The sequence below is a fragment of the Abyssisolibacter fermentans genome, assembly GCF_001559865.1.
GTDB classification, from domain to species: Bacteria; Bacillota; Clostridia; order Tissierellales; family MCWD3; genus Abyssisolibacter; species Abyssisolibacter fermentans.
Map to the genome: position 1 here is coordinate 1 of NZ_LOHE01000031.1, position 57,671 is coordinate 57,671.

General features: G+C 29.3%; 35 protein-coding genes (1 of these 35 running past the window's edge). 33 read left to right on the forward strand and 2 right to left on the reverse strand.

Annotation, left to right across the window (positions count from 1 at the left end; genetic code table 11):
- Positions 1 to 406: 406 nt before the first annotated feature.
- The 12 genes from AYC61_RS02105 (at position 407) to AYC61_RS02160 (ending at position 27,267) form a co-directional block, all read left to right on the forward strand.
- Complete coding sequence (locus tag AYC61_RS02105) at positions 407 to 7,084, forward strand: immunoglobulin-like domain-containing protein (RefSeq protein WP_066496192.1); 6,678 nt, start codon at positions 407 to 409, stop codon at positions 7,082 to 7,084.
- A gap of 137 nt (positions 7,085 to 7,221) precedes the next feature.
- Entirely contained in the window at positions 7,222 to 14,898 is a 7,677-nt protein-coding gene (locus AYC61_RS02110) for an S-layer homology domain-containing protein (RefSeq protein WP_066496196.1), read from the forward strand.
- Positions 14,899 to 15,029: 131 nt separating this feature from the next.
- Positions 15,030 to 16,469: an S-layer homology domain-containing protein gene (locus tag AYC61_RS02115; RefSeq protein WP_066496199.1), complete on the forward strand. Its 1,440-nt coding sequence runs from the start codon at positions 15,030 to 15,032 to the stop codon at positions 16,467 to 16,469.
- 241 nt (positions 16,470 to 16,710) lie between these two features.
- Positions 16,711 to 17,502, forward strand: coding sequence for a sugar nucleotide-binding protein (locus tag AYC61_RS02120; protein ID WP_066496201.1), 792 nt, complete (start codon positions 16,711 to 16,713; stop codon positions 17,500 to 17,502).
- A 205-nt stretch (positions 17,503 to 17,707) separates the two neighbouring features.
- Positions 17,708 to 18,118: a hypothetical protein gene (locus AYC61_RS02125; protein WP_066496203.1), complete on the forward strand. Its 411-nt coding sequence runs from the start codon at positions 17,708 to 17,710 to the stop codon at positions 18,116 to 18,118.
- Between the two features lie 14 nt (positions 18,119 to 18,132).
- The gene (locus AYC61_RS02130; RefSeq protein WP_066496204.1) at positions 18,133 to 18,489 is read left to right on the forward strand and encodes an MmcQ/YjbR family DNA-binding protein; all 357 of its coding nucleotides are present in this window, start codon (positions 18,133 to 18,135) and stop codon (positions 18,487 to 18,489) included.
- A gap of 279 nt (positions 18,490 to 18,768) precedes the next feature.
- A complete protein-coding gene (locus AYC61_RS02135; RefSeq protein ID WP_066496206.1) occupies positions 18,769 to 19,941 on the forward strand; it encodes a GGDEF domain-containing protein in 1,173 nt (390 codons plus the stop codon).
- A gap of 870 nt (positions 19,942 to 20,811) precedes the next feature.
- Complete coding sequence (locus AYC61_RS02140; protein WP_066496208.1) at positions 20,812 to 22,347, forward strand: L-lactate permease; 1,536 nt, start codon at positions 20,812 to 20,814, stop codon at positions 22,345 to 22,347.
- Between the two features lie 120 nt (positions 22,348 to 22,467).
- Complete coding sequence (larA, locus tag AYC61_RS02145; protein ID WP_420806800.1) at positions 22,468 to 23,739, forward strand: nickel-dependent lactate racemase; 1,272 nt, start codon at positions 22,468 to 22,470, stop codon at positions 23,737 to 23,739.
- Positions 23,740 to 23,839: 100 nt separating this feature from the next.
- Positions 23,840 to 24,628: an electron transfer flavoprotein subunit beta/FixA family protein gene (locus tag AYC61_RS02150; RefSeq protein WP_066496219.1), complete on the forward strand. Its 789-nt coding sequence runs from the start codon at positions 23,840 to 23,842 to the stop codon at positions 24,626 to 24,628.
- A 10-nt stretch (positions 24,629 to 24,638) separates the two neighbouring features.
- A complete protein-coding gene (locus AYC61_RS02155; protein ID WP_066496222.1) occupies positions 24,639 to 25,859 on the forward strand; it encodes an FAD-binding protein in 1,221 nt (406 codons plus the stop codon).
- A gap of 10 nt (positions 25,860 to 25,869) precedes the next feature.
- Entirely contained in the window at positions 25,870 to 27,267 is a 1,398-nt protein-coding gene (locus tag AYC61_RS02160) for an FAD-binding oxidoreductase (RefSeq protein WP_066496227.1), read from the forward strand.
- A gap of 301 nt (positions 27,268 to 27,568) precedes the next feature.
- On the opposite strand, the gene AYC61_RS02165 is transcribed toward AYC61_RS02160, so the two are convergent.
- On the reverse strand, positions 27,569 to 28,045 hold the full coding sequence (locus AYC61_RS02165; RefSeq protein ID WP_242866727.1) for a phosphoribosyltransferase: 477 nt from the start codon (positions 28,043 to 28,045) through the stop codon (positions 27,569 to 27,571).
- Positions 28,046 to 28,439: 394 nt separating this feature from the next.
- Between AYC61_RS02165 and msrA the strand changes: the two genes are divergently transcribed.
- The 11 genes from msrA (at position 28,440) to AYC61_RS02210 (ending at position 43,644) form a co-directional block, all read left to right on the forward strand.
- Positions 28,440 to 29,000 (forward strand): peptide-methionine (S)-S-oxide reductase MsrA, encoded by a 561-nt coding sequence (gene msrA, locus AYC61_RS02170; RefSeq protein ID WP_082759742.1) that lies wholly within the window; start codon positions 28,440 to 28,442, stop codon positions 28,998 to 29,000.
- A gap of 213 nt (positions 29,001 to 29,213) precedes the next feature.
- The gene (locus tag AYC61_RS02175) at positions 29,214 to 32,165 is read left to right on the forward strand and encodes a diguanylate cyclase (protein WP_066496230.1); all 2,952 of its coding nucleotides are present in this window, start codon (positions 29,214 to 29,216) and stop codon (positions 32,163 to 32,165) included.
- 510 nt (positions 32,166 to 32,675) lie between these two features.
- Entirely contained in the window at positions 32,676 to 34,157 is a 1,482-nt protein-coding gene (locus AYC61_RS02180) for a TIGR02677 family protein (protein WP_082759743.1), read from the forward strand.
- Between the two features lie 16 nt (positions 34,158 to 34,173).
- Positions 34,174 to 35,295, forward strand: coding sequence for a TIGR02678 family protein (locus AYC61_RS02185; RefSeq protein ID WP_066496241.1), 1,122 nt, complete (start codon positions 34,174 to 34,176; stop codon positions 35,293 to 35,295).
- A gap of 18 nt (positions 35,296 to 35,313) precedes the next feature.
- Positions 35,314 to 39,396, forward strand: a complete 4,083-nt coding sequence (locus tag AYC61_RS02190; protein WP_066496249.1) for a TIGR02680 family protein — start codon at positions 35,314 to 35,316, stop codon at positions 39,394 to 39,396.
- Positions 39,396 to 40,706 carry a DUF2399 domain-containing protein gene (locus tag AYC61_RS02195; protein ID WP_066496250.1) on the forward strand — a complete coding sequence of 437 codons (1,311 nt, stop codon included), beginning with the start codon at positions 39,396 to 39,398 and terminating at the stop codon, positions 40,704 to 40,706. Before AYC61_RS02190 ends, AYC61_RS02195 begins: the two co-directional genes overlap by 1 nt.
- A gap of 960 nt (positions 40,707 to 41,666) precedes the next feature.
- The gene (locus AYC61_RS02200) at positions 41,667 to 42,032 is read left to right on the forward strand and encodes an ATP-binding cassette domain-containing protein (RefSeq protein WP_066496252.1); all 366 of its coding nucleotides are present in this window, start codon (positions 41,667 to 41,669) and stop codon (positions 42,030 to 42,032) included.
- A 152-nt stretch (positions 42,033 to 42,184) separates the two neighbouring features.
- Positions 42,185 to 42,358 carry a hypothetical protein gene (locus tag AYC61_RS20935; RefSeq protein ID WP_156456307.1) on the forward strand — a complete coding sequence of 58 codons (174 nt, stop codon included), beginning with the start codon at positions 42,185 to 42,187 and terminating at the stop codon, positions 42,356 to 42,358.
- A 57-nt stretch (positions 42,359 to 42,415) separates the two neighbouring features.
- The gene (locus tag AYC61_RS20940) at positions 42,416 to 42,580 is read left to right on the forward strand and encodes a hypothetical protein (protein ID WP_156456308.1); all 165 of its coding nucleotides are present in this window, start codon (positions 42,416 to 42,418) and stop codon (positions 42,578 to 42,580) included.
- Positions 42,581 to 42,686: 106 nt separating this feature from the next.
- A complete protein-coding gene (locus tag AYC61_RS02205) occupies positions 42,687 to 43,394 on the forward strand; it encodes an ATP-binding cassette domain-containing protein (RefSeq protein ID WP_066496254.1) in 708 nt (235 codons plus the stop codon).
- Positions 43,351 to 43,644, forward strand: coding sequence for a hypothetical protein (locus AYC61_RS02210; protein WP_066496262.1), 294 nt, complete (start codon positions 43,351 to 43,353; stop codon positions 43,642 to 43,644). Before AYC61_RS02205 ends, AYC61_RS02210 begins: the two co-directional genes overlap by 44 nt.
- A 210-nt stretch (positions 43,645 to 43,854) precedes the next feature.
- Here the strand turns inward: AYC61_RS02210 and AYC61_RS02215 are convergent, their stop codons facing one another.
- Positions 43,855 to 44,220, reverse strand: coding sequence for a DUF3899 domain-containing protein (locus AYC61_RS02215; RefSeq protein ID WP_066496264.1), 366 nt, complete (start codon positions 44,218 to 44,220; stop codon positions 43,855 to 43,857).
- Between the two features lie 405 nt (positions 44,221 to 44,625).
- Here AYC61_RS02215 and AYC61_RS02220 point away from each other — a divergent pair, with 405 nt between their 5' ends.
- The 10 genes from AYC61_RS02220 to AYC61_RS02265 form a co-directional block, all read left to right on the forward strand.
- On the forward strand, positions 44,626 to 46,431 hold the full coding sequence (locus tag AYC61_RS02220; protein WP_066496266.1) for a peptide ABC transporter substrate-binding protein: 1,806 nt from the start codon (positions 44,626 to 44,628) through the stop codon (positions 46,429 to 46,431).
- A gap of 159 nt (positions 46,432 to 46,590) precedes the next feature.
- Positions 46,591 to 47,538: an ABC transporter permease gene (locus AYC61_RS02225; RefSeq protein ID WP_066496267.1), complete on the forward strand. Its 948-nt coding sequence runs from the start codon at positions 46,591 to 46,593 to the stop codon at positions 47,536 to 47,538.
- The gene (locus AYC61_RS02230) at positions 47,538 to 48,659 is read left to right on the forward strand and encodes an ABC transporter permease (protein ID WP_066496270.1); all 1,122 of its coding nucleotides are present in this window, start codon (positions 47,538 to 47,540) and stop codon (positions 48,657 to 48,659) included. Before AYC61_RS02225 ends, AYC61_RS02230 begins: the two co-directional genes overlap by 1 nt.
- Entirely contained in the window at positions 48,652 to 49,731 is a 1,080-nt protein-coding gene (locus AYC61_RS02235; RefSeq protein WP_275935209.1) for an ABC transporter ATP-binding protein, read from the forward strand. The genes AYC61_RS02230 and AYC61_RS02235 overlap by 8 nt, the downstream gene beginning before the upstream one ends.
- Positions 49,728 to 50,681: an ABC transporter ATP-binding protein gene (locus tag AYC61_RS02240; protein ID WP_066496273.1), complete on the forward strand. Its 954-nt coding sequence runs from the start codon at positions 49,728 to 49,730 to the stop codon at positions 50,679 to 50,681. Before AYC61_RS02235 ends, AYC61_RS02240 begins: the two co-directional genes overlap by 4 nt.
- A 204-nt stretch (positions 50,682 to 50,885) precedes the next feature.
- Positions 50,886 to 51,722 carry a PRD domain-containing protein gene (locus AYC61_RS02245; RefSeq protein WP_066496276.1) on the forward strand — a complete coding sequence of 279 codons (837 nt, stop codon included), beginning with the start codon at positions 50,886 to 50,888 and terminating at the stop codon, positions 51,720 to 51,722.
- Between the two features lie 307 nt (positions 51,723 to 52,029).
- On the forward strand, positions 52,030 to 54,039 hold the full coding sequence (gene ptsG / locus AYC61_RS02250) for a glucose-specific PTS transporter subunit IIBC (protein ID WP_066496280.1): 2,010 nt from the start codon (positions 52,030 to 52,032) through the stop codon (positions 54,037 to 54,039).
- A gap of 301 nt (positions 54,040 to 54,340) precedes the next feature.
- On the forward strand, positions 54,341 to 55,204 hold the full coding sequence (locus AYC61_RS02255) for a TraX family protein (RefSeq protein WP_066496283.1): 864 nt from the start codon (positions 54,341 to 54,343) through the stop codon (positions 55,202 to 55,204).
- Between the two features lie 674 nt (positions 55,205 to 55,878).
- Entirely contained in the window at positions 55,879 to 56,730 is an 852-nt protein-coding gene (locus tag AYC61_RS02260) for a TraX family protein (RefSeq protein WP_066496293.1), read from the forward strand.
- Positions 56,731 to 57,107: 377 nt separating this feature from the next.
- On the forward strand, positions 57,108 to 57,671 hold the 5' portion of the coding sequence (locus AYC61_RS02265; RefSeq protein WP_066496295.1) for a phosphatase PAP2 family protein. Its footprint extends 102 nt past the window's final position; the window shows 564 of its 666 coding nt (coding positions 1-564); the start codon lies at positions 57,108 to 57,110; the stop codon falls past the right edge of the window.

Genomic DNA, 57,671 nt, shown 5'->3' on the forward strand with positions numbered 1-57,671 from the left:
ACTACTATTATGGAAGTTTTTTTAGAGTTTATAGTAATATATTTCACTACAATATTATATTAAACACACTAACTTATGAATTTCTAAGCATAAAAATCTTTAAGATTTTTTTAAGTTGAAAAGTGGTAGGTAATGGTATAATTATAAATTATGATATTAGAAATGAAGAAAGAGGTTTTGAAGTTAAAGAAATCACTAATTGTTTTTCTAATTCATTATGTGGTTACTATTATTTTAATTAGTATACGTATAAAGGCAATTAAAATGAATAAGGAACCAGCAGTGATATAGATACACTGGTCACATGAGAGAAAGGAGTAAATCGATTATGAAAAAAAATATAGTATTTTTGAGAATGAAAAGTTTTGGCAGAGTACTCTAAATAAAAAGGAGGGAGATAGATTTTATGTTCAAAAAATTATTTAAATCAGTCATACTACCTATTGTGATTCTATTACTTTATTCTGTTTCTGTTACATATGCAGAGGAAAATATAGATGATGATTGGGTAATAAGTGGTGGAAATGACAAGTCAAAGTGGACTTGGAATGAAGAGGCGTATTTTATTGATGAGAGACAAGTTACATCAGATAAAACATTAAAAGCAGATTTGCCTATAGATGTATTCAATAAAATAAAAGAATACATAGATGAAGGCTATGAAATAAACTATAGGGTTAAGTTTGACACTCAGGAAGTAAGTAGTGCTAACTTGAAAGTATATTTTAGTGGAGAGGGAGATGTAGACTGGTTTGGTCGTGGAGAAGGCATACAGGATGAGTATGAAACATTTTATCATTGTGATGCGATAAAGCATACTACAAGTACTCCTGAAAGTTACTTTACAGAAAATAAAACAAGTACCATTAGGAGATTTGATAAACAGAATGATATGAAGATACATTTTGACACGGGTGGAGATGGCGAAGACAAGATTAATGTTAAAAATGTTATATTCCAATTTGTTATATATGATGAGGTACCTCCTAAAATTACTGGTATGAAATATTATGATAATTACATGGATTATAAAGATCGACCTGATAATTATATTAAATACAGTGATCATAGAAAACTATCATTTAACGGCAGCTATAATTATATAGATATGGTTGTAGAGTTTGATGAAGAGGTTAAATTATGTAATGATATTGCTACTAATTATATTAAAACAAACATGGCAATGACTAAAGATGGTGAGAAAACAAATGGTACGAGCAGCTTTAAGTACGTAGAACAAGATTATTTACCTAAAAACACATTAGTTTTTAGATATAAAGTAGCATATGGAGATTACGCAAGAGAAGTTGATCGAGATGGTCTTGAAAATAAGAAGTATTTAGATCTATGCGGTAAAAATGCTCTGATAGAAAATTTGAAAGAATATGAAGTAAAAGACAAATATAACAACGAAATAGGTTCTTCAGAGGAACATGTTTATTCTTCAGTGGCAGGATGCAAAATAACTATAGACGGTGATCCGCCAGAAATAACAGAGGTTTTATATGATGTAAAAAAATTGGAAGGTGAAAAGAATAAATATCTCAAAGCTGGAGACAGCGTAGAGGTGAAAGTTAGACTTAATTCTTTACTAGATAATGAGAAAATATCAGTGAATAGTAATGGATATTTTCCTTTTAATAATGGAGCTGAGGCTGATTTAGTTGATGAACAATCAGACGGGTATGGTAAAAATGATTGGATAACCTACATATATACAGTTGATGAAAATGATGAGGATACCAATTGTTTGGCACATTTGATTACTGAAACTTATGAAAATGACCCAGTTGAATTTGAAAAGCAAGTTAAGCAAGTGGCAATAAAAATGGGAATTAGAGATGATTATGGTAACATTGCTGAGATGCAAAAATCTGGAGAAGGCGATTCTGCTACAGCATTATTTCCAGCAGTAGCTTTGAAGGTAATAGAGGAAGGAGTAGAATTAGATAAGAATATTTTTATAGATACAACGCTTCCAAAGGTCAACTTTAATTATGGTAAAAACTGTTCTACTTATAAAAATGAACAAATTGTTAATATGAAGCCTGTTGAAAAGGGAAGTATGCTTGGAGATGGTGGTTTTTATTATGTTATAAGTAAAAGTCCTAATCATCCAACTAATGGGTCTTTATCTAGCAATCTAGGTGCAAAATTTTATCCTTATACTAGGGCTGGGGATAATCCGAATAGTGGATATTCAGATACTAGTAATGCAGAAAATATTGAGATTAATGATATATTATATGATGGGATCGAGGGTTACACACAATATGATGGCAAATATGACCCAATAAACAAAACTGGAACATATGATAATGTTAATTATATAGATGGAACGGCTAGTGATGTGGTTTATGATGGCAGACGAGAAATTACAGGGATGTTTTATATTCATACTTATATGGAGGATAAGTCAGGAAATAAGTCTTGGCAAACATCACAACCGATATATGTAGATAATACACATCCTAATATTAAACTATTGCCTATTGGTACAAACCAATATGTAGGTGATTTGAATATTAACTTTGAGCTTTTAGAAGAAGTACATGCAGGATTTGAAAAATATGAGTATCGCTGGATTTCTCCACTAGATTTAGATGGGAAGAACATTGATATAAAGGAAATGTATACAGAAAATACGTATACATATAATTTGCTTAGAGATAGTTCTAAGTACTGGAAAATGGGGACATTATTAGATTCTTATTTTAAAAGTAATATACCAATACCATCCTTTGAGGAACGGCAACATGGAGCCTCTTATCTTTTAATAAGAGCCTACGATAAAGCAGGCAACATCAGTTATATTGTATCTGAACCTTATTATTTTGATAAGGAAAAACCTGTTGTAACATTTGAATCAGAAAGTGGTGGATTTGATCAGCCTGTATTAAATCACAAAGTTAAAGTAAAGATTAATGATAAGCATAGTAAATTGATAGAGTTTAAGTATTATTTTAGTAACGATAATGTCATCAGGGATAAAGACGCTTTTAATAGAGATGAAGGTGATAAAATATGGAAGCAACTCAAGCTTGAATTACCAGATTTACCAGAGGATTACGATCCGTTTAATCCGCCTGAAAATTACGATCCTTCTAATGATGAGGATTATAAAAACTTGTTGATTAAAGAAGCAACATTGGAAACAGATGATTGGAATGAAGAAGACCTAAATGGATATGTTTTTTTACATGTTTATGCTAAAGATATTTGTGGAAATGAGATTTATGCAACACAGGATATGATTCTTGATAATAATGGCTTACCAATAGTTGGATTCGAATATGACAATGAGATAGAGAATAGGTATAAAAATGTAGTTGGACATATTAAATGCAGTGATGATGGTGGTATTGAAACACTTGAATATAAATGGAGTCAGTCTACTGAAATACTAGAAAATTATACTGTTCTTAGTATTTTGGGACTTGATCCTAAAAACTTTAAAGTAGATACACCAGAGTTTAATCAAGATGGTGAGTGGTATTTACATGTAAGAGCGACAGATAAGTATGGGAATGTAACTAATAGTGTTTCTAATAAATATACTATTAGTTCTAAAGCACCTGATATAAACATATTCGAAATTGATAATAATGAGGTTATACTTTCTAATGATAAAAATATAGCTTTAAAACTAAATAAGTTAGTAGATGATAAACTTGAATATACTTATGTAGTTTATAGTGATGCAGAGTGCAATACAGAGGTTAAAAGAGGTACTTTTAGCTCTACATCAGAAATAGTTAATATACAGCTAGACAATAGTACAAGTGAAATACAAGATTATTATTTTAAGTTTTATGATAGTCTTGATCAAATCACAGAAAATGCTCTAAAAATAGAGGCAATTTATGACAATGTACCTCCAACAGCAGAGCTAGTATATTCTCCATCAAAAGAAGGAGGAACAGTAGATAGTGATGTTACTGTAACCTTAAGTAATATTGTTGATAATAGTTCTAATGAAAAGGATATTGTTGTCAGTGAAAAAACTTATACTTTTACTGAAAATGGTGAGCATTTATTTACAGTTACTGATAAGGCAGGTAATATAAATACTTATGTTGCAAAAGTAACATGGATACAGGATGATAAGCCAATTGCTAGATTGAACACTAATAATATTTGCGGGCAGCAGTATAAGTCTGTTTCATTTACATTAACAGCAGAAAGACCAACAGATGGTGGATATGTTAATATAAAAAATCCTGAGATATATTATCAGTTTACTAAGTCAGAACAAGTATTAGATAAAGACTGGATTAAATATAATAATGGAGATACAGTTACTTATGATAATGAGAATGGTGAGTATTATTTACACACTAAATTAGTTGATGGTAAAAGAAGCTTTACAAGTGTTTTTGGAAAATATGTGCTAGATAATATTGTTAATGAGCCAGTGCTTACTTATTCCTATATTGAAGAAGGAAAATCAAAAGAACTCACTCAAGAGGAATACAATGCTTTAACTGAAATAAATTCAGCGGTAACAGTGAAATTATCATTTGATGAAGATGCAATAATTAAAAGTGTAACTGATAGTGAAGGAAATGAACTACCAAAAGAAAAAGTGGTTAATTTTAATAAAAATGCTGTTGTAACAGTGACTTACATTGATAAGGCAGGTAATGAAGGTTGTAAAGCTATAGAGATTAACAAAATAAATAATGCAAATACACCTACATTTACTTTAACACCAAATACAATGACGAATGGTGAAGTAACTGTAAAAATTGATGCACCTGATAATAAGGTAATTAACAATATTCGTTTTAATGACAAAGTAGTAGATTCAGTAATATTCACTAAACTAGACAAAGATAAAGAAGACAAGAATTATGCAGCAGCAGAATTTAAAGTAAATGAAAATGGAAAGATAAAAGTTGATATCTTAGAAATTGATGGTACAGAGGTAATAGCTACTGTAGAATACACTATTATTAATATTGACAAAGTAGCACCTACAGGGAACATCATTATTTCAAATGTAGATAGTTTTACTAGAACAGCGACTATTGAAATTACGGATGAAAGTTCTACTTCTGTTACTAAAGTAGAGTTTGAAAAAGAAGATGGTACATTAGTTGAGTTTACTGCTGAAAACAATGATGCAGTAGAAGGTGTTATATATAATAATATTACTCATACAATTACTACAAAAATTAATGGTACTGTAAAATATTATTTCGAGGATAGTGTGGGTAATAAAGGAGAGACACAGAAAGCTATAGGTACAATTAATACTAAACTTGACATGGACAAAGTATCTGCAACATATAAAGTAGATGGTGATTCTAATACTTATGATACAGTAAAAAGTATTGGTGTTGTCAATAAAAATGTGACGGTAACTCTTAATATGCCAGATGGTTATAATGTAGTTAATAATTCTGGTAAAAATACTAGGACCTTTGTTGTTGGAATGAAGTATGACTTTTTAATTTCTAACGGCATTAATATTGATAAATTCAGTATTGACTTAACTAATACAATTAAAAAGTCAGGGCCAGCACTTAAACTTAAGTATACTATAAATAGTGAAGATTATATCGATAAGCTGGTGGATGGAAAAACAAGCAAAAACGTACTTTTAACAATAACCTCTGATGATAATATTTCAAAGGTAGAGTTTGATGGGGTAGAAGTTATCAGTGAACCATTTAGCTATGAGTTTACACAGAACAAGGTTGTAACAGTAGTAGCTACTGATAATATAGGTAATACAAGTTTTCTTAAAGCTTCAGTAGATTGTATAGATAAAGAACCTGTAAGAGCAGGATTATTTTCTCTTTATACTATGCCAACTAATGAGGAAAATATAAAACTACAGTTTTTATCTACAAAGAGAGTAGATGTTTTAGAAATTAAGAAGAATGGAAGCACTTACAAAGAAGTAGAGAATGGTGAATCAGTAGACAAGTATGAATTTAATGTAGATAACAATGGTAGATATAGTGTCAGATACAAAGATGACATAGGTAATGAAAATACTGTAAATTTAGTAGTTTCTAATTTTGATAGAGAAGCTCCTAAAGTTAAACTAACCTATAATGGAGAAGCCACTAAAAGCTTTACTAAGGAAGATGTACTTGTAACCGTTCAATTAAAAGATGCAGAGCAAGAACTTGATGGAATTAAAGTACTTAATACTATTGGAAATATTGATAGTTATTTGTTTAAGGAAAATGGTAAGTTTACTTATAGAGTTTCTGATACTGCTGGTAACATAACAGAGATAACAGCGAATGTCGACAATATTGATAGAGAACCTCCTTCATATACAATTAATTATTCAGAAACAGAACTTACTAAAAAAGATGTAATTGTAACTGTAACAGTAGATGAAAATAATTACAAAATTCTTAATAAAGATATAAACCGCAGCATCAATAAAAATGTTACTGTTAATGGCAGAGACATATCAGTTAAGTTTGATGATAATGGATACTATCAATTATCAATAAGCGATATAGCAGGAAATGCAGAAACAATTTTACTAAGGGTAAGAAATATTGATAGAATCAAACCTACTATTGAATTGCTTAATAAGTATGTTGTTACTCTTAATGGTGAAATGCCAGACTTAAATGACTTCATTGCGTATGATACTCATGATGGTAATGTAGATGATAAAGTAAATATTTCTAGGCTTAATGTAACAACACCGGGAGATAAAACAATAACATATACAGTTAGTGATACAGCAGGAAATGAAACAGAAGTAGATAGAATAGTAAAAGTTGTAGGAAATGATTTTACAGTAATTGTTGATGGCAAAGAAAATCCTGTTCCATTCATTTCTCTGAATGAAGAAGTGGATATTAAAGTATTTAATTTTATAGAGAACTTTGAAACTAAGTTTTTGAGGGCTTCAGGAGCAGTAAAGGATGGAGTATTTAAGCAAGGTGGACAAGCACTTGATAAAGTCTACGATACCATAGATGATTTAAAACCAGGAAAGAGCGAAATGAAATTTTCTGCAAGTCAAACAGGATGGCACACGATATATATTAGGGATCTAAACAGACAAACTTCTAGTTTTACGATTTACTTTACTAAGACTAAATAAATCAAGAATAATAGTGTAAATGATAAAAAAAGTGTTATGAGATGCCTTAATAATTAACGTAAATTTACTTATAGTCACTTATATTCGGCATCTCTAGTAAATTTGTGATTAACACAGCGAAAGGAATGTTGGTTAATATGAAAAAAATAATATCAATATTGCTGTCTTTAATTTTACTCAGTAATATTTCATTACCAGCTGTATTTGCGGCCGGTGAAGCTACAAGACCTGTTACACATGGCAATGATATAATTGAATTCTCTGTTAACAATAAAGGTAGATTTAATATAAGGACTACAGAACTAGGTAATCCTATCAGACCTAATGATTCAAGAAAATCATTATTGTTTTATGATGGTAAAAACGAAACTTCTTTCACTACATTTAGAATAAATGGTGAGGATTATATATTTGGTGAGAACTATGCGTTTTCTCTTTCAAAAAAAGCTAATTTAGTAGGAAAGACAGTTAAAATAGACGATTCGATTGTAACAACTTATCAAATAGGATCTGGTGATAAAATAATTAAAGTTATTCAGACTTTAAGCATTATAAATGATCCTAGTAACACTAATTATGGTAATGTTTATATTCAATATGCACTTAAAAATGAAACAGGAGAAAATGTTAATATAGGTGCTAGAATATTACAAGATGTCATGATAGGTGAGAATGATGGTTGTGCAATAAAAGTAGAAGATAATTTTTATGATAAAGAAATAGAGTTTACGGGTAAGGATGTACCTGATATATGGAGGGCAACTGATAACGAATTTGCTCCTAATGTTGTTGGTTACGGTTATACAAATGGTTGGGGCAATACAAAACCAAATAAACTTATAATAGGTCACTGGCAGGGATTATCACAGACAGCCTATGATTATACTGTCAATAATGATGTGAATTTCACAATAGAAAGTGACTATGGTAGTAAAGATACAGCAATTGCATATTACTGGGAGCCTAAAAAAGTTGAAAATAACGAAACAATAAACTTTGAAACATATTTTGGACTAGGACAAATATTAGAAAGAGAACTTACCTTTGCAACTAATATTTCAGCACCAACTCAAATGGTAGTAAATGAAGCAAAAACTGGATATGTTAATAATGGTGAATTTGAAGTTGCTGTAATGATAGAAAATAATCTTCCTAATTCAGAGGAAATATACGATGTTATGGGATATCTTACCTTTGATGATGGAGGTAAAGCTGTTTCTCTAAATAATGATGCTGCTTTAAAAGGTACTAAGCTTATTAAAAAGGGTGGACAATACACTTTTAGATGGAAATTAAAAGCCAAAGCTGGAGTAGAATACAATGCTATAAAATATAAAGTGGATTTATATGACAGGCGAAATGTGTATCAAGAGGGAGATGAAATACCAAAGGGTAAAAAGGTAGGAGATGTTAAGCTAGATGAAATATATAGCGTTTCAAAAGCATTAATTCTTCCATCAAAGACTGGTGCACCTCCTCAAATAACATTTGGGACTATCTCTCCTAATGAGATATATTATAGTGGTAAAAATTTAGTATCTGTTAAATGCTCGGGTATACCTTTATTAATGAATAAAGAAAACTGGGAACTACAATATAGAGTAAATAATGGTAGCTATGAAGTAGTGCCATCTAAAGATATAAACGTAGTGCCTGAAACTAATTCGCTTGAGATAATGTTTGAAAAACAGTTTGATGTTGGTGAAATGGATTTTAGAATAAAAATCTTAAATAATCTATACGATGAAGGTGCTGATGAGTCTAAGCATATTTTAAAAGATGATATATTAAAAATACCTGGTCGTATTACAATATCAAAAGATAAAGCAGTAATGCCAAGAACATATGGTATGCTTGCTATTGTATCAGACTTTACTTGTGATAGCGTTAATGATATAACCTATAATACACATGCAATACCACTAAAAGATGAAAATGAGCTTAAAGCATTGAAGAAAGCATTAAAAGATGCAAATGAAAAAGATAAAAAGGATATAGGTAAAACCTATGAAGATACTATTCATAAAAGAGAAGTTCTTATGGAAATCAGAGGTGATATAAGAGCTGTTAGGGATAATGGACAGCTATCAAAATATGTTGTTTATGCACAGCATAAAAAAGCGATTATAAACAATATTATTACTTATACATCAGCAATACCTATAACAATACAGTATAACTTGCCTACAGTAAATGTGAGCAGAAATACTATTGAGTATTTTTCAGGGAAAAAAGATGGAATGAGCGATACACTAAAGAATATTTTAATAAAAGATACAACTATTGATGATAATTTTCTTGCAGTTCCTGATGGAACATCAACACCAGAATTTCTATCAGATACAGGTTTTGATTTTAGTTATGTTGAGAATGCAGCAGATACTGCTAGCAGAGCTAAACAAACAATGGATTTCATCAAAGGTGTTGGTGATGTTGCTAGTGGAAATCAAAAGTTACAAGATTTAATATCGAATGATGTAGGTAAAATAACAGTTACAGGTTTAGGTGTACTTGGTATTAATTCAGGTGATGGTTTTGATTTCTGGATGGATATGTTTACTGTTGAATTTGCAGATGACCAAAAATATTCACTATGGGATGTAAAAAAAGACATTCTGCCTGTAAGATTTAACCTTGAAGGAATTGGAGCAGTTTTAAATAAAGCTTTAGATGGATTACCAGTTCAAATAGGTGGTGTTAGACTCGTTCAAGACAGAGAAAAAGATCTTGATATGTTAACCTTTGATGCGACGGTAGATTTAACAATGCTGCCTGGTAATGTTATTGTAAACGCCAAAGATATATTCTTTTCTACTAAAGGCTATGAAGGTTTAATAGTAAATGCTAATGCAGCACCTGATGAGCCTATTGGTATTGTTAGCGATATGAGATTAAATGTTGGTGTTGATACTTATAACGGAGCTTTTTCAATAAAAGGTGAAGCTCAAATAAAAGTCGTTAAATGTGAAGTAGAATTTAGTATGATTAAAGAAAGCAAAAACGATACATGGTATCTAAGTAGTTGTGTACTTGCAGGAGGAGGAAAACCAGGTATTCCTTTATTTGCAGGAGCTGCATATATTACAAAGCTTGGCGGCGGTATTCGTAACTTAGAACAGATTACAAATCCATATTATAAGAATACTAAAGGTGATGATGGTATATTTACTGTAGTTGCTTTAATGGATTTAAGTGTTGTAGAGGTTTTGGAAGGTAGTTTTGAAGGTAACTTTACAAAACGGTACATGAAAATAAAAGCTGATAAAGCATCTATAATGGATCTAGATATTTTTAGAGATATGGAGGTAAAACTATCATGGGACACAGGAGGACCAGAGCTTTTCTATCTATCAGCAAAAGGTTCTGTTGATATTTGGGATGTATTTAGAGGAGATGCAAAGCTATATATATCAGATATCTTCTTTGAAGGGACTTGTAAAGTAACTGTAAAAATACCAGATAAAGTTCCAGTAGTTGGTGGACATAAGCTAGGAAAGGTATTTTTTGGTGTAAATAATGATAAAATGTGGGGTGCCATGAAAATTGACTTGCTTCTATTTAGTGTAGAGGTAGGTGCAACTTATTGGTGGAGAGGTAAAATTAAATTCCATGTTGGAGAGGCAGGACCAATAGCTGAGAATGAGAATTTACTAAGTGGACCTACAGGCGGCTTATATCAAGGCACTACTCTTGATGATAAAGGTGAAAAAGTTGATTTTATAATTGGTACTAATGTTGAAGCACATGATGGTAAAATTAACAATAACTCTTTAACAGAAATGAGGACATTAGTTAACTCAGTAGATAAAGATTATATTGGTTCAAAAACTCCTTTAAACATATCAGAAAATAAGTATCATCATAATGATATAAGTTTAGAGGGTAAGTATGTTTATGATATTAAAGCAGATATTGAGAATAATACAAAACTTGTTTTTGAATATCAAGGAGAAAATAAGCCTAATATTATTTTATGTACTAATACAAAAGAACATGATATAGAAAATGCAGATATAATTAAGAATTCAGCATATAATTTAGAATCTGCAACTCATGTTTATGATAATAAGAATTATCAAACTTTTATAGGCTTTGATTCTACTCGGAAAGCTGAAGAATTTGTAGTGGTTTCTGATACAGAGCTTACTAATTATATTACTTACACAGATACTATAAGTGATGATATAGGAAGTGAATATATATATCAAATAACTATGGATACTACTGAAAATACAAAACTTGCTTTTTCACATGATGGGGAGTTTGAAGTGGATGTTTATAAGTTAACAGGAACTACTTTTGACGGTAAAGAAGTGGTCGGTGAAAAGGATAGTTCGCTTAAACAGATAGATACGATATATAATAATAAAAATATTAAAGTTATTGAAGGTTTTGAAGCAGGACTAAAAGGTGCAAAGTTTTATGTAAGCTCAAATAAAGAATTAACAAAGCATAATGTTTTAGATGCACATGTTGTTGACGTTCAAGATAGTCATAGTAAATATGGATCAAACATGGTTGCTGAATTTGTTTCAGAAGAAAGTATCAAAGATGCAGATGTTTTTTACATTACTGATGCAGATAATAATATAATTAAACTTCCAGAAGGTGATATTAGTACATTATATAATGAAAGAATAACAAATGATAAAACGTATCATACAATGATATTCCCATTCGAGAAAAATGGCAAATACTATGTATACTCAACTGCCAAAATTGATAAAGAACTTAGTAAAGTTTATGAAATAGAAAAAATGCCACAGCTTGAAAAAGATTCAGTTAGAGTAAAAGAAAATTCATTATCGGATCAGAAATTAGATATTTCTTGGGAAGGTAGCAACTACAGATATACAGCTGATGAAAACAAAAAAACAGGTCGCACAGTTTTTAGTTTCTATTTAGTTGATGATAGTGAAATTGCGACTGATGATGATGGCGAACTTGAAGATGAAGTAGGTGTACTTTTAGGACTTTATAACATAGAAGAAGGAGGAGTTAATTCTTATACGGTTGATATCCCAAAAGGCACTCCAACTGGAGATTATCGTATCAAAGTTGTTTTAGGTACAGAGGGATTATGCCAGAAATTTGAATACTCAGATGTTATCAAATATGTCAATGAAAAAACACCGAAAAATATTAATGCTGATAATATTAAAGTAAGTTCTATTGGTAACGGATTTTTAGATGTTTCATGGAACGATAAGCAGAATGTAGATGAATATTATATTGAAGTATTTGATGAAAAAATGAATATAATGGATAGTTTTGGTGTAGCTTCAGTTAAGGGGGATGCTAGACAAGCTATTATTGGAGGAGTTTATGAGACTTTTAATCCTGAAAAGCCTGAGAAATCAACAGTTTCAGGGCTAGAGACAGGGAAAGCTTATATAGTTGGGTTAACACCAGTTAAGAAAGTTGATGAAGCTACAAAAGTCGTAGGTGAAACGGCATATAGTGAAAAAATATTTTTACCAGATCCTGCACCAGCAAAGATTAGTATAGATTTTGGAGATGAGAATGCCTATACTAAAATGGAGTCATCTTTTGCAATTGACGAAGATGGTAAGGTAGCTATAGAAAATAATGAAGTAAAAGGAGTAAATAAGAAATCACCACTTTTAACTATAAAAACAGATCAGGAGGCTACTTTTACTATTTTATTAGATAAAGTTAAGCTACAAACTAAGGAAAAATTATCTGAAAAAGTAGAATTACAACTTGATAAGTTAACAGAAGGTGTTCATTATTTAGATGTCGTTGCAAAAAATGAAAAGGGTGATATCTCACACGAAACTTTTAAATTTCATGTTGATACTAGAGGACCTGAACTCTTGATTAATACACCTGTAAACAATGAAGTAATATCTAGTGATAAATCAAGTGTTACAGTAAGTGGTAAAACGGAGGTTGAGGCTAAAATAACAGTAAATGGTGTATCAATACCTGTCGATGATAAAGGCGTTTTCGAGGGGAGGGTACCTGTTGATACAGAAAATGTTAAAACACTGCTATCAATCGAAGCATCAGACGGTATGAATAATGTTACCAAGAATAAAATTGAAGTTATAAGAAACATAGCACCAATTAAAGACATTGTTATATCTACAGATATTCCTAGGGTAACAAAAACAATTAAGAAACCTATATACAAAGCAACTATGGAAACAATGAAAAATGTTTTTACTGGGCAAGAAGTAGAAGTTCCAATGACTACTGATGAGGTTATTGGTTACGACGAAGATGTAATTACAGAAAACATTGTTAAAATGGGAAAAAGCTATAAATTTGATGTAAAGGGTGTTCCAGAAGCTTTACAACCTGGAGCATCAGTATCATCTGCTGATTATGTAGATATTGACAAGAGTAAGTTGAAATATGAAATCCTAGAAGGAAAAACACTTGCAAGTATTGATGATAATGGTGTACTATCGATAAATAATAATGGCGTTGTTGTAGTGAGAGCTTCTTATGAAGTTTTGAGTGATCACGATAATGTAAAAGGATACTCGTTTGATAAATATATTACTATGACTTCAGAGTTTGCTGATATCTATACTGATATAGATGATGATAATGATAAAGACCAAGATACAGATACTAACAAAGATAAGGATAAAGATAAACACAAAAATAAGGACAAACAAAAAGAGCAAGAAAAAATTTATACTGAAAAAGACAAAGTAAGTGATAGTATATATGTTGCACCAGCTGTTTTTAAAAATTTAAAGGACAATACTTATAAAAGTATTATAATAGATACAAATATGTATACTGTTGTTATGGAAAATCCGAAAAAATCATCAAAAGGAGAAGATACAGTTATTAATGGAAATATAGTATTTGATGATAGTACACTATCGGTAATACCAGAAGAAGAACAAACATTAGATAATGATGAAATTATTACTCCATTGTCTTCTATTGATATGTCGCTTACTCTGGATTCACCAAAAAAAGATGAAATTTTAGAGAAAATAAATGAGTTTACTAAAGTTCAAAATGGGGAAGTTGCAACTGTACACTTTAGACATCATGGTAAGTTGCCGACAAAAGCAAAAGTTAGAGCATCATTAGGTAGAGAATTCAAGTCGAAGAATCTTTATATTTATTATTATAATAAAGAAGCAGACAAGCTTGAGTTATACGGATATGTTATCAGCAATGAACATGGTGATATAAGATTTGAGATTGACCATTGTAGCGATTATGTATTTATAGAGGATATAAATATTAATAATAGCGGCTTTGTAGAAGACAAAGCTACAAAGGCTTATATTTCTGGTTATCCTGATGGGAATTTTGCTCCAAATAAATATATAACAAGAGCAGAAGTAGCAGCTATGATATCTAAATTGCTAGATGATCCAGATAATAAAAATACAATTACATTTAGTGATGATGATGTGTGGGCAAAAGAATATATACACAAGTTAGCAGCATATGGCTATATAAATGGATATCAAGACGGCAGCTTTAAGCCAAATAATTATATAACAAGAGCAGAACTAGCAAAAATCCTAATAAACATTGTCAAGCCTAAACGAACACAATCTTTTAGAGCGGGATATTTTACAGACATAAAAGATAGCTGGGCGAAAAAAGAAATAATGCAGTGCTACAGATTAGGTTTGATTAACGGTTATGATGGAAAATTTGATCCTAATGGTTATGCTACCAGAGCAGCTGCAGTAACAATGATTAATAATTTAACATGTAGAAATGATGATATAAAGGATAAAACAAATCCATTCCATGATTTAAATAATAGTCATTGGGCATTTGATGATATTTTAAGAGCAATAAAGTAGTATAAAGATAGAGCTGTACAATGTAAGTATAGGAAATTAACATTTAATAGTTGGTGACCTATACTTTCTTTTTGATAGGTATAATTATGAAGTGATAAGTATCTACAGCATAAGAAAGGATTGTTTGTAATATGAAGAAGTTTTTGATTATAATGTTTGTCATAATTAATACTTGTAGTGCTTCGTTTGCTTATAGCGACATAAGTATAGAATACAATAATAAAATAATGCCATTAGCTAATAAAGGTGTAATATCTGGCTATCCAGACAACACCTTTAGAAAAGATGATTATATTACTCGTGGTGGGTTTTGTAAAATGCTTTCTATTTTTATAGATGCTGGTGAAAAGGATTATAAGGGGGCTATCTTTTCTGATGTAGACGATACACATTGGGCATACAAATATATTAACATTTTAAACGATATGGGGATAGTCAGTGGAATTTCAGAAAATAAATTTGCACCAGATAGCTATATAACTTATGAACAAGCTGTTAAAATGATCATAAGTGCTATAGGATATGGTAAACAAGCTGATATATTAGGAGGGTATCCAAATGGGTATTTAGCTTTAGCAAAGGAACTTAATATTTTTAATATCAAAAATGTAGAAGTATCAAATTATGCAACTAGAGGAGATATAGCGAATATTTTGCTTAATATAAATGATTATAATAAAAAAATGTTTGATGAATTACATATAGATAATTTTAAGCTGAGTAGAGTTATCACATCTAGAGATAAAGGTAATATCGAAGGTATAGCTAAATTTAATGACAATATTGAGAGTGTGAAATGGGCATTTTTAGATATGAATGATCAGTTGATTTTATTAGATAACTTTGAGCTTAATAATACTAAAACTATTGATTTGAAGGATTATCTAGATAAAATTGATTTTTCAAGACTAGGTAAAGGAAAGTTTAAGTTCAAATTTTTTGTGAAAACACAAAGAGATATTTATAAGCTTATTGATAGTGTCATTTTGGTTATTGAAAATAAGGATATAAAAACAAATAATATTGCAATTCTTAATATGCAGTACCTCAACTTGTCTCAAAGCATAGGTGGCGAGGGAGGACATAAAGGAACTTATGCTATTGATTTAGTTGGAATTAATGGTAATATTGAAAATTTATATGCACCTTTTGCCGGTACAATAAAGAAGATTTATTCAGTAGGTAATCAGCAGAACTTTGTATGGATAGAGAGTGATAATAAGGTGAATTATGCAGATGGTACTTATGATTATGTCACAGTAATGACGGGACATGATAATGATATATCTGATCTGTATGTAGGTAAAAAAATTAAACAAGGTGATAAATATTATCAAGAAGGAAATAGCGGTAAATCTACCGGTAATCATATACATCTAGAAGTAGGAAAAGGGAAGGTCACAGAAAATGGCTGGATAAAAAATGAATATGATAAGTGGCAAATAGAAAAACACATAAGACCAGATAGAGTATTTTATATAACTGAGGATACAACAATTATAAATCAAATGGATTTGTCTTTTAAAAAAGTTAATTCTATAATAAAATTAGAGAAACAAACAAGTCATTAAGATTTATGTTTTATATTTAAAAAACATTGTACATATTGAATAAATGCATGAATATAGCAATGTAGATTATGTAGATTACCATAATGACATAAAAATTATTATGAATAGCTTGAATATAATATTATAATAAAAATATATAACATATAATTGAAGAAGATATATTAAATTCAGTATATTTTTTATGAAAAAACTTAAATAATGATAAAAATTTTGAAGGGAGAGGGTTGTAATAAAAAAAATATTGATTTTAGGTGTTAGTGGATTAGTAGGACGTGAGATTGTACAACAATTTAAAGGCGAGTACGAAATTCATGGTATTTCTCGAAAAAAGATTGAAACTGAAACATGGAATCATATAGCTTTTGATTTAGAAAAAGAGAATATTACTGATGTACTTATGAATGTAAAACCAGACATAATAATTTCATGTACACGTGGAAATTACGTGGAACAATTAATAACTCATAAAAAAATAGCAAAATATTGTAGTGATAATAACTCAAAATTATACTATTTTTCTACTGCAAATGTTTTTGACTCAGCTCCTGATTCAGTAAAATATGAGGATGATGAAACCTGTTCAGAATCAGACTATGGAAAATTTAAAATTAAATGCGAAAAATTATTGGAAGAAGAATTGAATGATAAGGTTATTATTATCAGACTTCCGATGGTATTTGGGCGTAAATCTTTAAGATTAGACGAAATAAAGAATTCGATTGATTCAGGTAAACCATTAGAAGTATATCAAAACTTGTACATTACATCAATATTAGACGTTGAATTGGTACGGCAGCTAAAATATATTATTGAGAATGACTTAAAAGGTATATTTCATTTAGCATCTAATGATGTTATTAACCATGCAGAATTTTATAGGAAATTAAATAACAAGAATCTTCATATTAAGTTGAATAAAATTGATAATTTCGATAGATATTATTTAGCAATAAAGACTAAAAGAGAAGAATTAAAAAAATTCAAGTTCTCAAATGATGACTTGATTAGCAAATTAAGAGAGCATATAGTATAAGGGAAATTGATTGCAATTTATAAAAGCTAATCAAAATGTAATTGCCTTAATTGTTAATACTAATATCATATAAGAAAATTCAAGCACTATAAAATGATAATATAGTTAATAACACCAATTATAAAGATTAGTATTTAAAAGTATTTATTAATGATATTTAACAATTCTTATATAAGAATTGTTAAATATAAAAGGAGAGAGAACTATGAGACACTGGATATATCCAGCAAACCCCAAAATTTATAATATAATTGCTGCTTTTACTCAAGAGGATAAAACACCTTGGCCAATGAGCAGTAAGGTAGAAATTGGTGATCAAATTTATATTTATGTAGGCAGTCCTTATAAACAAATACTGTTTAAATGTGCGGTATTACAAACAGATTTATCTAGTGAAGAAGTTATAAGCAATACTCAAAAATATATAAAATATCATGGCAAAGCTAAAAAAAGAAGCTTTATGATGTTAAAAACTATTAAAAATTTTGAAATAGATAATACTGGCCCATTAACTTTTAGTATCTTAAAGCAAAATGGATTAAAGGGAAGCATTATGGGACCTCAATGTTTAGAAAATAATAAAATACTTTTTGATTATATCAAGGGTATTGAATAGATAGGAGTGATTAAATGAACAAAGAGGAGATAAGGTCATATTTTTTAAGCAAAACTGGAGCAATTGAAGATATGCCATTTAATATTTCTGTTCCTGTATTCAAGGTCGGAAATAAGATTTTTGGTCTTATTAATATTCATGAGAAGGATAGATTAAGTATTAATCTAAAGTATCCGAAAGATAAAATTTATGACCTACGTTTAGCATTTAAGGAAATAAAGCCTGGATATCATATGAATAAGAATCATTGGAATACAGTATATTTGAATGGTAACTTAGAAGATGATTTCATCAAAGAATTAATTGATACATCTTATGATTTGGTTTTTCGTTCATTGCCTAAGAAAAAACAAGGAGAAATACTTGGGTAGTTTAATTCATACGATTGTTAATAATAATATATAAGGATAAATTGATCAAATTCAAATTAAAATTAAATTGATGTGGACAAGTTTTATTATTTTGACTCTATAAATTCAATGGAATTGTCTTTTGAAAATGTTAACGCTACAATTAACTCGTAAAAATAGGTTTTAAAAACATATTGAACAATATAAAGTATAACAGTATAATAATATTAAAAGAGGAAAAATGTGCTTTAAGTGTAAATGTGTTTCAAGATATAAGATAAATAAGTGAGGTTGTAATCTTTGAAAATATATAGAATGAAAATGAATTCAAAATATAAAAAGTTTTTTCATACTGTTATGCCATATAATAAACAGGTATTTATGCAAAAAAAATTTATGCATAATAATTTGTATATATTATTTTTTTCTGTTTACTTAACCATAGAGCAGATGTATTATGGTCTATATGTTAGGGAAATAGGTAGTCTTATACAGAAGATTCACTTTTTTTCTGCAATCATTATGCTTATTTTTGCTATTATAAGTATTTATATTCAAATAAAAAAGCCTATTAATATATCTTGGATACATAAAACTTATGAAATTGGATTTGGTCTTTATGGGTTTTTTATAGCTATAATAAGATCTTTACTAATAAAAGATAGTATTTTCACATTACCAACAGTTTACATTGCTGTTCTTTATGGATTTGCTGTAATTTTTTACTTTCATCCATTTAAGAGTTTTTTTATTTATGGAATAACTAGTATATTTTTGATTAGAGTATTGCCAATATATCAACCGACTATTATACAAAATAGCTACATACAAGATATATTATCTAATAATATGATTGCTTGGATTGCGTCAGTAATTAATTATCATAAATATGTCAGAACATTTTTACATCAAAAAATTATTAGTAAAAACAATGAAGAGCTTAAACAGAAAGCTTTACAAATTGAAAAAATCAATAAAACATTAAAATATATTTCCATAAGAGATGAATTAACAAATATCTATAACCGAAGAAAATTAGATGAAATTTTAGAGTATGAATATAATAGAGCAAAAAAATATTCTGATGTTTTTTCAGTAATTTTATTGGATATAGATTTGTTTAAATATGTCAATGATACATATGGACATAATGTAGGGGATAAAGTATTGATAGAGATAGCAGAAATATTAAAAAGTAATACAAGAAAAAATGATATGGTAGGTAGATGGGGAGGAGAGGAATTTTTAGTTGTTTGCTCTCAGACTAATATGAATGAAGTATTATGTGTATCAGAAAAATTAAGAAAAGCAATTGAGGCTCATGATTTTTCAATTGTTAATAAGACAACTTGTAGCTTTGGTGTGGCAACTTATAAAAATTCAGAAACAATTGAAAATTTAATAAACAGAGCAGATAAAGGACTATATCAAGCTAAAGAAAGAGGTAGAAATAGGGTTGGATTTATAATTTAATTTATTTTCTTTAACCAAAGCAATACATTCAGAAGGAAGTATTGAAATAAAATCAACAATTAGCCTTTTTTATACAATTTAAGAGAAATTTAAAACTGAAATCTACCCAGGTGGTTAGGTTTCAGTTTTTATGTATTTATTATAATAAAATAGTTTATATTAACGAAAAATGCAGTATAATAAGAAAAATATAAAATAGATATATTATTATAAATTTCTGCAATAAGGAAATATAGGTTGTAAAAATTGAGATTTTGTTACAATTTATTTAATAAGGAGGCTATGCTTTATTATATAATATGAAAGTTTCAACTTCCGCCTAATTTTTTTAGTAAAGTTAATTGAAATAGCTACTTTACAGAGTAGTAATATTAGCAATTGGCGTTGTATTAGTAAACCTATGTAGTGGTGGGTATAAAAAGAATTATAACGGCTTTAATTGCAATATTTATGACAATAATTTCATTTCAAATGTTGGGTATGATGTAGGTGTTCAGGTATTTTCTGTGCTGTCCATGTATTCTTTATTTAGATAAAAATTTAACAATGAATTCAAATACATTTAGTAATATGTACTAATTGATATATGATAATTACAAATAAATATTAAAACGAAGTTGCTAAGGGAGAGAGAACATATATTTGTCCTATAAAGAACAAGTAAGGATATCCTTATAATAGAATCCTTATAGAAAATGCTAGGGGAATGTTTCTACAAAAAATAAAAAGGAGATTTATCATGGTGTAGCATCAAAACATATATAATTCTTTGTCAATAAAAAATCAATTATTGAAATTTTTCAAGAATTGAGATATTATATGTTTAATAACTGGTCGTACCATACTACCAATAAAACGAGGAGGGAAAAAATGAATATCTATTTGTTATTTTTTATTGCACTAGCACCGATTCTATGGTTGATGATTTCCTTAGGAGTAATAAAACTACCAGCGCATAAAACATGTACGATCACTATGGTGTTTACTATGATTTTAGCAATATTTATATGGAAAATGCCGTTTATGTCAGCTATTACTGCTGCTATGGAAGGGGCAATCATAGGATTATGGCCTATTATGATTGTTATCATTGCTGCAATTTTTACTTATAATGTCGCAGTATATACAAAAAGTTTAGATATTATCAAGAAAATGTTATCAAATATAACAACAGATAAAAGAATTCAAGTACTAATATTGGCTTGGGGGTTTGGAGGATTCTTAGAAGGAGTTGCAGGATATGGTACTGCTGTTGCTATTCCAGCAAGTATACTAGCATCATTAGGATTCGAACCTTTATTTGCAGCAATAATCTGTCTTATTGCCAATACAGTTCCAACGGCTTTTGGAGCAGTTGGAATACCAGTAACAACATTAGCTAAGGTTACAGCACTAGATGTAATCCCTCTTAGTTATAATATCACCCTTCAACTAGGTGCTTTTATAGTCCTTATTCCGTTTGCCTTGGTTATAATGACAACAAGAAGCATAAAAGGATTAAAAGGAGTTGTCGGGATAACGTTAGCATCAGGTCTTTCTTTTGCAATTCCACAGATAATTGTAGCAAAGTACTTAGGATCTGAATTACCAGCACTTGTTGGGAGTATATGTTGTATGATTGTTACAATTGGTATTGCAAAACTTTTTCCTACAAGCAATACAGATTCAGGAGAAAAAGTCGTAAACAAAGATGAAAAAGTAACCATAAAGCAAGGTTTATTAGCATGGATGCCATATATATTAATATTATTATTTGTACTATTAACAAGTCCATTATTTCCTGGAATACATGAATCTTTAGGACATATTAAGAGTAGTTTTACTATTTATACCGGAGACGGTGCAACAGCTACAACTTTCAAGTGGATTGCAACACCAGGGACTTTAATTATTATGGCAACATTAATTGGAGGATATATTCAAGGGGCAAAAATAAGTAAAATGTTAAAAATATTTCTTTCAACTATAAAACAATTGACAAAGTCAACAATAACAATTCTTTCAATTGTAGCAATGGCAAAAATAATGGGCTATAGTGGAATGATAGCATCTATTGCAGTTGTTCTTGTAAAAATTACAGGTAAGTATTTCCCAATCATATCACCTATTATTGGAGCACTTGGCACTTTTGTAACAGGTAGTGATACATCTTCAAATATATTATTTGGAGCATTACAAAAAGAAGTGGCAAGTACAATAGGAGTAAATAATTATTGGCTAGTAGCATCAAACACAGCTGGTGCAACTGCTGGGAAAATGATTTCTCCGCAAAGTATCGCTGTTGCAACATCAGCCACTGGTATGATTGGATCTGAAGGGAAAATATTCAACAGTACAGTGAAGTTTTGTATAGGTTATGTATTAGTTTTAGGTTTAGTAGTTTACTTTGGTAGTTTGTTTGTATAAGAAAGATAAAACGAATTAGTTATAGTAGAATATTTAATTTAAATATGTGAATATAGCAATCAACAAAAATGGGTATAATATTCAAGAAAATTTATGGATAAACAAAGGAGGATGAGGATAATGAAAGTGGAGGTGCCGTATTCAAAAACCCATTGGAACATTGAAATTCCAGATAAAAATTTAGTTGGAGTATTAGAATCAAATGCAAGTAACTTTGTTACTGATCTTACACAAGAAGAAATTGTAAGCAGGGCATTAGATAACCCTATTGGTAGTAAAAAACTAGAAGAGCTGGTTATCGGCAAAAAGAATATGGTAATAATCACAAGCGACCATACAAGACCTGTTCCTAGCCATGTAACTTTACCAATTATGCTTGAGAGAATTAGAAAGGTAAATCCTGAAATTGATATAAAGATTCTCATTGCAACTGGTTATCACAGACCAACCACAAAAGAAGAATTAATCTTTAAATGTGGAAAAAAAGTTGCTGAAAATGAACAATTTGTTATGCATTTTTCAAAGCAAACTGATACTCTGACAAAGGTTGGTATTCTTCCTTCAGGGGGAGAATTGTGGCTTAATAAGCTAGCGATGGAAACTGAATTATTAATTGCTGAAGGATTTATAGAACCCCATTTTTTTGCTGGATTTTCTGGTGGTAGAAAAAGCGTGTTACCAGGAGTAGCTGGGGCTAAAACTGTACTTGCAAATCATTGTTCAAAGTTTATTGCAAGTGATAATGCAAGAACAGGCATACTGCAAAACAATCCTATACATGAAGATATGTTATATGCAGCAGACAAAGCAAATCTAGCTTTTATATTAAATGTTGTAATAGACAGTGAGAAAAAGGTGATCAATGCATTTGCAGGAGATAGAGTACTCGCTCATGAAGAAGGCTGTAAATTTGTGACAAGCTTAGCCAAGGTTGATAAGGTTGAGGCAGACATAGCCATAAGTACTAATGGTGGATATCCTCTTGATCAGAATATCTATCAAGCAGTAAAGGGAATGACAGCAGCTGAAGCTACATGTAAAGAAGGTGGGGTAATCATTATGATTGCCGCATGTAATGATGGTCATGGAGGTCAATCATTCTATGATAATATGGCACAGGCAAGTGGACCTCTAGAAGTATTAAAAAAAGTACTAAAGATACCAGCAGATGAAACCATTCCTGACCAATGGGAATTTCAAATATTAGCAAGAATATTATCTAAATATACAGTAATAATGGTAACAGATTTATGTGATCCAAACATGATTAAAGCAATGCATATGGAGCATGCGCATACCTTTGAAGAAGCACTGAATAGAGCTTTTGATTTAAAAGGCAAAGATGCAAAAATAGCAGTGGTTCCAGATGGTGTTTCAGTTATTGTTAAATAAATATAAACGAGAGTACATAAGTGCTCTAATTTATATTAATGGTATGACCATAATACCTATATAAATTTTTTTTAGATAAAACTAATAAGGAGGTAGTAAAATGGAAATCGTTGTTTGTATTAAACAAGTTCCAGGAACAACAGAAGTTGAAGTAGATGAAAAAACAGGTGTATTAAAAAGAGATGGTATTGATTCAAAAATGAATCCTTATGATTTGTATGGAATTGAAACAGCAATAAAGATAAAAGAAAAAAAAGGTGCAAAAGTGACAGCTATAAGTATGGGACCTCCTCAAGCTGTAGAAGTATTAAAAGAAGCATATATGATGGGAGTTGATGAATGCGCACTGATTACAGATAGAAAATTTGCAGGAGCGGATGTTTTAGCTACAGCTTATACAATTGCTCAAGGGGTAAAGAAAACTGGGAATCCTGATTTAGTAATCTGCGGAAAAATGACAACGGATGGAGATACTGCACAAGTAGGTCCTGAAATGGCTGAATTTTTAGGAATACCACATGTTGCAAATGTACTAAAAATTATTGAAGTAAAAGAAAAATCAATTGTTGTTGAAATGGACATGCCGAATACGGTTGAGGTAGCAGAGGTTGATTTTCCATGCTTAATCACAGTAGAAAAAGACGTATTTCAGCCAAGATTACCATCATTCAAATTGAAACTAGCTACAAAAGATAAAGAAATACCGTTATTTAGCTTAAAAGATTTCGAAGATCAAGATGAAAAGAAGTATGGATTAAATGGTTCTCCAACACAAGTAAAAAAAATATTTCCACCAGAAACTAATACAGATCATGAAATATGGAAAGGAACTGAAGACGAATTAACAGACAAGCTTGCAAATAAATTAAAAGAATTAAAATTCGCATAGGAGGGATAGCATGTCAAAAATAGTAATTCATCAAGATAAAATAGTTAACAAAGAAGAACTGTTGAAATTATGTCCTTTTGGAGCAATCGAAGAGGTTGATGGGAAAATAGATATCAATGCTGCTTGTAAAATGTGTAAAATATGCACGAAAAAAGGACCTGAAGGGGTATTTGAGTATGTAGAAGATAAAATAGTAGCTATTAATAAAGATGAATGGAACGGAATAGTAGTATACGTGGATCACGTAGATGGAGAGATACATCCTGTAACGTTTGAACTTATTGGAAAAGCTAAAGAAATGGCAGCAAAGATTAATCATCCAGTATATTGTGTATTTATGGGGTACAACATTAAAGAAAAAGCTGCGCAGCTTCTGCATTATGGTGTAGATGAAGTATTTGTATATGATGATGAGGAATTAGAGCATTTTAGAATAGAGCCATATACAGCTGTGTTTGAAGATTTTATTAACAGCAAGAAACCTACCATAGCATTAGTAGGAGGAACTACTGTAGGAAGATCAATTGCTCCTAGAGTAGCTGCAAGATTTAGAACTGGACTTACAGCAGATTGTACAATTTTAGATGTTCAAGAAAATACGGATTTAGATCAAATTAGACCTGCATTTGGTGGAAATATTATGGCACATATCTATACACCAAATCACAGACCACAGTTTGCAACTGTTCGTTACAAAATATTCTCAGCTCCTGAGAGAAGTGAAGACGTAAATGGAAAAATTACATTATGTGATATACCTAAAGCTAAGTTAACTTCAGGAATTAAAGTTTTAGAAGTTAAGAAAAAAGAAAAAGTAGAAACTATTGAAGATGCAGAAGTGATTATTGTTGCAGGACGAGCTATTAAAAAGCAAGAAGATTTAGATATGATTTATAAACTAGCGGATTTACTTGATGGTCAAGTAGCTGTTACAAGACCATTAATCGAGGCTGGTTGGGTAGATGCAAGAAAACAAATCGGATTAAGTGGAAGAACAGTTAAACCAAAACTTATTATAACTTGTGGTGTTTCTGGTGCGATACAGTTTGTAGCAGGTATGAACAATTCAGATTGTATCATCGCAATTAATAACGATGAAAGTGCATCAATATTTAATGTTGCACATTACGGAATTATAGGCGATATATATGAAGTCATTCCAGGACTTATTAAAAAACTAAGCAGTGGCGAATTAGATAGTTTACAACAGGTAGTAGCTACAAAACTTTAGGAGGGATAGTATGACTTACAAGAAAATTGATGAAAAAGATATAGCATTTCTGCTTTCTGTATGTGGGGAAAATAGAGTTTTTGTTGGTGAGAAAGAAATAAATGAAGATTTTAGCCATGATGAATTAGCAGGTATTCACAAATATCCAGAAATATTAGTTGAAGTAGAAAGTACAGAAGAAGTATCAAAAATCATGAAATATGCTTATGAAAACAATATTCCTGTTACACCGAGAGGGCAGGGAACTGGTCTTGTAGGAGCAGCTGTCGCAATTCATGGTGGAATTATGATAAATTTAAGCAAGATGAACAAAATACTTGAGATTGATGAAGAAAATTTAACGTTAACAGTTGAGCCAGGTGTATTGTTAATGGAAATATCAAAGTTTGTAGAAGAGCATGACCTGTTTTATCCACCAGATCCAGGTGAGAAGAGTGCTACAATTGCTGGGAATATCAATACAAATGCTGGTGGTATGAGGGCAGTAAAATATGGTGTAACTAGAGATTATGTTAGAGGTTTAGAAGTAGTGCTGCCAAATGGAGAGATTATGGAGCTTGGCGGTAAGGTTGTAAAGAACAGTTCAGGATATAGCTTAAAAGATTTAATCATAGGTTCAGAAGGAACTTTAGCTATTGTTACAAAAGCTATACTAAAGTTAATACCTTTGCCAAAGAAAGCTATTAGTTTATTGATTCCATTTCCTAATCTAGAAATGGCTATAGAGACTGTACCAAAGATTATAAAGTCAAAGGTTATCCCAACAGCAATCGAGTATATGGTAAGAGACGTAATACTAGCATCAGAAGAATTTTTGGGTAAAAAATTCCCAGATAGCTCTGCAGATGCATATTTACTATTGACATTTGATGGAAACAGCGTTGAAGAAATTGAAAAAGCATATGAGAATGTAGCACATATTTGTCTGCAATCAGGTGCACTAGATGTTTTGATATCTAATACACAAGAACGTCAAGAATCTATATGGAAAGCTAGAGGAGCCTTTTTAGAAGCAATAAAAGCCTCAACAACAGAAATGGATGAATGTGATGTTGTTGTACCAAGAAACAAGATTGCAGAATTTGTTAAATTCTCAGATGAACTACAAAAAAGATGCAATGTAAGGATTAAAGGATTTGGACATGCAGGTGATGGAAATCTTCATATCTATATTTTAAGAGATGATTTAGATCAAGAAGCTTGGGAGAAAAAACTTGAGGAAGTATTCGAAATCATGTATGAAAAATCCAGAGAATTAGGAGGTAAGGTATCTGGAGAGCACGGAATTGGATATGCAAAGAAACCATACTTACAAGAAGCAGAAGGTAGCTTAGGTATGAATCTATTTAAGAATATTAAGTTAGCATTTGATCCTAAGAATATCTTAAATCCAGGTAAGGTTTGTTAACATAGAGGGTAAGGTTCAGGCTTTTGCATAGGCGTAAAGGATTTTGATTAAGGTTTTAAAGGCAGTTTAATGTTATTAAAACTGCCTTTATTTGTTCTGATATTTGTTTGAGACATTATAGTTTGTTAAAATAATTAACATTGTGTATTTTTCAAATCATTTATTATACCAATAACTTCTTCATCCGTAGTTTGCTTGAAATTTTCATAGTGTAAACCTACAGCATGAAATTCATCAGGTATAGTTAGACATATAATTTCATCTACTACGGTTTTTAAGTAATCAATTGTGTCTTGTGGTGCTACTGTATAGCTAATATAATTTTTTTTACCCCATGTTTTTTTATAGATTTTATTGCTGCAAGTATTGTAAAACCAGTAGCAATACCATCATCAATAATTACTACTATTTTATCCTTGACTTGGGGAAATTTTTCATTTCCTTTATATTTTATTAACCTTCTTTTTATTTCATTTGTTTGTTCATATACTTTTTTTTCTATATATTCTTGAGATAAACTTAATATATCTACATATTCATTATTTAATAAATATGTCCCATCTGAGGTAACTGCACCTATAGCTACTTCTTCATTTTGAGGAGAACCAATTTTTCTTGGAATGATTAAATCCCATTTAAATTTAAATTTTTTAATTGTTTCATATGCTATAACGATGCCGCCTCTTGGAACAGCAAGGATGAGCATGTTATCATTATCTTTAAATTTTGCAAGCTTTAATGCAAGCTTATTTCCCGCATCTTTTCTGTCTATAAACATAAAATTCACCTCTAAACTTTGCATACTTTTATTTTAAGTTGAAATTATATAATTATTCATCCCAGATTATTCATATAACTTTGAATAGTATGCTGTATAATTGTGAATTAGAAGATTTCAGTGAATTCGAAGGCATACCGAGTTGGTATATCGAAAATTTAATGGACTTCTTATAATCATGAGCAGAGAACTAAAATCTGTGATTTTAAGTGAATCGCTTATTCATTCGAAGAATGAGGTTTTTATAAAAGGTATTTAATTTTCTATGAATAATCTGGGTTCATATATATATAATGAAAAATATTTTAATAATTAAGTATTTTTATTTAAAATATTAGAGGAAAAATAACTATGGAGATTGAAATAAAATAAAAATGTAAAAAGGAGTGATATTGTGAGAAAGTCAATAAAATACGAGAAAGCTATTTTTGCAGGAGGATGTTTTTGGTGTATGGTTTCACCATTTGATGTTTTAGATGGAATAATAGAAGTTAAGTCAGGTTACATTGGAGGACATGTGGAGAATCCTACATATAAAGATGTGAAATCACAAAATTCTGGACACTATGAGGCGATAATGATAACTTATAACCCAGAAAAAATAAGCTATGAAAAACTACTCAAAATTTATTGGATGATAATTGACCCTACTGATGACAATGGACAGTTTCATGATAGAGGAAAATCTTATAGAACAGCTATATTCTATACTACAGAAGAACAAAAAAAGGCTGCTCAAAATTCAAGAAAGCTACTGCAAGACTCTAATAAATTTGAAGATTCGATTGTGACTAAAATTCTTCCTGAAAGTAAATTTTATCTTGCTGAAGAGCATCATCAGGACTTTTATAAAAAAAACCCAGTTGAGTATAAAGAAGATAGAAAAATATCAGGAAGAGATGAATTTATTAAGAAATATTGGGGTGAAGAATATTGGAATATTTTTGATGAATAAGATTATCACTGAATAATCATATCACTTTCTAATATATAAAATTTCTGATTTGTATTTAGGCTCATAATTTTCCTATTAATAATCTGGAATCACACACGATATATGGCGAATAATGTCGAAATAAAGAATTAAATATGATATACTATTATAAAAATAAGATAAAAAATTGGATATTATCATGAGAAAATTGTAATTGAATGGATGTGACATTGAATGGATAAATTAATTAATAGTAAGCATATTAAAATATTTTTCTTGTGTATAATAACTGTATTAATGATACTACTTATAGATAATGAAAGCAATTTAAATAATACATATCCTGAGGTGATAAAAGGTAATATTGATTTAGAGGATTGGAATTTTGAAGAACAAGGAATTGTAAAACTGGACGGAGAATGGGAAATATATGAAAATAAGTTTTTATCAAGTGATGATTTAGCATATTACAATAATAATCAAATTAAATATAATATTATTCCTGGAAATTGGCTGAATAATACAAGTATTTATACTGATGGTTATGCTACATATAGAGTAACAATAAATAATTTAGATGACAATAAGATATATGGATTTAAATTGAATAGAATTTACTTGGCTTATAAGATGTGGATTAATGGAAAATTAATTACTCAAAGCGGCAAAATATCAGATAAAAAAGGACTAACGATAGACAAAATATCTCCTCAAATTGTTTCTGTTGATTCTAAAAACGGAAAATGTGAAATCGTTCTCTGGGGTAGTAGTTATGATTATTACCGAGGAGGTATAAGTGAAAGCATTGAGATAGGAACACAAGAACAAATAATGAATAAAAGAAATATTGCAATGATGAGAGATGCTTTTGTGGCAGGAATTATTTTAATTATGTCTTTATATCATTTGGTTTTATATTATTTCAGACGAAAAGAAATTGGTACTTTATATTTTGGTATATTTGGAATTTTAGTATTTTTAGAAACTCTCTTTGAAGGAGAGATGTTATTTAGTTATTTATTTCCTCATATAGATTTTTGGACAGAAGAATTGATTCAAAACATTGCTATTTTTTTCATGGGAGCTGTATTTATAACTTATTTATATTATTTCTTTGAAAAAAGGATTTCTATAAAGATTTTAAAGTTTTCATGGGTTTCATCATTTATATTTTCTATATTTTTAATTATTGCGCCATTAAGATGCTTTATAATTATATGGCATATGTATAAACCTGTTATTATATTTATAATTGGATACGCATTGTTTTTCTTAATAAAGGAAGTAAAATTAAGGCATAGGTTTGCAAAAATTACTTTAATAGGATCTTTATTTTTAACATTTACATCGGTATATGATATGTTAGTAGATTTAAGTGTTATTTCATCTCCATATATTCTTTCTTTTGGATGGATTGCTTTTCTATTTTCACACATAGTAATGATTTCAATTAAATACAACAATTTACTAAATAAAGTAGAAGCTTTGGTGCAGGAACTTAATATGAGCAATGAAGAATTAAAGCTTGCATATATAGAAATGGAAGAACATGTTATAAAGCGAACAAAAGAATTAAAAGAAAGTGAAGAAAGGTATCGTCAGTTAGTAGATGCACCATTTGAAGGTATCATGATTATTAATAATGGGAAGATTCTAGAAATTAATAACGAAATATGTAATATGTCTAACTATAAAAAAGAAGAACTTATAGGAAAATGTTTATTTGATTTCATACCAAATGAATATCATAAAACAATTGAAGAGAGTATAAAATCTAATAAGAAGCAATATTATGAAGCTGCTTTTATAAAAAAAGACGGTTCACATTTAAATATTGAAGTTTTATCAAGACCTTTCTTTTTTAAGGGGAAGAGGGTTAGAGTTGGTGCGATACGTGATCTTACTGAACGTAAAAAAGCTGAAATGAAATTGCTGATAAGTGAAAAAAGTTTGAAAAGAGCTCAAAAAATAGCTCGTATTGGTAGTTGGGAATGGAATTTTATAACTGATGAAAGCGATATATCAGATGAAATGTATCGTATATTTGGAATAAACAAAAAATTAAAGCAAATAAATTTCAAAATGTTTATAAAAAATTGTGCCCATCCTGAGTATAGACATGTTTTAGAGGAAAGTACTGATAGAATTATTGAGTCAGGTAAGGAAGAAACAATTGAATATAAGATAGTACGTGCGAGTGGTGAAGAACGTTGGGTACGAGGAGAAGCAAGTTTAGTATATGATGAAGAAGGAAAACCATTTAAATTAGCTGGTACTGTACAAGACATTACAGATCAAAAATTAGCTAAAAAAGCACTTCAAGAAAATTTAAAATTTCTACAATTATTGATTGATACGATTCCTAATCCAATATTTTACAAAGATATAAATGGAATATATAGAGGTTGTAATAATGCTTATGCAGAAATCTTAGGGATTAAAAAGGATCAGATTAATGGACTTACGGTTTATGATATAGCACCAAAGGATTTAGCGGATATTTATTATAAAGCAGATAATGATTTATTTAAAAACAAAGGAAAACAAGTGTATGAAGCAAAATTACAGGATACAAAAGGAGTACGACGTGATGTAATATTTACAAAAGCTACTTATGAAAATGAAGATGATGAGATAGAAGGGTTAGTTGGTGTTGTAGTTGATATTACACAGCTAAAGAAAGTACAACAGGAATTAAGATTATCTTCAATTACAGATCATCTAACTAAATTATATAATAGGATAAAGTTCAATGAAGTTTTAAACGACGAAATCAGTAGAGTAAAAAGATATAATAATAATTTATCTATTATTATGTTTGATATTGACCATTTTAAAAAAGTCAATGATATCTATGGACATCCTATTGGTGATGAAATATTGATTTCAATTTCAAACTTAGTTAGAAATATGTCTAGAGACACTGATATTGTAGCAAGATGGGGTGGGGAAGAGTTTATGATTTTATTGAAAGATACAGATATAAAAGGTGCTAAGTTCTTTGCAGAAAGAATAAGAAATAACATTGAAAAATACAACTTTGCAAAAGTAGGTAATATAACATGTAGTTTTGGGGTTACGAAATTTTTAGAAGAGGATACTATGGAAACATTTATTATTAGAGTAGATGATGCTTTATATAAAGCTAAAAATGCAGGAAGAAATAGAGTTGAGGTTATTATTTAGGTATTTAAATTTATAACAAATTGATAAAATTTAAAAATAGTTGATTGATGAATTTGAGTAGTTTTTTAGTAGAAAATAGTAAAGTAGATACGAAGAAATTATAAAAAAATGGGTGCAAAATCTAATTTGATTTTGCACCCATTTTGCTATAATGGATCACATCTACTATACTAGTTCTATATAAAATGTGTTTTTAAACATATACACAAGATTGAGTTAATTGGACTTTGATAAAAATAAATGTTATACTGCATATTTTTGATTAGAAGATGTCCATAAATCTTCGATATATTAACTCGGTATGTTTTAGTGTTCACTGAAAACTTCTAAATCAGATTCACTTAAATATACCATTATCATTTCAGTAATAATTGAATTTTACTTATAGGTTAATGATCATAACATTATTATCAAAATTATTACTAAAAACAAAAGAAGTAAATCACTTGCTAAAATACTAGAATATATTATAGAATTATTGTAGATAATTCAAATAATAACTAAAAAGGTATGGCGATTGATATGATATTAACTAACTTTGAACAGGTAAAAGAAGCTAAATATCTAAGTGTTGAAAACTCTTGGAGATATCGAGGGATAATGCGTTGTTTTTTTGTTAATAGTGAGAGGATGAATTATTGGCTATATAAGGAAGATATCTTTAATGCTATAAAGGATAATGAAGTATTTAATGAGTATACAATTGATCAGTTAAAAGCAGATTTGGATTCATTGGTTGATTGGGGAAATATTATTCCTATTCAAGATTCTAAAAAAGCAAAAACTATAGAAGAGTATAGAAATAAACAATTTAGGTATCATATATCGGATATTGGCGTGGAAATTGAAAGAATGACGATAAGGATAGAGAATCTAAAGATGGAGGCTTCTAATCTTGAAGCAAATCTTCTTTTGAGATTTATTAATACAATATCAAAAATACATCAAGTTGAAGAATTTAAGAACCAAGAGTTAAACTCTTGGTGGGATGATTTGAGTTCGGATTTTAAAAGGCTAAATGATAATTATCAAGATTATATTAGATCTTTAGTTGGTATAAATGGTGAAAATATGATGAACACATTGTATTTTCTTGAAATGAAGGACAAGATTATTGATTATTTAAGAAATTTTGTTAAACAATTGCATAAGCATACAATAACAATTGAAGAAATACTCAAGTCGATTGATGAACATAAAATTATAAGGATTTTAGATAGGATTGTTAAGTATAGGATAGAAGATATCCCAAGGATGGGTGAGGATATACATTATGATTCATTGAAGGAAAATATATATGGAAAATATAAAAGCATGAATAGATGGTTCCTAGGCGGAGATGGTCAAGAAAGTGAAGCAAACAAACTTTTTGATATGACTAATGATATTATTAGGAAAATAACTAGGTATGCTTGGCAAATAGCTGATAGATATAATTCGGGACTTAACAGGAAGCAAGAGTATAATCACCTAGCTAAATTATTTGCACAGTTAGATGATGTAACTAAGTGCCATGAATTATCATCCTACGTTTTTGGTGTCCCTCATGGAAAGTATTTGAAGGGAAATATTCTTAGAGAAACGGATAGTTATTCCAGTTCTGTATTTGAAGAAGCACCGTTGATAGTAGAATTAAAACCTAGAACAAGAACTTATAGAGAAAGGGTGGACAAAACACCTATTGTAGATAAGACTAGCGAAAAGAGGGAAATAATTAAAAAAGAAATAGAAAAACGCAAAAATCAAATGAAGATAATTGATAATTATATAGTTGATGGTAAGCTGTCCTTTAAAGATTTACCCTGTATAAGTCCAGATACTAGAAACATTCTTTTGAGGTGGTTAACTAAAGGGATGCAAAATAATAATATGGTAAGTAAAACTGAAGATGGTAGACGATTTAAGATTGTAAAGAGTTCTAATAATACAATTGTATTAAAATGTGAAGATGGCGAGTTAAAAATGCCTGAGTTTACTATTTTGTTTATATAAAGGAGTAGCAGATATTATGAATTCATTAGGTATTTTACTAAATGAGTACTGGATTTTGAAATCAAAGGATAGAAATAAATATTATCAGCTTAAAGATGATATTTACAAATATAAAAACTTTTATAAAAATAAACTGGGTTATAACTTGATAGTAACACAGGATGTCATAAAGTTAGAAAAACTGCCTGCGGATCCTCATAAATGGATGGGTATAGAGAGTTTTGAAACTCCACTGGATTATATATTGCTTTTAATTGTACTTATGTTTTTAGAAGATAAAGTTAATGAGGAACAATTTTTACTATCAGAGGTGACTGACTATATTACTTTACACAGTCCAAATCAACAGTCACTAGACTGGACGATTTATCAAAATAGAAGAAGCTTTGTAAGAGTTATTAAATTCATGAATAAAATGGGTATGATAGATACAAATGATGGTTCTAGTGAAGAATTTTATTCATCTTATGAAGCAGAGGCACTTTATGAAAATACTGGAGTCTCGAAATATTTTATGAGGCATTTTTTTGGGAATATACAAAATTATAAATCTATTAAAGATTTTAGAAATGATGAATGGATAGACCGTCAGGAAGACTTGACTGTTGTGAAAAGGAATAATGTTTATAGAAAACTACTTATTTCTCCTGGTTTTTATTGGAAATCAAATGATAGTGAATATCTCTATTTGAAGAATTATAGACATATTATTGAAGATGATTTTGATAAGTATGTGAATGGAGAATTACATTTTCATAGAAAAGGATGCTATTTAGTAATGAATGAAGACTGCAATTATAAAGGTACTTTTCCTGAAAACAAGAATATAAGTGATATAGTTTTGTTATTTGCATCAGAATTGCTGGAACAAATTAGTACTGGAGACATTAATGTTGATCTAGATGATAATATAGTTTTAAATGAATATGAATTTACACAACAAATCGAGAGAATAAAGGATAAATATTCAAAAGGTTGGGGTAAATCGTATAAAGAGATGAAAATTGAGAATTTGGTAGATGAGATATTAGTATATATGGAGCGTTTTGAAATAGCTCAGAGATTTGAAGATAATATTAAGATATACCCTATAATTGGTAAGATTACAGGACGATATCCTAAGAGTTTTGAACTTTAGATATGGAGAGTGAAAGATATGGATAAATCATTTAATAGTTGGAAAATGAATAGAGCAGGCTTTATAAACTTCTGGTATTATGATGAAGAAGTATTTGATTTTAATAATGGTAAACTCTTACTTAGAGGTTCAAATGGATCAGGAAAATCTGTTACTACACAAAGTTTAATTCCTTTATTATTGGATGGAAATAAAAGTCCTGAAAGATTGGATCCATTTGGTTCTAAATCTAGAAGAATCGAAACATATATCATAGGAGAAGATGATAAGGGGAAAGATGAAAGCACTGGTTATATTTTTATGGAATTTAAAAAGGAAGGATTCGATAATTATATCACAATAGGCATGGGCTTGAATGCTAGAAGAGGCAGAAGTCTTAAATTCTGGGGATTTATTATATTAGATAATAAAAGAATAGGCTATGATTTAAAGTTGTATTCAAATTCAGGTGAAAAGATACCTCTTTCAATGAAACAATTATCTAATCGAATTGGTGATGGTGGAGTTGTTACTGTTAAGCAGAGAGAATACATGGAGCTTGTTAACAAGCATTTGTTTGGATTTGACAATATAGATGATTATGATGAATTGATTAGATTACTTATACAACTTAGAATGCCTAAATTGTCAAAGGATTTTAAACCATCAGTATTACATGAAATAATGAATAACTCACTGCAGCCGTTATCTGAGGATGATCTAAGACCTATGTCTGAAGCGGTTCAAAATATAGACAAACTTACAGAGAGCGAAAATGACATATTAAGATCAATTAATATAACAAGACAAATAAAAAGAATATACGATCAATATAACAAATATATACTCTGGGAAAAAGCAGGTGCTTTAATTGACAAGACTAATGCTTTAAAGATTAGTGAAAAACAGATAAATGATACTCAAAGAGCTATTGATGAATATTTAATAAAAATTAAAGATGATACAAAACAAAAAGAGTCGTTGCTAATAGAAGAAGAATGTCTAAAGAAAGAATTAGAGCTTCTTGAAGAAAGAGATGATTTAAAAACACTTAAATTAATACATGAAACCGAAAAAAAATTAAGCCAGTTAGAGATAGAACTTAAAAGAAAGGGAAATTTATTACAAGAGAAAAATGAAAGAAAAATTGACAAGGTAAATGAAAAAAATACTTATAAGCAAAATTTAGATAGACTAGAAATTGAAGTAAAAGACATAATAGATGAAATGGATGCTTATGCAGAGACTATGTGTTTTTTTGAACAAGAACATCTTAGTAATGAGATAAGAAATGATATAACTAAAGAATATGACTTTGAATATATAATAGACAAGTTTACAAAACATGATAGGTCTATTAAATCAGTATATAAATATATGGAAAATTTAAAAGAAGAAGAGATAAAATATGATAAACTAATTCAAGAAAAAGATAGTAAGGAAAGAGATGTTGCTTCAAAGGAAAGAGAAATAAATGAAACAGAGATTTTAATAGCAAATGAAAAAGAAAACTACTCTGAAGAAGTTTATAACTGGAATAAAGGAAACAAAGAATATAAGATAAATGATGATATATTACGTGACATCAAGGCTTTAATACACAATTATTCAAATAAATCAGGTATAGGAGAAATTGAAAGTGCTTTTAGAAATGTACTTTTTGAATTAGTGGGAAATATAAACATTGAAGAGAAAGAAAAAACTTATGAAAAGACTAAGCTTAATAAAGCTAAAGAGGATTTAGTTAGAGAATTAAAAGAATGGAAAAATAAAAAAGATCCTGAGCCTGACAGACGTATATCAGTTATAGAAAATAGAAAAAGATTAGAAAGTTTGAATATTCCTTTTGAACCACTTTACAAGGCTGTTGATTTTATTAAGGATTTATCTGATAAGGAAAAAGGTAATATCGAAATAATATTGATGGAACTAGGAATACTTGATGCTTTAATAGTACCAAAAGAATTTAAAAAAATAGCTCTTGATATGCCTAAGGGTATGTCAGATAAATATATTTTTGCTAATCCATTGATTATGAGACACGAATTGTCACATTATTTAGCTTCAGATAAAAGGAACACTAGTGAAATATCTAAGGAATTAGTAGAGGATACACTAAGAAGTATATTAATAGATTCTGATGAAAGCTTACTCTATATTTCGCCTAATGGTGAATATGGTATGGGAATATTAAGAGGCAAGGTCAGAGAGGATTATATTCCTAAATTTATAGGAAGTTCATCAAGGGAAATATTCAGGGAGCGAAAAATAAATGAATTACAAGGAGAAATAAATAAATTAGAAGCTAATATTAAAATTGTTCAAAATGAAATAGATATTTTATTAAGTCGCGAAAAAACATTACAGAATGAGTATAATAATATACCATCTATGGAAAATGTAATTAGCGCTTACAGTTCTTTAAAAGAAAGTGAAGAGGAATTAAATAGGTATCAAAAAGACTTAGCTGTAATTATGGAAAATATCGCGAAATCAGAAGAGATTAAAAATCAAATAAAAAATGAAATATATAAGGAAAGAAAAAATCTTGAAATACCTGCTACTTTAGATGCATTTGAAGAAGCGTTAGAAGATTCAAAGAAATATGACAATAACCTAAAAAGTCTACAGGTGAATCATTCAAAATGCATTAATATGATAAAAATAATAAATAACTTAAATGAGTATATAGAAGAAATAGAGCAGACAATAGATGATTTAAAATATGAAGAAACACATTTGACTAGAGAAGTTCTAAAGGCTAAGGAGTTTCTACAAATAAAAAATAAAGAAATTGATATGAATAACGTTAATGTGATCAAAGAAAAATATAGTAAATTAAAAGGGAGAATTGAGTGTATACCTAAGGAAATGAGTTATTTGATTACTAGTGTTTCTAAATTGGAAAAAAGCATAGAATATGAAGAAAAAAACTTGGAATTATTAAAAGAAAAATCAGTACAACTAAATAGTCAAAAGGAAAGTTTATTTGCAATATTTAAGGAAGAATTAAGCTTAGGATATGTGTATAAAGATTTACCTATGACAATATCAGAGGCAAGTAGGCTTTATAAAGAATTAAAGGATCAATACAAACAATATCAAATTCGTGAAGAAATACAGGTAAAGCTTAACAAAACATACATTGAAGCACGTTCTGGACTAGTGGAATATAGTACACGTTATGATCAAATTTTTAGATATGACGAAAATGCTTTAATATTGAAAGAGCACAGTTCGTTTAGATCTCGCTTTGATATAAAGATGAGGGTAAATGGAAAATTAATTTCTTTAATAGCTTTCTATAATTATCTTATAGAAAGAAGGGACGAGTTAAGAAGTCTTATAGTTGATAAAGACAAAGAAATTATAGAAGAAATTTTATCCGATACAATAGGTAAAAAAATTAAAGCTAAAATATATAAAAGTGAGAAATGGATAATACAGATGAATGAGTTGATGCAGGATATGAATCCATCAAGTGGACTTATATTTAAGATGAAGTGGATGCCTAAAAATCCTGAACTAGAAGAAGAGATGAACACAAAGGAATTAGTGGAGATATTGAAAAAAGACAGAGTACTTTTGACTGAAAGAGATATTAATTTGTTATCAAAGCATTTTAGATCTAAGATAGACATTGTGAGACAAATAGTAATAGATCAAAACAAACCCGTATCATATCATGAAATAATGAAAGAAGTTTTGGATTATAGAAATTGGTTCGAATTTAAATTAGAGTATCAAAAAACTAATGAACGAAAAAAGGAATTAACAGACAGGGCTTTCTTTACATTTAGCGGTGGAGAAAAGGCAATGGCAATGTATATTCCTTTGTTTGCAGCAGTTTATTCAAGATATAAGGGTGCTAGAGCTGATTGCCCTAAGATTATTTCTCTAGATGAGGCTTTTGCGGGAGTTGATGAAAATAATATTGAAATATTGTTTGATCTTTTGGCGAAACTAGATTACGATTTTATCTTAAATTCTCAGATATTATGGGGAGATTATTCGACTGTTAAAGAACTAGCTATATGTGAATTGATTAGGCCAAATAATTCTGAAGTTGTTGGTGTCATAAGATATGAATGGAATGGAAACGAAAGGATGTTTGTAAGCTGATGAAATTAGAAAATGATTGCTGTAGATATTTTAAACAGCGAGAAGGATTTAAAAGAGTATTTAGTGAGATTAAGAGAAAATATATTTCCTACGGGTGTTTTAAGGGAGAAATAAAATTAATAAAGCTTTCTAAAAATGAGATTGAAAATTTAACTGATTATTTAGGATATAATTGCAATGTATCAACTTTTAGGATTAAAATTCAAGAATTTATTTTAAGATTGGATGAAACTAAATACATTGGAGTTAATTTTTACGAGGTATTGTGTCTATATTTTCAAGAGAAGATAGAGACAAAAGAAGAGCAAAGAAACAGAGAAGAACAAATCAAAGCAAAATGGGTTAAAAGTTTAGAAGAAGGTATAAAAGATTTTGATGTAAAGGCATGGATTAAGCATAATATTGAGAATAAGGACATGCTTTTTAGCAAGAAATATGCAGAATCTCCTAAAAAACTTTATGAATATTTGGTTTATATGGATAAAACCGCACAATTGTTGAATACAGAAAACGAGTATACACACATAGCTGTATTAGGTATGAAGGTATCTAATGATCCACACTTTTTTGATCCGGACAAGAATATGGTAAAGTTTTTAGAAAGCTATATCAGATATAAATATAAAATATCTAATGAAGATCAACTATCATTACCGGAAGCAAGGTCTGAATTGCTGTATAATGCAAAAATATATAGAGATGGATATTTAAACAATATAACTAGTTATGGATTCGATGGAATAACTAAAAAAGAAGTGATACATCTTGGGTGGAGAAATTTTAATGAATGTTGTGAATCTATTAATATATCTATCAAAAATTTAGAAAATATAGTTAGAATAATACCTTATAATAAATTAAATTCTGTTTTTATATTTGAGAACCCGTCAGTTTTTGATGCTGTACTTAAGCATTTTAAGAAAAAAACAGAGAACGTTTTTGAAATGCCATCTATAATATGTACATCAGGACAGTTAAATATCACAGCATATAAATTTATAGAAAAGCTGAAGTCAGACAAAATATATTATTCAGGAGATTTAGACCCAGAGGGGCTAGTAATACTATCAAAACTTATTGAGAGATTTGGAGATAGAATTATACCGCTTAAATATACTAAACAGGATTATTTTAATTCATTGTCACAAGTTATTCTTAATCCTACGAGATTAAAGCAGCTAGATAAAATAGAAAGCTTCTATGAAAAAGATTTGATTATAGCTATGAAAAATAAGAAAAAAGCAGGTTATCAGGAAAAATTAATTGATGATATAATAGAATTTATTTCAAAGGAGTTGAGTAAAAACTAATTCTAATAAAATCAAAATAATTAAAGCTAAATTTTGAATGAATTATATAGCTTATACACTTAGATAAAAAAGGAAAAATAACAAAAAACCTAAAATGCGAATATTTCAATTTGCAAATTAATATACCAATCAAACAGAGATAAAATTTTCTGTTTTTTTTTGTATCAATTAACTTGTGTTCAAGTTCATATTGATAAATCTTAATTTATATAAATTCATGCATTTAAAAGTAAAAAAACTGTTTTAGATTTATTTTTTTGAGCTTTGTCAAAATCTAAATTAACATAAAATAGAAGGCCTAATTTGTTATGAGTTTTACATCATAACAGCTACACTCTGTTATCACTAGATTTGTATTATTACATAAATATTAAGAATAATTAATATTATACATCGATGTAAATTAGGACAATATTCTACAGAAAAAACGACAAAAAATATAGTACAATCGATAAACAATAATAATTAACGCGAATTTAAGAATAACGAATAGCTGAACCAAAAGCTTAAGAAATTACAAATTTATGTAAACTTATAATAATTTATTGTTAGTAGAAGTAAAATGTTTGGTTTTAATTACATAAGTTAATTATTAGATTATGTTTTAATTAACAATTCAATTCTAAACTAAAAATATTAAAACCATTACAAAAATAATAAAATTATCATATACTAATTTATGCCTTTAACCGATACTAAAAAACTACAAATATTTTAAAATAATATTATATACTATAACATTTACTAAGAAAAAATATTTTAATAATTTAATCATAAAATTAACTGATATATAATCAAAAATGAAAATTTTAATAAGTGATACAAATAAAGGAAGAACAATAAGGGATTTACTGTGGAAATTGAAAATAAAAAATATAAGGTTATTGATTATATAAAAATACCTTTAAGAATTAAGCCTGTAACAGTAATAAGCGCTGGTACTTTTATCACCGGTATGGAATGCCTAAAGGTATAGAAACACCTATTGGGAAAATTTCAGAAGGTAGTATAGACCTATCAGGAGGTCAATGGCAGAGAGTTGCCATTGTAAGAACACTGGTAAGCAATGCACCAATACATATTCTTGATGAGCCAAATGCTGCACTTGATCCTATCAGCGAGAGTAATATATATAAACTGGTTGGAAAGGTAAGTAAGGGAAAATCAACGATTCTTATTACCCATAGGTTAGGAGCTGCAAGGACTGCTGATGAAATATTAGTAGTAGACGGAGGCGTTATTGCCGAGCAAGGCACACACGAAGAACTGATAAATAAAAATGGTATTTATAAAGAGATGTTTGATGCCCAAAGGAGTTGGTATTAATGAGTAGTAAGAATAAACAAAATAGGATATCTGTATGGACTATGATAGTCAAAATATTCCCTTAGGTAATATCAGTATCACCAGTGATATATATTTATAATTCTATTCTATTCATTATCGATGGAGCTTTTTTTGCGATATCTGTTTTGTGTATGCAGATATTATTTGACAGGGTAACTGATTTAGCAGTTAATCAAGGGACACTCAAAAGTGCAGTTTTAGCATTACTGCTTTTGTTTGCAGTAAAAGTATTACAACAAGTTATAAAAGGCATAGACAATTTTGTACCATATTTTTCATTATGGGTGTATATTTATACAGATTGAAACCGATTTTAGCAGTGTCACTTTTTTGTATTTGTTCCAGTATTGTTTACTCATTTTATGCGTACAAAGATATATGCTAAGCTAGAAGATGACTCAGCACCACTTAGAAGGAAATACAAATATTATGAACAATGTTTAGTAGACAGAGAGTATGTTATAGAAACTCGTATCTTAGGTGCTTGTCCATATTTTATGAAGTTATTTAAAGAAACACTAGCTTAGATGAACCATCTAAAATGGAAAGTAGATGTAAAGTCAAATTTAGTAGAGCTAAGTGTAAAGATGATATCACTTGCAGGTTATTTGGGCATTTTATGGATGCTGTTTGATGAAGAGGGATATTACAGTAGGCGCTTTTGCAGTAGTTTTTGCTTCTGTTGACAGTATGTTTAATAATATGGAAGATGTTATATGCTATCTTATTGGATATTATTCAGAAAATTTTGGAAAAGTTCAAAACTATTTAAGATTTTTAGAACTTCCTGAAAGAGCACGAGATAAAAAAGTACAGAAAATAGCATGTCACGGAGATATTCTTTTAGAAGACGTAAGTTTTTCTTATCCTCTTGCTGATAAAAAAACGGAGGAAAATTTCAATATTAAAATTAGCAAAGGAGAAACAATTGCTGTAGTAGATGAAAACGGCTCTGGTAAATCCACATTGACTCGTTTACTTACGGGCTTGTATCTTCCTTATGAAGGGAGAGTATTACATAATAATAGATCTACAAAGGAGTTTACACCAAGAGCCTTATTTGCAGGAATATCAGGAGTTTTTCAGAAATCCCAAAAGTATCAACTTTCTTTGTCGGATAATATTACTATTAGTGAAATGGAAGCTAAGTCAAAGACGAATGAAGATATTAAAATTACTGTTACAGAGGCTGATATCGAAATGAATAACAAGGTCTTTCCACATGGGTATCATACTATGCTCTCAAGAGAGTTTGATGGTATAGATTTGTCTGTTGGACAATGGCAGAGAGTCGCAATTGCTAGAGGTTTTTATAGAGACAGAACTCATAATACTAGATGAATCGACTGCTGCTATAGGTCCTGTAGAAGAGACAAAGATATATGAAAGATTTGCTCAGATTGCAAAAAATAAGACTGCTGTGATAGTAACACACCGATTGGGTAGTGTTAAATTTGCGGATCATATTGTTGTCATGAAAGGTGGAAGAGTAGCAGGGATAGGTAGTCATCAAGAATCGCTTTCGAATTGCCATATATATAAAGAAATGGGAAATCTTAAGCAAAATACCATTTTACATATGATACACTAATATAGTAAGCATAATCCTTTATTTATAGAAAAATATTTCCAAAAGGAGCTGTATCTAGATACTTGATACAACTCTTTTTTTAAGCAGAGAACCCAAAGCTAAGATTTGGTGTGAATCGCTTACTCCTAGGAATGAAATGAGTAGGAGTTTCATATTAAATTAATCACTTCATAATTTTCTCAATAAACTTTATTGAAAGTTAAGCTATAGCTACTTTTTAGCGATTAAAGCCAAAATCAAAGAAACAAATAGTAGTGGTATTGAAAATTTATAAAATATGCTGCTTTCCCACTTCTCTTCATATTTTTTTATGCTGAATTCACCAAGGTCCATAATTTTTGAATCTTTGTCAATAATTCCTTCTTTAATTAATTTTTTCTGCTTTCTACGGTACCTGTTATAACTTATTGATTTGAAAAATCCTACGTTTCGTACATAAACTATTAGAGCAATACATAAGTATATGAGTCCCAAAATAAAAAAAGCATTTGAAAACCTGAATAACAGTGAAGAGTTTTTGCTTAATAGCAAGTAGATTACTGTAAATATAGATGTTATAGCAGTTAGTATTTTCATTGTTTTCCCCCTTTTAAAGTTAGACCATTTATTCAAATTAATAGATATTTATTCTAATATAACTTATCAATAACTTAAAATGTATTAAGATTGTAAATATTTAAACCAATATAATTTTTCAAATAAATCAAATTAAAATTCGATCTTCGATTTTTTATGTTGATGACGTTTACATTATATAATAAATAAAATAAAGAGTAAATAAGCGTTATTAATTAATAGTTTATAATAATTTGTGCTATTTTAAAGAAATATGAAGGAAAAGATAAGAATTAATTCATCAAAAAGTGAAAATAATAATTAAATATATATTATATTTAATAAAATTGACTTTCAATAACAATATATGCTAATATATAACTGCTAAACTAGCTAAAAAAATAATGAAAAACAAGGAGGAGGAAAATGAAAAAATTTAAAAAAGTGCTAGTTCTTATACTAGCCATGGCAATGGTTATGACTCTTTTTGTAGGCTGTAATAATAATGAAAATACTGAGCCTGCAAGCAACAATGAACCAAATGGTGAAAATCAAAGCGACAATAGCGACAATAACGACAATAATGTTGCTCAAGGACCAAAAGTTTTAAGACTTGCAGAGTCTAAAACTGCTACTTTTAATCCACACACATATAAAACTGGAGCTGAAAGACGTTCTATGGGTTATATGTTTGGAACTATGGTAAGACTTATAATGAATGAAGCAGGAGATGGGTATGAACTTTTCCCAAATCATGCTAAAGAATTACCTACAATGAGTGAAGATGGTAAGACATGGACATTCAAGTTAAGAGAAGGGTTAAAGTTTGATGATGGAACTCCAATTAATGCTGAAACATATGAATATACTTACAAAATGCTTTTAGATCCAAAATTAGTTAATGACAGAGCTACTATATTTTATGATTCTGTACCTGTTGTAAACGCTAAAAATTATTGGTCAGGCGAAGCTAAATGGGAAGATGTTGGAATCAAAGTGATTGACAAACAAACATTGCAATTTTCTTTAGAAAATCCTGTACCTGAAATTGATTTTATTAATGTATTTACAGAGCCAGCTAGTTCTCCGGTACATAAAGAACTATATGAAGCTAATATGAACGAGGATAGAACAGAGACTAAATACGGTACAAGCATTGATAGAATGCCTAAATCTTCATGTGGACCTTATATAATGGAAGAATGGATTAGAGATATGAGTAAAACATATAACAAAAATCCTAATTCTCCATTAGCTGATATCTATGTACCAGATAGAGTTGAAGAAAGAGTTGTTGAAAATGACGAAACTAAATTACAATTATTTGAGAGTGGAGAAATAGATACAGTTAATTTACTTGGTGCAAAATATGATAAATATGCAGATGATCCAAGAGTAAAATTTGCTCCTGCAATAACATCAATGCTTTTAATATTAAACAAAGATAGCAAAGATAATCCAGCTTTAGCAGATATGGATTTTAGACAAGCATTATTCTATGGTATGAATAGAGACTCTATTGCAGTAGATATATATAGAACTGGAAAACCTGCAAACTATATACTTACTAGTGCGTATATAGCTGACTTTGAAACAGGACAAGCATATCGTAAGACAAAACAAGGTATGTCTGTTGCAGGAAATCATGGATCATATGATCCAGAGTTAGCTAAGAAGCATTTTGAAAAAGCTTATAAAGCTAACAATAACAAAAAAATTGTATTTGAAATGAACTACTTTGATAGCAATGAAAACTGTAAGAAAATATCAGAGTTCTTAGAAGAAAATTATGAAAACTTATTTGGAAAAGATAAAATTGATGTTGTATTAGCTGCTATACCATGGCAAGTTCAGTATGAAAACATGGAAAAAGGTAATTTCCAATCAGGATATGCTTTCTTATCAGACGATGCTTTTAGTCCATGGAGTTTTATGAGAATGTTCACATCTAATGAACCAGGAAAGATTGATTCATTCAAAAATCCTGAATATGATGATTTATGTACACGTTCACTTACAGGAAATTTGATATTTGATAAAGAAAAAAGAATACAAGCTTTAGCAGATATGGAAAATATGGTAATAGATGATTTCTCATTATTACCTCTAGTAGAGATTAACATACCAGTAATGTATTCAGATAGAATACAAATAAATACAAAAGATGGTATGTATATTCCAGGTCTTTCATATGCAATATTGCAAGCAGATATTGTAGATGAACAAAAATAAGTTTATTTTGAAATAGTAATATTAGTGCTTGCAGCACAATATGCTGTGAGCACTAATAATTTGAAAATTAGATTAGAAAATAAATTACAAAGTTGTAATATTAAATATATTCAAAGAAATAAATGACATACTATTTGCTATTGAGAGGAGTAATAGCCTATGTTTAGATATACTATACAAAGATTAATAGCAATGGCAATAACATTGTTTATAATCATTAGTATTTCTTTTTTCGTAATTCGTTTAATGCCCGGAAGTTTTATAGACAACCATAGGTTGCCTGAAGATGTAAAGACTGCACTAGAGGATAAATATCACTTGAATGATCCATTAGTAGTACAGTACGGATATTTTATGAAAGATTTTTCGAGATTTGATTTTGGACTTTCAATGAAAGTACATCCGAAGACACCAGTAAATGAAGTATTAGCTAACAAGATTCCAATAACAATGCAGCTTAATATATTCTCGCTGATATTAACTATACCTGTTGGTATGATATTGGGAATAATAGCAGCTCTTAAGAAGAATAAGATTCAAGATCATGCGGTATCAGTTATGGTTGTTCTATTTATATCAGTGCCAGGATTTGTTTTTGCTTCATTACTCCAGTATTTCATGGCCTTTAAATGGGATTTATTACCTCTGATGGTAGAGGCTAATAAATATTTAACATGGACGAAATTTGTTTCAATGATTCTTCCTATTCTAGCATTATCATTTGGAGGGATAGCAACAATAGCAAGGTACGTGAGATCTGAGTTATGTGAAGCTTTAAATTCTGATTATATGCTACTTGCAAAGGCTAAAGGACTTACTCAAGTACAGGCAACTGTAAGACATGCCATGCGTAATTCTTTTATTCCACTTGCAAATATCATTATTCCAATGTTTACAGGTCTTTTATTTGGATCGTTAGTAATAGAGAGAATATTTGGTGTACCTGGAATGGGTAATGTAATGATAGATGCAATTAATGCAAAAGATCATACACTTACTATAGGAGTTTTATTTTGGTTTTCTTTGATTTCTTTGGTAACAGTTTTAATAGTTGATCTTTCGTATGGATTAATAGACCCTCGAATTCGTATTGGAGGTAGAAAGTAATGAGTACATCAAAAGAGATTATTATAGATAAAAAAGATTTTGAATTTGTACAGTTGGAAGAAGAAATTAAAGATCAAGAATTTGAAGGAGAAGCGATTGGATTTTTTAAAGATGCAATGATACGTTTTAGGAGAAATAAAGGCTCAATTGTAGCTTTTGCAATAATCGTATTAATCGTATTTATGGCTATTGCAGGTCCTTCAATGAATTCATATACTTATAAAGAACAAAATGTAAAATTGACTTTTATGCCACCTAGAATACCTGGTCTTGAGAAAATTGGTATATGTGATGGAACAAAGATGATGAATGTACAAAAAGCAAATTTAGAGACCAGATATAAAGGTGCAGTAGAAGACATAGACGGGTATTATGAAGAACGTGGTGTAACAATGGCCAAAGCTAAGATTAATATGTATAAATTTAAGAAAGCTGAGGACAAATATTTTTGGTTCGGAACAGATTATTTGGGACGTGATCAATGGACTCGTTTATGGAGAGGTTCAAGAATATCTTTAATTATAGCTTTACTGGCTGTTGGAATTAATCTATGTATTGGTGTTACATATGGTTCTATTTCTGCATATTATGGCGGTTGGGTAGATATGATTATGCAGAGAATTGTTGAAATACTTGTTTCTATACCACAATTGGTTATAATTATCCTTTTCCTTATGCTTGTTGGACCAGGAATATTGCCTTTAGCAGTTTCGATGGTTATAACAGGTTGGATAGGCATGAACTATTTGATAAGAGGTCAGTTTTATAAATATAAGGGACAGGAATATGTTTTGGCTTCAAGGACAATGGGAGCTATGGATAGAACACTTATATTCAGACACATATTACCAAATGCTATAGGACCTCTTATTACAAGAGCTACACTAGCTATACCGGGAGCTATCTTTGGAGAAGCATTTTTAGCATATTTAGGATTAGGACTTGAAGCGCCTAACCCATCAATTGGGGTTTTATTATCAGAAGGACAAAAAGAGTTATTAACATATCCTCATTTGATTTTATTCCCAGCTATTGTTATTTCTGTTTTGATGATTTCATTTAACTTATTTGGTAATGGTTTAAGAGATGCTTTTGATCCAACATTAAGAGGACATGAATAAAAGTGAGGTTGTTATTATGAAGAATAAAGAGAAGATACTACAGGTTAAAGATTTGTATATAACTTTCAACACTTTTTCTGGAAAAGTTCATGCTGTACGCGGTATCAACTTTGATTTGCACAAGGGTGAGACATTAGCTATAGTTGGAGAATCAGGTTCAGGTAAATCTGTTACTAATAAAGCTATAATGGGTATATTAGCTAAAAATGCAAATATAGAAAGTGGAGAAGTAATATATAATAACAAAAATTTAATTAAGTACTCTGATAAAGAATTTACAAAAATAAGAGGATCTGAAATCTCTATGATATTTCAAGATCCAATGTCATCACTTGATCCGGTTATGAAAATCGGAAAACAGATTACTGAAGCTCTTAGAATTAAGCATGGAGTAAATAATGCAGAGGCTAAGAAAAAAGCTATTGAGCTAATGGATGCTGTTGGTATAACAGAAGCTGAAAAGCGTTATGATCAATATCCTTTCCAGTTTTCAGGAGGTATGAGGCAGAGAATAGTTATAGCTACTGCACTTGCTTGTGATCCAGAAATTTTGATATGTGATGAACCTACTACTGCATTAGATGTTACAATTCAATCACAGATATTAGAGTTGATAAAAAAAATACAAAAAGAACATCAATTGTCAGTTATATTTATTACTCATGACTTAGGGGTTGTTGCTAATGTAGCAGATCGTGTAGCTGTTATGTATGCAGGTAAAATTGTAGAGGTAGGAACAATAGATGAAATTTTCTATGAACCTAAACATCCATATACTTGGAGTTTGTTAGCTTCAATGCCAGACATGGATACAGATTCTCAAAATGACTTATTTGCTATACCGGGTACACCGCCTAATATGGTATTTCCACCAAAAGGAGATGCATTTGCTCCTAGAAATAAGTATGCTATGAAAATTGATTTTAAAGAAGAGCCTCCTATGTATAAGATAAGTGATACTCACTATGCTGCGACATGGCTCCTTCATCCTGATGCTCCAAAAGTTGAAATGCCTGATAATCTTAAGAGACGTATTGATAATCAGTTGAAAAAGGCAGGTGTAAGTCAATGAAACAAAACAATGATAAACAACCAGTTTTAGAGGTCAAAAACCTAAAGCAGCATTTTTCAAGTGGATTTGGTAAGAAAAAGATAGTTGTAAAAGCAGTAGATGGTATTAGCTTTAAGATTTCCAAAGGAGAAACTTTTGGTTTGGTAGGAGAATCAGGTTGTGGAAAAACAACTACGGGACGTTCTATAATAAGATTATATGATCCTACTGATGGAGAAGTTTATTTTAATGGTAAGTTAATCTCAGGCAAACTTTCAAAAAAACAAGTAAGAGAAGTAACTAAAGGGATACAGATGATATTCCAAGATCCTATAGCTTCTTTAAATCCTAGAATGACAGTTAAGGAGATTATAGGAGAAGGTATAAAAATAAACAAAATGGTTGACAATGAAGAACAAATGATGCAAATGATATATGAAATGCTTGATATAGTAGGATTGACTAGCGAACATGCTACTCGTTACCCTCATGAGTTTTCAGGTGGGCAAAGACAGCGTATAGGTATTGCAAGAGCATTAATTACAAGACCTGATTTAGTAATAGCTGATGAGCCAATATCTGCACTTGATGTGTCTATTCAAGCTCAAGTACTAAATTTATTAAATAACCTAAAGAAAAAATTAGGTTTAACTATATTGTTTATTGCACATGACTTATCAGTTGTTAAGTATTTTTCAGATAGAATAGGTGTAATGTATTTTGGAAGAATGGTAGAACTTGCAAAAGCTGAAGATCTTTATAAAAATCCTCTACATCCATATACTAGATCTCTACTTTCAGCGATACCATTGCCTGATCCATATTATGAAAGAAATAGAAAACGTATAACATACGATCCAAGTATGCATAATTATGGAGATGAAAAACCTGAATTAGTTGAAATAACACCAGAACATTTTATTCTTGCATCTAAATCCGAATTAGAGCAGTATAGAGAAGAATTAAAGTAATAGAGTAATTAAGGTGTAATTAATAAATAGGTCAAGTTTTAACAAATAAACTGAGTTTTGATTTGTTAAAACTTGACCTTTTAATAATTTCAATCCATAATTTAAGATAATGCTATTGACAGATAGATTAAAATAAAATACAATACAATGGGTAAAATATTAGAGAACTTGTATAAACAGATAACGTTTTTATGGAGATTTGCCGTGGAAGAATATGTGATAAAAAAGATATTGAGTAATAATGTGGTGTTTGTAGAAAAAGAAAATAAAAATTATATACTTGTTGGCAGAGGTATAGGCTTCGGCAAAAAGAAAGGTTTTGTCTTAGAAAATCCAGACACTATTGATGAAAAGTTTATATCTTTAAAAGGACTTTCTGAAAATGAGTACGAAAATTTTTTTAGCAATATAGACCCTAAAATCATAGAGCAAGTTGAAGCAATAATAGAAATGGTTAAAAATGAACTAGGAGAAGGACTCAATCCCAATGTTCATGTAGGACTAATAGACCATATTAATTTTGCTATAAACAGATTGAAAGAAGGGATAGAGATTGTAAATCCTTTCTTGTCCGAGACAAAATTATTATATCCAGCAGAATATAATTTAGCTGAAAAAGCAGTTAACATGCTAAAAGAAAATTTAAAAATCTATATTCCAGAAGCAGAAGTTGGCTTTTTAGCCCTTCATATTTACGGTGGTAGAGGGGAAAAAAGCAAAAAAGAAGCCTTAGAAAGCTCAAAAATGATGAACACAATCCTAAGTTACATAGAAAAGAAATTTAATATGAAAATAGATAAAAACTCTTTTGATTATAAAAGATTTATTATGCATTTAAAAGGCGTATTAGATAGAGTTTCAAATAATAAAACTATTGAAAATATCCTTTTATCAAAAGTAAAAGAAGAACTAATGATTGAATTTAAAGTAGCTTTCGATATTTCTAAAATAATAGAGAAAACATTGAAAATAAGCATGCCAGAAAGTGAAATAGGTTATATAGCATTGCATCTACATAGATTAAATAGTCAAAAAGCTTAATTGGGTGTTACTTATTTTATAAGACACGAACGATGAGGTTGAATAAAGTAGAAAAAAATAGAAAATTGTAAATATATCTTGTCTAAGAAAACGTTTTATGATAATATAAAAATATAGATTTTACGTGTTACTGATTCGATCAGGCATGAGTAAAAGAATGAAATAAAATGGATAGAATTCTATTTTACCTTTCTTTTGCTCATGCCTTTTTTATGTTTTTTTAGAAAAAATATTAAATTTTAAAGTTCTAACTAATAAGTTTGATGTTCGTGTAAAAAATAATGATAAAAGAAAAGGAGCGGTACTCATGAAAAAAGTATTTGGCGTTTTACAGCAAGTTGGTAAAGCATTAATGTTACCTGTAGCATTATTACCTGCTGCAGGGATTATTCTAGCGTTAGGGGCAACATTACAAAACCCATTTTTATTAGAAAAAATACCAGCATTAAGTGGATCAGGATTTCAATTAATTGGAAGTCTCATGGCTCAAACTGGTGGCGTTGTATTTGGTAATCTTCCATTATTATTTGCCATTGGTGTAGCTGTAGGATTAGCTGGAGGTGAAGGGGTAGCAGGAATTGCTGCTACTATTGGATATTTAATTATGAATGTTACAATGAGTGTTTTAGTGCCAGTATTTAAACCAGAAATAGCGGAAAATGCTCGTGCATTTACAGAGATATTAGGAATTCCAACCCTTCAAACAGGAGTATTTGGTGGCGTTATCGTAGGGATTATGGCAGCTAGTCTTTATAAAAAATATTATAATATTGAATTGCCACCCTATTTAGGATTCTTTGCAGGAAAAAGATTTGTACCGATTGTTACAGCTGTATCATCTATTGCTTTAGGATGTGCTATGATATTTGTTTGGCCTCCAATTCAAGGAGCATTAGATGCATTTTCACATAGTATGATTGATACTAACAAAACATTAGCAACTTTTGTATTTGGTGTTATTGAAAGATCATTGATTCCATTTGGTCTTCATCACATTTTCTATTCACCATTCTGGTTTGAATTCGGGGAATATGTAACAAAAGCTGGAGATCTTGTTAGAGGAGATCAAGCGATTTTCTTCAAACAATTAATAGATAATGTACCTTTTACTGCAGGTGCTTTTATGACAGGTAAATTTCCATTCATGATGTTTGGTTTACCAGGTGCAGCTTTAGCAATGTATCATGAAGCAAGACCTGAAAAGAAAAAGTTGGTTGCAGGTATTATGGCATCAGCTGCTCTTACATCTTTTTTAACGGGGATTACAGAGCCAATTGAGTTTATGTTCCTATTCATAGCTCCAGCATTATTTGCAGTCCATGCAGTATTTGCAGGTTTATCATTCATGACAATGCATCTATTAAATGTAAAAATTGGTATGACTTTTTCGGGTGGTGTTATTGACTATCTAATATTTGGAGTATTACCAAATAGAACAGCTTGGTATTTAGTGATTCCAGTAGGAATAGTATTCTTCGTAATATACTACTTTGGATTCCGTTTTGCAATCAGAAAATGGGACATTAAAACACCAGGAAGAGAAAAAGATGATGAAGCAGTTGTGAATGTGAAGGCGGGAGATTTAGCAGTAAATGTATTAGAAGCACTAGGCGGGAAAGAAAATATTAAAAACTTAGATGCATGTATTACACGTCTTCGTTTAGTTGTAAATGATATTAAAAAAGTAGATAAAGCTAGAATTAAAGCTTTAGGTGCTTCAGGAATTTTAGAAGTTGGAAACAACCTTCAAGCTATTTTTGGTCCAAAATCAGATCAACTAAAATCACAAATCAAAGATATCATGAATGGTAAGACACCAGCAAAACTTGTTGAACTTGAAAAAAGCAGTAATGATGTAAAAGAAAGTGATCGAATTGTATCACCATTAAACGGAAAACTTTTAGCAATAGAAGATGTACCAGATGAAGTATTTTCTCAAAAAATGATGGGAGATGGATTTGCAATCGAGCCAACAAATGGAGAAGTGGTATCTCCTGTAAACGGAAAGATTACGACTTTATTTCCAACAAAACATGCAATTGGTATTACTGCAGAAAATGGACGTGAAGTATTAATTCACTTTGGGATTGATACTGTTAAGCTCAAAGGAGAGGGATTTGAAGTGCTTGTAAGTCAAAATGATACAGTTAAGGCAGGTCAACCAATCCTTCGTGTCGATTTAGATAAAGTAAATAAACAAGTATCTTCTATAATTACACCAATTATTTTTACAAATCTTTCTGAGAATGAAAAAATATCTTTCAAATTAGGTGTAAAAGTAACATGTGGACAAGAAAATATTGTTAATATTCAATAAATTTGATACAGATTTCAAAATAAATTATATAGCAAAAGAAGTACTAAGTGATGAAAAATTGCTTTGAGTATAAAGGAATAAAACATTTGATATTATACAACTAGAATGATGATAAAAAGACTATATGTAGTAATTAGTATAAAAATTAGTAACTTACAAATTATTTAGTAAAAAGCTTTATTATTGTAAAAAATGACACAAAATATTAAAAAATATTAACATATAATTAATATTAAAGGTAAATTTACTCTATTATAGAAAAAGTTAAAAGTACTAATTAATTCTATATGGAGGTAATAAAATGGAAGTTGCAAAAAATAAATTGACAGTCAAAACACAGAGAAATGATTTATTGAAATTGTTTGCAATGTTTACAATGCTTATTGATCACGTTGGGGTTTCTTTTTTTCCAAATTTATTAATTTTTAGATCTATAGGCAGACTAGCTTTACCAATTTTTGCATATCAATTAGCTATTGGATATAGCAAAACCTCTAATTTAAAACAATATAGTAAGAGACTTTTTATTTTCGCATTAATTTCTCAAGTGCCTTATACGTTTTTAGGGTATCAATACGGAATGGAAATTTGTCCGTTTCAATTAAGTGTTATGTTTACGTTATTGTTATCTCTTGGAGTAATGCATGTATATGATAAGGGAATTGAGCATATATCTTGCTTTCGTAAAGAAAAAAGTTATAAGGTACTCTTGCTAGGGATATTAATATTTATTGGGTTGTGCTTAATAATTATAGCTCCAGAAATATTAAACAAAATAACTGATGGTAAAATTAATTTCGAATATAGTTTTTATTTGCTTCTAATGGTACTATTATTTCATATTAATCATGATAAAAAAATACTAATGGTATTAAGCTATACTATTTTGTCAATTATTTGTGCTTATATAATTGGAGTTCAAATGATATCAAGATTTTTAGAAAAAACACTTGAATTCAGTTGTGCGTTAAAAATGATGACAAAAAATGGTGCTTTTTTCAAGCTTGATGGATACTTTTTTCAAGTAAGAAGCATATTTGCATTTATTCCAATATTCATATTTGAGTCATTTAAAACAGAATTTAAACTTAATAAATATGTTGGTTATTGGTTCTATCCTGCACATATGGCGATATTGATAATGATTTCATGGATAATAAAATAACGAAATTGCAGGTAATGATTTGATTATTATTCCGAAATTACAAAAAACCTCCTTGGTTAATTCTTGAAAAGGAGGTTTTTTTATAAATTATTTTAGAATCAAAAATTACTTTAGTTCTTGTTAATTTGTATGTCTAGAGATTTTATTTGCATGTACATTTAACGTATTTTCATTAAATATGTTAATCATTTATATAAAGCAATTCCTGCATGACTTGCTATACCTCCATTTGCATAAAAACTATTGATTGCATTAACTTGTCCTTTTAAAGTATAATTTATCATCCTATAACTCTACATTTATTCAACGAAGTGGTAATAAACATACAAATGTACGTCAATTTGTATATTGAAGATAAAACTATAAATGACCTTATATTGTTTTATAATTTACATATTATTTTTAATAACTATAGGGTGAAAGTCCCGAACGGTACGCTTGGTTGTGTGAGAGGTCGGTAATTGAAATAATCAATTACCACCTACTCGGTTTAATAAAATTTAAATACAAATACTTACATTTAAAGCTGTGCACTATTTACAAAAATGTAATAAAAGATTACAATTTGTTAATATATGTATTAATATAAAGGAAAATAAAAGTATTTATGTAATTAAATAAATATAATATATTTTGAAAATTTAAATAATTCAAACAAAAGGAGGCGTAGAGCAATGGAAAGTAATAAAGTACAAAGTGAATTAATTGTTAAAACGCAAAGAAATGATGTGCTAAAACTATTTGCAATGATTACAATGCTTATAGACCACGTAGGGGAAGTATTTTTTCCAAGAATATTGACTTTAAGAGTTATAGGAAGGTTAGCATTGCCAATATTTGCATATCAAATAGCCATAGGATATAGTAAGACTTCTAATTTAAAAAATTATGTTAAAAGATTATTAGTATTTGCATTGATTTCACAAATACCATTTTGTTTAGTTTTTTCTAGACCATGGTATACGTTGAATATTCTTTTTGCATTTTTATTATCTATTTTAGTATTGTATGTGTATGATAAGGGGATTGCTTATGTTTCTAATTATAGAAAAGAAAAAAATAATAAGAATCTTTTACTAGCAGTGGTAACGTTTATTGGGCTTGTTTTAATAATTATAATGCCTGAAGTATTAACTATGATGACTCATCATGCAATTATAGAATGCAGTTATTATTCATCTTTGATGGTACTACTATTTCATATCTTGCATGATAAAAAATTAAATATGGTTATTGGATATATATTTTTGTCAGTATTACAGATTCAAATCCTTGGAGCATATAAGATTTCTCATAGTTTAAAAGTTAGTCCAGTTGAATGTTTATTTAGATTTAAAGAAATATGGCAAGTCGTAAGTAGTAAATTTTATATATATACACTTCAAGCAAATAGTATATTTGCATTAATAGCAATATATGTATTAGAGTCAATAAAACCAAAATTCAAGTTGAATAAGTATATAGGATATTGGTTTTATCCAGTACATCTAGTAGTATTAATGGCAATTAATTGGATAATAAATTAAAATTTCATATAATAATTTAAAATCCTACTTGATTAATTTGTTATCAAGTAGGATTTTTTTGATGTTAGAAGTATTAATATCTAATTATTATTTAAAACGTGATATATAAAAATATTTTACAACAAGAATATAATTTTAATTTTTACTTAAGTATGTATCTATATTTATTGGTCTCGTTCTTAGTATTATTATGTAGATTTGTATTCATTATTTATTAATGGATATTTTAACATTTTTAAAAATCATATAGACATTTATAATATTAATGAATATGCAAAGAATATTAAATAGGAGACAAAAGAAGATTATAAAAAAATTAATTTAGTAAAATACAATATTTTTATCTTATCAAAATTTATTTTGAGAGGAGAATTAGTGTGAAAAAAATCAAAGAGAATATTTTGGGGTTGAGTTTTTTATTATCAATTCCATTAATCAATATATCTTATAAATTATTAAATAATGCAGATAGAGGTGTATATAGTCTATTAACTGATATAGACAGGGCAGTACCTTTTCTAAAAATATTTATTTTACCTTATATATTTTGGTATATTTATGTTTTGGGTGGACTCGTATATTTATGTTTTAAAAATAAAAAAGTATATTACATAGCCCTAGCTAGTTTAAATATTGGGTTAATAATTTGTTCAGTTTTATATTATTATTTTCAAACAACGGTATTAAGACCAGAGCTTGTAGACAACGATATATTAACAAGGCTAGTAACTTTTATATATAACCATGATCAACCATATAATTGTTTTCCTAGTACACATGTTACAACAACTTATATAGTTATGAAAGGAATTAATGCTATTAAAATCTATAAAAGTTTTAAATTACTTACTAATATAATTGGAATACTCATTATATTGTCTACGCAATTTGTAAAACAGCATGTGATTTTAGATTTAATATTTGCGATATTATTAGGTGAA

What these genes read in the sequence shown, in the direction of transcription:
- AYC61_RS02105 (WP_066496192.1), top strand. Translation starts at nt 407, where the DNA reads ATGTTCAAAAAATTATTTAAATCAGTCATACTACCTATTGTGATTCTA.
- AYC61_RS02110 (WP_066496196.1), top strand. Translation starts at nt 7,222, where the DNA reads ATGAAAAAAATAATATCAATATTGCTGTCTTTAATTTTACTCAGTAAT.
- AYC61_RS02115 (WP_066496199.1), top strand. Translation starts at nt 15,030, where the DNA reads ATGAAGAAGTTTTTGATTATAATGTTTGTCATAATTAATACTTGTAGT.
- AYC61_RS02125 (WP_066496203.1), top strand. Translation starts at nt 17,708, where the DNA reads ATGAGACACTGGATATATCCAGCAAACCCCAAAATTTATAATATAATT.
- AYC61_RS02130 (WP_066496204.1), top strand. Translation starts at nt 18,133, where the DNA reads ATGAACAAAGAGGAGATAAGGTCATATTTTTTAAGCAAAACTGGAGCA.
- AYC61_RS02140 (WP_066496208.1), top strand. Translation starts at nt 20,812, where the DNA reads ATGAATATCTATTTGTTATTTTTTATTGCACTAGCACCGATTCTATGG.
- larA (WP_420806800.1), top strand. Translation starts at nt 22,468, where the DNA reads ATGAAAGTGGAGGTGCCGTATTCAAAAACCCATTGGAACATTGAAATT.
- AYC61_RS02150 (WP_066496219.1), top strand. Translation starts at nt 23,840, where the DNA reads ATGGAAATCGTTGTTTGTATTAAACAAGTTCCAGGAACAACAGAAGTT.
- AYC61_RS02155 (WP_066496222.1), top strand. Translation starts at nt 24,639, where the DNA reads ATGTCAAAAATAGTAATTCATCAAGATAAAATAGTTAACAAAGAAGAA.
- AYC61_RS02160 (WP_066496227.1), top strand. Translation starts at nt 25,870, where the DNA reads ATGACTTACAAGAAAATTGATGAAAAAGATATAGCATTTCTGCTTTCT.
- AYC61_RS02165 (WP_242866727.1), bottom strand. Translation starts at nt 28,045, where the DNA reads ATGTTTATAGACAGAAAAGATGCGGGAAATAAGCTTGCATTAAAGCTT.
- AYC61_RS02175 (WP_066496230.1), top strand. Translation starts at nt 29,214, where the DNA reads ATGGATAAATTAATTAATAGTAAGCATATTAAAATATTTTTCTTGTGT.
- AYC61_RS02180 (WP_082759743.1), top strand. Translation starts at nt 32,676, where the DNA reads ATGGCGATTGATATGATATTAACTAACTTTGAACAGGTAAAAGAAGCT.
- AYC61_RS02185 (WP_066496241.1), top strand. Translation starts at nt 34,174, where the DNA reads ATGAATTCATTAGGTATTTTACTAAATGAGTACTGGATTTTGAAATCA.
- AYC61_RS02190 (WP_066496249.1), top strand. Translation starts at nt 35,314, where the DNA reads ATGGATAAATCATTTAATAGTTGGAAAATGAATAGAGCAGGCTTTATA.
- AYC61_RS02195 (WP_066496250.1), top strand. Translation starts at nt 39,396, where the DNA reads ATGAAATTAGAAAATGATTGCTGTAGATATTTTAAACAGCGAGAAGGA.
- AYC61_RS02200 (WP_066496252.1), top strand. Translation starts at nt 41,667, where the DNA reads ATGCCTAAAGGTATAGAAACACCTATTGGGAAAATTTCAGAAGGTAGT.
- AYC61_RS20935 (WP_156456307.1), top strand. Translation starts at nt 42,185, where the DNA reads ATGCAGATATTATTTGACAGGGTAACTGATTTAGCAGTTAATCAAGGG.
- AYC61_RS20940 (WP_156456308.1), top strand. Translation starts at nt 42,416, where the DNA reads ATGCGTACAAAGATATATGCTAAGCTAGAAGATGACTCAGCACCACTT.
- AYC61_RS02205 (WP_066496254.1), top strand. Translation starts at nt 42,687, where the DNA reads ATGAAGAGGGATATTACAGTAGGCGCTTTTGCAGTAGTTTTTGCTTCT.
- AYC61_RS02215 (WP_066496264.1), bottom strand. Translation starts at nt 44,220, where the DNA reads ATGAAAATACTAACTGCTATAACATCTATATTTACAGTAATCTACTTG.
- AYC61_RS02220 (WP_066496266.1), top strand. Translation starts at nt 44,626, where the DNA reads ATGAAAAAATTTAAAAAAGTGCTAGTTCTTATACTAGCCATGGCAATG.
- AYC61_RS02225 (WP_066496267.1), top strand. Translation starts at nt 46,591, where the DNA reads ATGTTTAGATATACTATACAAAGATTAATAGCAATGGCAATAACATTG.
- AYC61_RS02230 (WP_066496270.1), top strand. Translation starts at nt 47,538, where the DNA reads ATGAGTACATCAAAAGAGATTATTATAGATAAAAAAGATTTTGAATTT.
- AYC61_RS02235 (WP_275935209.1), top strand. Translation starts at nt 48,652, where the DNA reads ATGAATAAAAGTGAGGTTGTTATTATGAAGAATAAAGAGAAGATACTA.
- AYC61_RS02240 (WP_066496273.1), top strand. Translation starts at nt 49,728, where the DNA reads ATGAAACAAAACAATGATAAACAACCAGTTTTAGAGGTCAAAAACCTA.
- ptsG (WP_066496280.1), top strand. Translation starts at nt 52,030, where the DNA reads ATGAAAAAAGTATTTGGCGTTTTACAGCAAGTTGGTAAAGCATTAATG.
- AYC61_RS02255 (WP_066496283.1), top strand. Translation starts at nt 54,341, where the DNA reads ATGGAAGTTGCAAAAAATAAATTGACAGTCAAAACACAGAGAAATGAT.
- AYC61_RS02260 (WP_066496293.1), top strand. Translation starts at nt 55,879, where the DNA reads ATGGAAAGTAATAAAGTACAAAGTGAATTAATTGTTAAAACGCAAAGA.